Origin of the sequence: Neotabrizicola sp. VNH66, assembly GCF_049445895.1 — a bacterium.
Lineage (GTDB): Bacteria > Pseudomonadota > Alphaproteobacteria > Rhodobacterales > Rhodobacteraceae > Pseudogemmobacter.
Genome location: NZ_JBMSDW010000008.1, coordinates 54505 through 110239 on the forward strand (window position 1 = coordinate 54505; position 55735 = coordinate 110239).

General features: G+C 66.5%; 54 protein-coding genes, 1 tRNA gene and 2 pseudogenes (2 of these 57 running past the window's edge). 28 read left to right on the forward strand and 29 right to left on the reverse strand.

All coding sequences use genetic code 11. The features are described 5' to 3' along the window. The 5 genes from ACO2Q5_RS12980 to ACO2Q5_RS13000 form a co-directional block, all read left to right on the forward strand. Nucleotides 1–803, forward strand: partial view of an ABC transporter ATP-binding protein gene (locus ACO2Q5_RS12980; RefSeq protein ID WP_423291670.1) — the 3' portion only. The gene continues 262 nt to the left of window position 1, outside the view; the window shows 803 of its 1065 coding nt (coding positions 263–1065); its start codon lies beyond the left edge, outside the window; its stop codon occupies nucleotides 801–803. Continuing rightward, the gene (locus ACO2Q5_RS12985; protein ID WP_423291672.1) at nucleotides 796–1854 is read left to right on the forward strand and encodes an ABC transporter ATP-binding protein; all 1059 of its coding nucleotides are present in this window, start codon (nucleotides 796–798) and stop codon (nucleotides 1852–1854) included. The genes ACO2Q5_RS12980 and ACO2Q5_RS12985 overlap by 8 nt, the downstream gene beginning before the upstream one ends. Nucleotides 1855–1874: 20 nt before the next feature. Next, complete coding sequence (locus ACO2Q5_RS12990; protein WP_423291674.1) at nucleotides 1875–2270, forward strand: VOC family protein; 396 nt, start codon at nucleotides 1875–1877, stop codon at nucleotides 2268–2270. Nucleotides 2271–2358: 88 nt separating this feature from the next. After that, entirely contained in the window at nucleotides 2359–2883 is a 525-nt protein-coding gene (locus ACO2Q5_RS12995; RefSeq protein WP_423291676.1) for a Twin-arginine translocation pathway signal, read from the forward strand. 14 nt (nucleotides 2884–2897) lie between these two features. Next, on the forward strand, nucleotides 2898–4469 hold the full coding sequence (locus ACO2Q5_RS13000; RefSeq protein WP_423291678.1) for a GMC family oxidoreductase: 1572 nt from the start codon (nucleotides 2898–2900) through the stop codon (nucleotides 4467–4469). Nucleotides 4470–4516: 47 nt separating this feature from the next. On the opposite strand, the gene ACO2Q5_RS13005 is transcribed toward ACO2Q5_RS13000, so the two are convergent. After that, nucleotides 4517–4840, reverse strand: a complete 324-nt coding sequence (locus tag ACO2Q5_RS13005; RefSeq protein ID WP_423291680.1) for a 2Fe-2S iron-sulfur cluster-binding protein — start codon at nucleotides 4838–4840, stop codon at nucleotides 4517–4519. A 154-nt stretch (nucleotides 4841–4994) separates the two neighbouring features. Between ACO2Q5_RS13005 and ACO2Q5_RS13010 the strand changes: the two genes are divergently transcribed. Continuing rightward, a complete protein-coding gene (locus tag ACO2Q5_RS13010) occupies nucleotides 4995–5546 on the forward strand; it encodes a peptidoglycan-binding domain-containing protein (protein WP_423291682.1) in 552 nt (183 codons plus the stop codon). Further along, nucleotides 5543–6184, forward strand: a complete 642-nt coding sequence (locus ACO2Q5_RS13015) for an HD domain-containing protein (protein ID WP_423291684.1) — start codon at nucleotides 5543–5545, stop codon at nucleotides 6182–6184. Before ACO2Q5_RS13010 ends, ACO2Q5_RS13015 begins: the two co-directional genes overlap by 4 nt. Before the next feature lie 3 nt (nucleotides 6185–6187). Here the strand turns inward: ACO2Q5_RS13015 and ACO2Q5_RS13020 are convergent, their stop codons facing one another. From ACO2Q5_RS13020 to ACO2Q5_RS13050, 7 genes are all read right to left on the reverse strand, one after another. Next, nucleotides 6188–6598 (reverse strand): acyl-CoA thioesterase, encoded by a 411-nt coding sequence (locus ACO2Q5_RS13020; RefSeq protein ID WP_423291686.1) that lies wholly within the window; start codon nucleotides 6596–6598, stop codon nucleotides 6188–6190. Nucleotides 6599–6716: 118 nt separating this feature from the next. Continuing rightward, nucleotides 6717–8120 (reverse strand): DegQ family serine endoprotease, encoded by a 1404-nt coding sequence (locus tag ACO2Q5_RS13025; protein WP_423292003.1) that lies wholly within the window; start codon nucleotides 8118–8120, stop codon nucleotides 6717–6719. Nucleotides 8121–8360: 240 nt separating this feature from the next. Then, entirely contained in the window at nucleotides 8361–8555 is a 195-nt protein-coding gene (locus ACO2Q5_RS13030) for a hypothetical protein (RefSeq protein ID WP_423291688.1), read from the reverse strand. After that, nucleotides 8552–9541, reverse strand: a complete 990-nt coding sequence (gene hflC, locus ACO2Q5_RS13035) for a protease modulator HflC (RefSeq protein ID WP_423291690.1) — start codon at nucleotides 9539–9541, stop codon at nucleotides 8552–8554. The genes ACO2Q5_RS13030 and hflC overlap by 4 nt, the downstream gene beginning before the upstream one ends. 1 nt (nucleotide 9542) lies before the next feature. Then, on the reverse strand, nucleotides 9543–10727 hold the full coding sequence (gene hflK / locus ACO2Q5_RS13040) for an FtsH protease activity modulator HflK (protein ID WP_423291692.1): 1185 nt from the start codon (nucleotides 10725–10727) through the stop codon (nucleotides 9543–9545). A gap of 105 nt (nucleotides 10728–10832) precedes the next feature. After that, nucleotides 10833–12251 (reverse strand): FAD-dependent oxidoreductase, encoded by a 1419-nt coding sequence (locus tag ACO2Q5_RS13045; protein WP_423291694.1) that lies wholly within the window; start codon nucleotides 12249–12251, stop codon nucleotides 10833–10835. 99 nt (nucleotides 12252–12350) lie between these two features. Further along, nucleotides 12351–12427: transfer RNA gene (locus tag ACO2Q5_RS13050), tRNA-His, on the reverse strand. A 118-nt stretch (nucleotides 12428–12545) separates the two neighbouring features. Here ACO2Q5_RS13050 and ACO2Q5_RS13055 point away from each other — a divergent pair. Continuing rightward, the gene (locus tag ACO2Q5_RS13055; RefSeq protein WP_423291696.1) at nucleotides 12546–12767 is read left to right on the forward strand and encodes a DUF6324 family protein; all 222 of its coding nucleotides are present in this window, start codon (nucleotides 12546–12548) and stop codon (nucleotides 12765–12767) included. Here the strand turns inward: ACO2Q5_RS13055 and ACO2Q5_RS13060 are convergent. The 7 genes from ACO2Q5_RS13060 to ACO2Q5_RS13090 all read right to left on the reverse strand — a co-directional run bounded on the left by ACO2Q5_RS13060 (nucleotide 12764) and on the right by ACO2Q5_RS13090 (nucleotide 19230). Beyond that, the gene (locus tag ACO2Q5_RS13060) at nucleotides 12764–13222 is read right to left on the reverse strand and encodes an MmcB family DNA repair protein (protein WP_423291698.1); all 459 of its coding nucleotides are present in this window, start codon (nucleotides 13220–13222) and stop codon (nucleotides 12764–12766) included. The genes ACO2Q5_RS13055 and ACO2Q5_RS13060 overlap by 4 nt on opposite strands. A gap of 400 nt (nucleotides 13223–13622) precedes the next feature. Continuing rightward, the gene (locus tag ACO2Q5_RS13065; protein WP_423291700.1) at nucleotides 13623–14453 is read right to left on the reverse strand and encodes a DUF481 domain-containing protein; all 831 of its coding nucleotides are present in this window, start codon (nucleotides 14451–14453) and stop codon (nucleotides 13623–13625) included. Between the two features lie 436 nt (nucleotides 14454–14889). Next, entirely contained in the window at nucleotides 14890–15201 is a 312-nt protein-coding gene (locus tag ACO2Q5_RS13070; RefSeq protein ID WP_423291702.1) for a hypothetical protein, read from the reverse strand. Nucleotides 15202–15284: 83 nt separating this feature from the next. Then, the gene (locus ACO2Q5_RS13075; protein ID WP_423291704.1) at nucleotides 15285–16010 is read right to left on the reverse strand and encodes a peptidase; all 726 of its coding nucleotides are present in this window, start codon (nucleotides 16008–16010) and stop codon (nucleotides 15285–15287) included. Between the two features lie 28 nt (nucleotides 16011–16038). Further along, nucleotides 16039–16857: a transglutaminase family protein gene (locus ACO2Q5_RS13080; RefSeq protein WP_423291706.1), complete on the reverse strand. Its 819-nt coding sequence runs from the start codon at nucleotides 16855–16857 to the stop codon at nucleotides 16039–16041. Beyond that, nucleotides 16857–17807: an alpha-E domain-containing protein gene (locus ACO2Q5_RS13085; RefSeq protein WP_423291708.1), complete on the reverse strand. Its 951-nt coding sequence runs from the start codon at nucleotides 17805–17807 to the stop codon at nucleotides 16857–16859. The genes ACO2Q5_RS13080 and ACO2Q5_RS13085 overlap by 1 nt, the downstream gene beginning before the upstream one ends. A 7-nt stretch (nucleotides 17808–17814) precedes the next feature. Next, the gene (locus tag ACO2Q5_RS13090; RefSeq protein ID WP_423291710.1) at nucleotides 17815–19230 is read right to left on the reverse strand and encodes a circularly permuted type 2 ATP-grasp protein; all 1416 of its coding nucleotides are present in this window, start codon (nucleotides 19228–19230) and stop codon (nucleotides 17815–17817) included. A gap of 311 nt (nucleotides 19231–19541) precedes the next feature. Between ACO2Q5_RS13090 and ACO2Q5_RS13095 the strand changes: the two genes are divergently transcribed. After that, complete coding sequence (locus tag ACO2Q5_RS13095) at nucleotides 19542–21368, forward strand: M3 family oligoendopeptidase (protein WP_423291712.1); 1827 nt, start codon at nucleotides 19542–19544, stop codon at nucleotides 21366–21368. A 115-nt stretch (nucleotides 21369–21483) separates the two neighbouring features. Then, entirely contained in the window at nucleotides 21484–22326 is an 843-nt protein-coding gene (locus ACO2Q5_RS13100; protein WP_423291714.1) for a hypothetical protein, read from the forward strand. Between the two features lie 4 nt (nucleotides 22327–22330). Here the strand turns inward: ACO2Q5_RS13100 and ACO2Q5_RS13105 are convergent, their stop codons facing one another. From ACO2Q5_RS13105 to pdxH, 8 genes and pseudogenes are all read right to left on the reverse strand, one after another. Continuing rightward, a complete protein-coding gene (locus ACO2Q5_RS13105; RefSeq protein ID WP_423291716.1) occupies nucleotides 22331–23314 on the reverse strand; it encodes a Gfo/Idh/MocA family protein in 984 nt (327 codons plus the stop codon). 60 nt (nucleotides 23315–23374) lie between these two features. Continuing rightward, a complete protein-coding gene (gene pssA, locus ACO2Q5_RS13110; RefSeq protein WP_423291718.1) occupies nucleotides 23375–24148 on the reverse strand; it encodes a CDP-diacylglycerol--serine O-phosphatidyltransferase in 774 nt (257 codons plus the stop codon). 17 nt (nucleotides 24149–24165) lie between these two features. After that, nucleotides 24166–24861, reverse strand: a pseudogene (locus ACO2Q5_RS13115) (phosphatidylserine decarboxylase); the annotation flags it as partial. A 157-nt stretch (nucleotides 24862–25018) separates the two neighbouring features. After that, on the reverse strand, nucleotides 25019–25915 hold the full coding sequence (gene rpoH, locus ACO2Q5_RS13120; protein WP_423291720.1) for an RNA polymerase sigma factor RpoH: 897 nt from the start codon (nucleotides 25913–25915) through the stop codon (nucleotides 25019–25021). A 180-nt stretch (nucleotides 25916–26095) separates the two neighbouring features. Further along, a complete protein-coding gene (locus ACO2Q5_RS13125; RefSeq protein ID WP_423291722.1) occupies nucleotides 26096–28069 on the reverse strand; it encodes a potassium transporter Kup in 1974 nt (657 codons plus the stop codon). A 201-nt stretch (nucleotides 28070–28270) separates the two neighbouring features. Continuing rightward, nucleotides 28271–28771: a DUF192 domain-containing protein gene (locus ACO2Q5_RS13130; protein ID WP_423291724.1), complete on the reverse strand. Its 501-nt coding sequence runs from the start codon at nucleotides 28769–28771 to the stop codon at nucleotides 28271–28273. Beyond that, entirely contained in the window at nucleotides 28768–29307 is a 540-nt protein-coding gene (locus tag ACO2Q5_RS13135) for a cold-shock protein (RefSeq protein ID WP_423291726.1), read from the reverse strand. The genes ACO2Q5_RS13130 and ACO2Q5_RS13135 overlap by 4 nt, the downstream gene beginning before the upstream one ends. A 113-nt stretch (nucleotides 29308–29420) precedes the next feature. Next, nucleotides 29421–30041 (reverse strand): annotated as a pseudogene (gene pdxH, locus ACO2Q5_RS13140) (pyridoxamine 5'-phosphate oxidase); the annotation flags it as partial. Between the two features lie 97 nt (nucleotides 30042–30138). On the opposite strand from pdxH, the gene fabI reads away from it, so the two are divergent. From fabI to trpE, 6 genes are all read left to right on the forward strand, one after another. Then, nucleotides 30139–30969, forward strand: coding sequence for an enoyl-ACP reductase FabI (fabI, locus tag ACO2Q5_RS13145; protein WP_423291728.1), 831 nt, complete (start codon nucleotides 30139–30141; stop codon nucleotides 30967–30969). A gap of 1 nt (nucleotide 30970) precedes the next feature. Next, entirely contained in the window at nucleotides 30971–31585 is a 615-nt protein-coding gene (locus ACO2Q5_RS13150) for a LysE family translocator (protein ID WP_423291730.1), read from the forward strand. A gap of 10 nt (nucleotides 31586–31595) precedes the next feature. Continuing rightward, nucleotides 31596–32120, forward strand: a complete 525-nt coding sequence (gene gpt, locus ACO2Q5_RS13155) for a xanthine phosphoribosyltransferase (RefSeq protein WP_423291732.1) — start codon at nucleotides 31596–31598, stop codon at nucleotides 32118–32120. Between the two features lie 68 nt (nucleotides 32121–32188). Next, nucleotides 32189–33382, forward strand: coding sequence for an aminotransferase (locus ACO2Q5_RS13160; RefSeq protein WP_423291734.1), 1194 nt, complete (start codon nucleotides 32189–32191; stop codon nucleotides 33380–33382). Nucleotides 33383–33475: 93 nt separating this feature from the next. Continuing rightward, nucleotides 33476–35338: a peptidylprolyl isomerase gene (locus ACO2Q5_RS13165; protein WP_423291736.1), complete on the forward strand. Its 1863-nt coding sequence runs from the start codon at nucleotides 33476–33478 to the stop codon at nucleotides 35336–35338. Beyond that, the gene (gene trpE, locus ACO2Q5_RS13170; protein ID WP_423291738.1) at nucleotides 35338–36843 is read left to right on the forward strand and encodes an anthranilate synthase component I; all 1506 of its coding nucleotides are present in this window, start codon (nucleotides 35338–35340) and stop codon (nucleotides 36841–36843) included. Before ACO2Q5_RS13165 ends, trpE begins: the two co-directional genes overlap by 1 nt. 244 nt (nucleotides 36844–37087) lie before the next feature. Here trpE and ACO2Q5_RS13175 read toward each other — a convergent pair whose 3' ends face one another. Then, nucleotides 37088–38851 carry a divergent polysaccharide deacetylase family protein gene (locus tag ACO2Q5_RS13175; protein WP_423291740.1) on the reverse strand — a complete coding sequence of 588 codons (1764 nt, stop codon included), beginning with the start codon at nucleotides 38849–38851 and terminating at the stop codon, nucleotides 37088–37090. Between the two features lie 225 nt (nucleotides 38852–39076). Here ACO2Q5_RS13175 and ACO2Q5_RS13180 point away from each other — a divergent pair, with 225 nt between their 5' ends. The 7 genes from ACO2Q5_RS13180 to lexA all read left to right on the forward strand — a co-directional run bounded on the left by ACO2Q5_RS13180 (nucleotide 39077) and on the right by lexA (nucleotide 44690). Continuing rightward, complete coding sequence (locus ACO2Q5_RS13180; RefSeq protein WP_423291742.1) at nucleotides 39077–39664, forward strand: anthranilate synthase component II; 588 nt, start codon at nucleotides 39077–39079, stop codon at nucleotides 39662–39664. After that, nucleotides 39661–40674: an anthranilate phosphoribosyltransferase gene (gene trpD / locus ACO2Q5_RS13185; protein ID WP_423291744.1), complete on the forward strand. Its 1014-nt coding sequence runs from the start codon at nucleotides 39661–39663 to the stop codon at nucleotides 40672–40674. Before ACO2Q5_RS13180 ends, trpD begins: the two co-directional genes overlap by 4 nt. Beyond that, on the forward strand, nucleotides 40671–41321 hold the full coding sequence (locus tag ACO2Q5_RS13190) for a uracil-DNA glycosylase (RefSeq protein WP_423291746.1): 651 nt from the start codon (nucleotides 40671–40673) through the stop codon (nucleotides 41319–41321). Before trpD ends, ACO2Q5_RS13190 begins: the two co-directional genes overlap by 4 nt. 134 nt (nucleotides 41322–41455) lie before the next feature. Continuing rightward, on the forward strand, nucleotides 41456–42274 hold the full coding sequence (gene trpC / locus ACO2Q5_RS13195) for an indole-3-glycerol phosphate synthase TrpC (protein ID WP_423291748.1): 819 nt from the start codon (nucleotides 41456–41458) through the stop codon (nucleotides 42272–42274). Then, on the forward strand, nucleotides 42271–42738 hold the full coding sequence (moaC, locus tag ACO2Q5_RS13200; protein WP_423291750.1) for a cyclic pyranopterin monophosphate synthase MoaC: 468 nt from the start codon (nucleotides 42271–42273) through the stop codon (nucleotides 42736–42738). Before trpC ends, moaC begins: the two co-directional genes overlap by 4 nt. 5 nt (nucleotides 42739–42743) lie before the next feature. After that, nucleotides 42744–43913 (forward strand): gephyrin-like molybdotransferase Glp, encoded by a 1170-nt coding sequence (gene glp / locus ACO2Q5_RS13205; RefSeq protein ID WP_423292005.1) that lies wholly within the window; start codon nucleotides 42744–42746, stop codon nucleotides 43911–43913. A gap of 84 nt (nucleotides 43914–43997) precedes the next feature. Next, entirely contained in the window at nucleotides 43998–44690 is a 693-nt protein-coding gene (gene lexA / locus ACO2Q5_RS13210; protein WP_423291752.1) for a transcriptional repressor LexA, read from the forward strand. A 254-nt stretch (nucleotides 44691–44944) separates the two neighbouring features. Here lexA and ACO2Q5_RS13215 read toward each other — a convergent pair whose 3' ends face one another. After that, nucleotides 44945–47035 carry a ComEC/Rec2 family competence protein gene (locus tag ACO2Q5_RS13215; protein ID WP_423291754.1) on the reverse strand — a complete coding sequence of 697 codons (2091 nt, stop codon included), beginning with the start codon at nucleotides 47033–47035 and terminating at the stop codon, nucleotides 44945–44947. Between the two features lie 145 nt (nucleotides 47036–47180). Between ACO2Q5_RS13215 and gltX the strand changes: the two genes are divergently transcribed. The 3 genes from gltX to ACO2Q5_RS13230 all read left to right on the forward strand — a co-directional run bounded on the left by gltX (nucleotide 47181) and on the right by ACO2Q5_RS13230 (nucleotide 50939). Then, a complete protein-coding gene (gene gltX / locus ACO2Q5_RS13220; RefSeq protein WP_423291756.1) occupies nucleotides 47181–48602 on the forward strand; it encodes a glutamate--tRNA ligase in 1422 nt (473 codons plus the stop codon). A gap of 113 nt (nucleotides 48603–48715) precedes the next feature. Continuing rightward, the gene (locus ACO2Q5_RS13225) at nucleotides 48716–50005 is read left to right on the forward strand and encodes a citrate synthase (RefSeq protein WP_423291758.1); all 1290 of its coding nucleotides are present in this window, start codon (nucleotides 48716–48718) and stop codon (nucleotides 50003–50005) included. A 208-nt stretch (nucleotides 50006–50213) separates the two neighbouring features. Continuing rightward, nucleotides 50214–50939 (forward strand): DUF1624 domain-containing protein, encoded by a 726-nt coding sequence (locus ACO2Q5_RS13230; RefSeq protein ID WP_423291760.1) that lies wholly within the window; start codon nucleotides 50214–50216, stop codon nucleotides 50937–50939. Here ACO2Q5_RS13230 and aguB read toward each other — a convergent pair. From aguB to ACO2Q5_RS13245, 3 genes are all read right to left on the reverse strand, one after another. Beyond that, complete coding sequence (gene aguB, locus ACO2Q5_RS13235) at nucleotides 50924–51805, reverse strand: N-carbamoylputrescine amidase (protein WP_423292007.1); 882 nt, start codon at nucleotides 51803–51805, stop codon at nucleotides 50924–50926. The genes ACO2Q5_RS13230 and aguB overlap by 16 nt on opposite strands. Before the next feature lie 57 nt (nucleotides 51806–51862). Continuing rightward, nucleotides 51863–52921 carry a DUF2235 domain-containing protein gene (locus ACO2Q5_RS13240; RefSeq protein WP_423292009.1) on the reverse strand — a complete coding sequence of 353 codons (1059 nt, stop codon included), beginning with the start codon at nucleotides 52919–52921 and terminating at the stop codon, nucleotides 51863–51865. 110 nt (nucleotides 52922–53031) lie between these two features. Beyond that, nucleotides 53032–54177 carry a type III PLP-dependent enzyme gene (locus ACO2Q5_RS13245; protein ID WP_423291762.1) on the reverse strand — a complete coding sequence of 382 codons (1146 nt, stop codon included), beginning with the start codon at nucleotides 54175–54177 and terminating at the stop codon, nucleotides 53032–53034. Between the two features lie 215 nt (nucleotides 54178–54392). Between ACO2Q5_RS13245 and ACO2Q5_RS13250 the strand changes: the two genes are divergently transcribed. Further along, nucleotides 54393–54824, forward strand: a complete 432-nt coding sequence (locus ACO2Q5_RS13250) for an Lrp/AsnC family transcriptional regulator (protein WP_423291764.1) — start codon at nucleotides 54393–54395, stop codon at nucleotides 54822–54824. 81 nt (nucleotides 54825–54905) lie between these two features. Here the strand turns inward: ACO2Q5_RS13250 and ACO2Q5_RS13255 are convergent, their stop codons facing one another. Next, entirely contained in the window at nucleotides 54906–55565 is a 660-nt protein-coding gene (locus tag ACO2Q5_RS13255) for a winged helix-turn-helix transcriptional regulator (RefSeq protein WP_423291766.1), read from the reverse strand. Between the two features lie 84 nt (nucleotides 55566–55649). Between ACO2Q5_RS13255 and ACO2Q5_RS13260 the strand changes: the two genes are divergently transcribed. Further along, a protein-coding gene (locus ACO2Q5_RS13260; RefSeq protein WP_423291768.1) for a DUF1428 domain-containing protein crosses the window boundary here: on the forward strand, nucleotides 55650–55735 show its beginning. Its footprint extends 277 nt past the window's final position; the window shows 86 of its 363 coding nt (coding positions 1–86); the start codon lies at nucleotides 55650–55652; the stop codon falls past the right edge of the window.

Here is a 55735-nt window from a genome sequence, read left to right on the forward strand (position 1 = left end):
TCAACGTCTTGGACAATGTGGCCTTTCCGCTGGTCCGCGCCGGCACGCCCAAGGACGAGGCCCGCGCCGCCGCCGCCGCGATGCTGGAGAAGGTGGGGCTTGGCGCGATGACCGCACGGCGCCCCTCGGCCCTGTCGGGCGGGCAACAGCAGCGCGTGGCCATCGCGCGGGCGCTGGTCAAACGCGCGCCGGTCCTGCTTTTGGACGAGCCTTTCGTGAACCTTGACTACAAGTTGCGCGAGGGGCTGCGCGAGGAACTGGCCGATCTTCTGCGCAAGGAGGCGGGGACGGTGGCGATCTATGCCTCCACCGACCCGCGCGAGGCGCTGCAGATGGGCGACCAGACCGTGCTGATGGCCGAGGGGCGCGTGCTGCAGGCCGGTCCGCCGCGGCAGGTCTATGACGCGCCCGCGACCGTGGCCGCCGCCCTGGTGGTGAACGACCCGCCGCTGAACCTGTTGCAGGCCGAGGTCTCGCCCGGCCTCTTGCGGCTGGCCTATCTGGGCGACCAGCCGCCGCAGGCGCTGCGGCAGCCGCTGCCGCCCGGGCGCTACACCCTTGGCCTCAGGGCCGGGGATGTCAGGACCGGCGGCCCCCTGCCCGCCCGCGTGGCCCTGACCGAGGTATCAGGCTCGGAAACCGTCACCCATCTGGACGCGGGCGGCCAGCCGCTGGTGATGCTGGAGCGCGCGGTGACCGGCCATGCCCTTGGCAGCCGTCTGGGCCTGCACCTCGACCTTTCCCGCGCGCTGATCTTCGACGCGCAGGACCGGCTTGTCACGATGGAGGTGGCCCATGGCTGAGATCCGGCTGCAATCCCTTGCCCATGCCTACAGCCCCGGCGGCGCCTATGCGTTGAAACCTCTGGAGATGACATGGCGTTCCGGCGGGACCTATGCGCTGCTCGGCCCCTCGGGCTGCGGCAAATCCACCATGCTGAACATCATCTCGGGCCTGTTGCGCCCGTCCGAGGGGCGGGTGCTGTTCGACGGGCGCGACGTGACAGGCCTGTCCACCGGGCAAAGGAACATCGCGCAGGTGTTTCAGGTGCCGGTCATCTACCGCTCGATGACCGTGGGGCAGAACCTTGGCTTTCCGCTGGTCTGCCGCGGCCTGCCCGGTGGCCGCATCCGCGCACGAGTCGAGGCGGTGGCCGAACGCTTGGGCCTTGCGCCCCTGCTGAAACGCCCGGCGAATGCGCTGACCGCCGATCAGAAGCAGCTGGTCTCCCTTGGCCGCGGGCTGGTGCGCGAGGATGTGGCGGCTATCCTGCTGGATGAGCCGCTGACCGTCATCGACCCGCAGATGAAGTTTCAGCTGCGGCGGATCCTCAAGGAAATAAACGCGGAATTCGGCGTGACCATGGTTCTTGTGACCCATGACCAGACCGAGGCGATGACCTTTGCCGAAGAGGTGATCGTGATGAACCATGGCGAGGTGGTGCAGGCCGGGTCTCCGGCCGAGCTGTTTGAGCGCCCCGCAACCCATCATGTGGGCCGGTTCATCGGCTCCCCCGCGATGAACTTTCTGCCCGCCACGCAGGAGGGCGGACAGGTGACCGTGCCCGGCACCGGGCTGACCCTGCCCGCCCCCGCGGCCCTGCCGGAGGGCCAGCTGACACTGGGCTTCCGTCCCGAACATGCCCAGCTGGCCCGGCAGGGCGGGCAGATCGGCGGCACCATCACCCGGATCTGGTTCGAAGGCACCGACGAGATCGCGGCGCTTGCCCATCCCGCAGGCGAGATCCGCATCCGTGCCCCGGCAGGGGGCGGGATGGCGCCCGGCAATACGGCCGGGGTCTTGCTGCGCGACGGTGCGCTGCGTCTATACAGCAACGGGCGTCTGGTCGCCTGAACCCAAGGAAAGGAACTGCCATGGCAAAGGCCATCCACAGCATGATCCGCGTTCTGGACGAGGCGCGCTCGCTGAAGTTCTACGACGAATGTTTCGGCCTGAAAGTGGCCGAGCGGCTGGATTTCGACAGCTTCACCCTGATCTACCTGTCCAATGCCGAAAGCACCTTCGAGGTCGAGCTGACGGTGAACAAGGGCCGGACCGAGGCCTATGATCTGGGCGACGGCTATGGCCATCTGGCGGTTTCGGTCGCGGATGTGGATGCCGAACATGCCCGCATCACCGCGCTTGGCCATGCGCCGCGCAAGCTGGTGGATTTTGCGCCTGCGGGCACGGTGATCGCGCGGTTCTTCTTCATCGCCGATCCCGACGGCTACCAGATCGAAGTTCTGCAACGGGGCGGACGCTACCTGTGACCCCGTGACTTGACCCCAGGTCTTTTGACCAGGCCCGCCCGCCGGGAGGAGCGGCGGGCCCCCAGCCGATAACAGCGAGGAGGATACCATGACGACCCAACCGAACTGGCGCGGGATGACCCGCCGCCAGCTTATCTCGCGCAGCCTTGCGGCAGGCGCCACAATGATCGTGGGCACCGGCTTTGTCGCCGCCCCCGATGCCGCCTGGGCCTATGAGGCCACGGCGCTGAAACCCGGAACGATGGCCACGCTGATCCGTCTGGCGCGCGACATCTATCCGCATGACCGGATCGGCGACGAATTCTATGTGATCGCGGTCAAGGGCTATGACACGCCCGAAGCCGCCCCGGGGATCGAGGCCGGGATCGCCGCGCTGGATGCCGCGGCCCAGGGCTCCGGCTTTGCCAACTATCTGGACACCCCGTGGGAGGATGACCGCGTGGCCATCCTGCGCGGGATGGAGAATTCGCCCTTCTTCCAGCAGATCCGCGGCGGGCTGGTGACCGGCCTTTATAACCAGAAGGCCGTCTGGCCGTTCTTCGGCTATGAGGGCGAGTCCTTCAGCCAGGGCGGCTATCTGCACCGCGGCTTTGACGACATCAGCTGGCTGTAAGGGAGGGCCTTGAGATGGTTGCGAAATTCGACCTGAACGACGACTCGGTCGTCCTGATCATCGGCACCGGCTCGGGCGGCGGGGTGCTGGCCAACGAACTGGCGCAGAAGGGCGTCAAGGTCGTGGCGCTGGAGGCGGGCGGGCGCTACCTGCCCGAAGACTACATCAACGACGAATGGGAAAGCTTTGGCCAGCTGGCCTGGACAGATGCCCGCACCACCTCGGGCGACTGGCGGGTGGCCAAGGACTTTCCCGGCCTGCCCGCATGGATCGTCAAGGCCGTGGGCGGCACCTCCATCCACTGGGCGGGCGCCTCGCTGCGGTTTCAGGAGCATGAGTGGAAGGCCCGCACGACCTATGGGCACGTCGCAGGCGCCAATCTGATCGACTGGCCGATCGACGGCGCGGAAATGGCACCGTGGTATGATCTGGCCGAGGCGAAGCTGGGTGTGACCCGCACCGGCGACCGGCCCGGCCTGCCCGGCAACAACAACTACAAAGTGCTGGAAAAGGGCGCGCTGGCCCTTGGCTACAAAGAGGTGCACACCGGGCGGATGGCGATCAACTCGGTCGATTACGACGACCGGCTGGCCTGCCAGCAGACCGGCTTCTGCTTTCAGGGCTGCAAATGGGGCGCCAAATGGTCGGCCGCCTATACCGACATCCCGAAGGGCGAGGCGACCGGCAACCTTGAGGTGCGCGACCGCTGCCATGTGCTGAAGATCGAACATGACGACACAGGCCGCGTCACCGGCGCGCTTTACGTCGACAAGGACGGCAATCAGCATTTCCAGAAGGCGCGGGTGGTCTGCGTCGCGGGCAATTCCATCGAAAGCCCGCGGCTTCTGCTGAACTCGGCCTCGGCCATGTTCCCGGATGGGCTGGCCAATTCCTCGGGCCAGGTCGGGCGGAACTACATGCGCCACGTCACCGGATCGGTCTACGGCGTCTTCGAAAAGCCGGTGAAGATGTGGCGCGGCACCACCATGGCCGGGATCGTGCAGGACGAGGCGCGCTTTGACCCCGCCCGCGGCTTTGTCGGCGGCTATGAGCTGGAAACCCTGTCCTTGGGCGTGCCGTTCATGGCGGCCTTCCTTGACCCCGGCGGCTGGGGCCGCGGCTTCACCTCGGCCATGGATGGCTATGAGAACATGGCCGGCATGTGGATCGTGGGCGAGGATATGCCGCAGGAGACGAACCGCGTCACGCTGTCGTCAACTGTGGTGGACCAATACGGCATGCCCGCGCCGGATGTGCATTTCGACGATCACCCGAACGATGTCGCCATGCGCAGCCACGCCTACAAGCTGGGCGAGGCGATCTATCGCGCGGCTGGCGCCACGCGGACCTTCCCGACGCCGCCCTACCCGTCCACCCACAATCTGGGCACCAACCGCATGTCGGAAAATCCGCGGGACGGCGTGGTGAACAAGCACGGCCAGACGCATGACATCGCCAACCTGTTCATCTCGGACGGCAGCCAGTTCACCAGCGGCGCGGCGGAAAACCCGACGCTGACCATCGTGGCGCTGGCGATCCGGCAGGCCGATTTCATCGCGGGAGAGCTGTCGCGCCAGACGCTCTGACGCAGTGGCCTCCGGCATGGGTCCACCCCTGCCGGAGGCGCATCGCCTTAGATCTGCTTTTCCGGCATATGGACGACCAGCCCGTCCAGCGCCGGTGTCACCTTCAGCTGGCAGGTCAGGCGCGAGCGGACCGGGTCCGGTTGCCAGGCGAAATCCAGCATATCCTCTTCCATGCTGTCCTTGGCGGGCAGCTTTTCCACCCAGTTCGGGTCCACATAGACATGGCAGGTGGAACAGGCGCAGGCGCCGCCGCAATCGGCCTCGATCCCGGGAATGCCGTTGTCGCGGGCGCCCTCCATCACGGTCAGCCCGGGGGCGACCTCGACCTCGTGGCGTTTGCCGCCGAATTCGACATAGGTGATCTTGGCCATGGCTACTTCCCGTCCTTCGCGCTGCCGTTGCGCAACGGACATAGGCCAGACTTGCGCGATTTGCCAGAGGGCGCCGCCCTTTCCAGCCGCGCCGCCTGCGGCTATCTTCGCCCCGGGCCGCAACAAGAAGGCCGGGCAACGATCCAAAGGGCAGATGACGCGAACCCTTCCTCTTGCCGCGCTGTGCGCGGGACTGGTGCTTGCGGCCTGCGTGGCGCGCCCGCCGGTCCCCGATGCGCCGTCGCGCGGCGATTTCTCGGCCGAGCTGGTGGATCTGGGCAAGAAGCCCGGCCCGCCTCCGGGTCCCGAAGGCGCCTGCTGGCAGGCCGATATCCGCCCCGCCGTGATTGAGACGGTGACCGAGCAGGTGATGGTCAGCCCGGAGGTGCGCGGACCGGATGGCAGCGTGACCCGCCCCGCCACCTATGCCACCGAAACCCGTCAGCGCATCGTCGAGGACCGCGGCACCGTCTGGTTCCGTACCCCCTGCGCCGCCGAGATGACGCCGGAATTCATCGCCACTTTGCAGCGCGCGCTGAAGGCGCGGGGGCTGTATCTGCTGCCGCTGACCGGCAGCATGGACGCCCCCACCCGCGATGCCCTGCGCCGCTATCAACGCGCCCGCGGTCTGGACAGCGACCACCTGTCGCTGGCCGCCGCCCGCGATCTGGGCATCATCGCCGCCGATCTGGGCCTGAAGAAGTGACCCCCGCCGCCCTGCAATCCGCCTGTGAAGCGGCGCTGGCGCGTCTGTGGGGCGACACCACGGACGGGGCCCATGATCTGGGCCATGTCCGCCGGGTTCTGGCCAATGCACGCACCATTGCCGCCGGTGAGGGCGGCGCCGATGACATGGTGCTGATCCCCGCCGCAATCCTGCATGACGCGGTGAACCTGCCGAAAGACCACCCCGACCGCTCCCGTGCCTCCGCGCTGTCGGCCGAGGCGGCGGCAGAGGTGCTGGCCGCCCTGCCCTATCCGGCCGAGAAGATTCCCGCCGTGGCCCATGCCATCGCCGCGCACAGCTTTTCCGCCGGGATTGCTCCGGAAACGGCCGAGGCGCGGATCCTGCAGGATGCCGACCGGCTGGAGGCACTTGGCGCCATCGGGCTGGCCCGGATGTTCCATGTGGCCGGCCAGATGGGTGCCGCGCTGTTCGATGCCGATGACCCGATGGCCCTATACCGAACGCTGGATGACCGGCGCTTTTCGCTGGACCATCTGGAGGTGAAGCTGTTCCCCGTGGCCGCCGCCATGCAGACGGAAACCGGACGCGCCATCGCGGCGGAGCGGGCGGAATGGATGCAAAGCTTCCGCACCCGTCTTCTGGCCGAGATCGGCTGACCCTCACGCCCCGATCACCCGCGGACGCCCCTCGGCATCCAGCGCCACGAAGGTAAAGCTGGCGTCGGTGACCTTGATGCTGTCGGTGCCATAGCGGTCCCGCCGCCAGGCCTCGACATGGATGCGCATCGAACTGCGGCCCTGCTTTTCCAGCTCGGCATAAAGCGACACCTCGTCGCCCACCTTGACCGGCTTCAGAAAGGTCATCCCCTCGACCGCGATGGTGGCCGCCCGCCCGCGGGCAAGCCGCGCCGCCAGATTTCCGGCCGCAAGGTCCATCTGCGCCATCAGCCAGCCGCCGAAAATATCGCCCGACGGATTCGTATCGGCAGGCATGGCGATGGTGCGGATCACGGGTTCCCCCGGTGGCGGAACAGGCGGTCTGGACAGGTCCTCAGGGCGGTCGTGGGTCATGCTCTCTCCTGCGCGCGCAGAGGGGAGAGTGCCGCGACCGCCGGTGGAAGGAAAGACTGCGCAAAAGAAAAGGACGGCCGGATCACCCGGCCGCCCCACACTGGCCATGCGAAGGGCGTCAGTTCACCGTCAGCGCGACGAAGCGCGGATCCCCGTCGCGGCGGATCAGAAGAAGGATCGACCGGCGGCCGGCGTCCTTGGCCTCCTGAATCCGCGCCTCAAGATCCGACAGCCGTGCCACCTTCTGCTGGCCCGCCTCGGTGATCACGTCGCCCTCGCGGAAGCCCTTGGTATAGGCTTCGGACATCGGATCCACCTTGGTGACGACCAGACCCTGATCATCGGGGGCCAGGCCCATCCGGTCGCGCAGGTCGCGGGTCAGCGGTTCCAGCGTCAGCCCCAGAAGATCCAGCGACTTGGCCTCGGGCGCACCGCCCGGCTGGGCCGCGGGGAACGTCTTGGCCTCGGCCTCTTCGCGCAGGCCAAGGGTGACCTGCAGTGTCTCGGTCTTGCCGTCGCGCAGCACCACGACCGGCACCGCCTCGCCCACCGGCGCATCGGCCACCCGGCGGGTCAGATCGCCCGCGTCCTTGATCTCCTGCCCGTTGAACAGCTGGATCACGTCGCCGGGCTGCATGCCCGCCTCTTTCGCCGGGCCTTCCGGCACATCGGTGACCAGCGCGCCCTCGGCCGCGGCCAGCGCCATGCTTTCGGCAATGTCCGGCGTCACATCCTGAATCCGGACCCCCAGCCAGCCGCGGCGGGTGGTGCCATATTCCTTCAGCTGGTCCACGACCTTGTTGACGACATTCGATGCCATCGAGAAGCCGATCCCGATGGAGCCGCCGTTCGGCGACAGGATGGCGGTGTTCACGCCGATGACCTGCCCGTCCATGTTGAACAGAGGCCCGCCCGAGTTGCCGCGGTTGATGGCGGCGTCGGTCTGCAGATAATCGTCATAGGTCCCCGAAAGCTCGCGGTTGCGGGCCGAGATGATGCCCGCGCTGACCGAGAAGCCCTGTCCCAGCGGGTTGCCCATGGCCACGACCCAGTCGCCCACGCGCATCAGATCGGAATTGCCGAAGGCGACGAAGGGCAGCGCCTTGTCGGTTTCCACCTTCAGAAGCGCGATGTCGGTCTTGGGATCGGTGCCCACCACCTTGGCGGGCAGCTTCTGGCCCGAGAAGAATTCGATGGTGATCTCATCCGCACCTTCGATCACGTGGTTGTTGGTGACGATATAGCCGTCCTCCGAGATCACGAAGCCGGAGCCGAGCGCCTCGGACCGGCGCGGTTCGCCCTGGCCCTGGCCCTGATCGCCGAATTCATTGAAGAAATCCTCGAACGGGCTGCCCTCGGGCACCATGGGGCCGGCCTGCGCCGGGCCGGAAACCACCGAGGATGTGGTGATGTTCACCACCGAGGGGCTGATCTTGTCGGCCAGTTCGGCAAAGCTTTCGGGCGCACCAAAGGCCATCACGGGCGCGGGCGCGGTAAAGGACATGCCGGCGGCAAAGGCCATGGCCAGAAGGGTGCCGTTTCTCAGTCTGGAAGAGATGGAAGGCATGCGGCGGGTCAAGGCAGGAAACTCCTCTGCGTTTCGTCCGGACGGCGGGTTTGGCACCATCCGGTTCGCGGATGAATGAACCTTGGGACAAGCCCGCGCACAATGCAAACCCCGTCGCGCGGAATCAAAGGGATGTGAGCGGACGGGTTCCCGCGTGACTGCGGCATCCGCGCAACGCCCGGCGGCAAGGGAAGTTCAGATCCAGCCGGCCCGCGTGGCGATCTCGTGCAGCAGCACGCTGCCTGCCCCGGCCATCGCCAGACCCAAGAGCCGCCGCCGCCCAAGGGAGAGCTGCCGCAGCTTGCCCGTGCCGAAACGCGAAGGGGCCAGCGCGATGGCCAGCCCCTCCAGCATGAACAGCGCAGCCAGACCTGCGAAGACCCAGATCACGGGGCCGGCGCGGCCGGCGCGGTCTCCGGTGCGGCCTCACCTTCCGGTTCCGGAGCGGGCTGTTCGGGCACAGCCGGGGCTTCGGGCTGCGACGCCGCGGCGGCAGCCACCGCCTCGGGATCGAATGCGCCTTCTCCGCGCAGATAGGCGAAGAACTCGCTGTCGGGCTGCATCACAATCGAGGAATTCCCGCCCTTCAGCGCCACCTCATAGGCCGAGAGCGAGCGGATGAAGGCAAAGAACTCCGGATCGCGCCCATAGGCCTCGGCCAGAATACGGTTCCGTTCGGCATCGGATTCACCGCGGATCACATCCGCCTCGCGCCGCGCTTTCGACGTGGTTTCGACCACCTCGCGATCGGCCGTCGCGCGAACGCGCTGCGCCGCTTCGCCGCCCCGGGCGCGTTCATCGGCGGCCTCACGCTCACGCTCTGCCCGCATCCGGGCATAGGTCGCGTTGAGGTTCTGCTCGGGCAGGTCGGTGCGGGTCAGCCGCACGTCGATGACCTGCACGCCCATCGATTCCGCCTCGCGCCGGGCGATGGTCAGGATCTCGTTCATCAGCGCGTTGCGGTCCTGGCTCAGCACCCGGTCCTGCGTGGTCTTGCCCAGCACTTCAGGGATGGCCTGGCTCAGGATATTGCCCAGAAGCGTCTGCGCGCGGCTCTCACCTTCCGAGCCGACCGCCTGACGGAACTTCACGACATCGACGATGCGCCAGCGCGCGAAGGCATCGACGACCAGCCGCCGTTCGCCCAGCAGGGTCACCTGAATAGGCAGGGTCTGCAGGCCAAGGATACGGTCTTCGTAATAGACCACGTCCTGAATGAACGGCACCTTGAAGCCAAGGCCCGCGTCTTCCTTCACCTGCCGGACCTGCCCGAACTGCAGCACCAGCGCCTTTTTCCGCTCGTCCACGATAAAAACCGAGGACAGCGCGGTCGCCGCAACCACCACGATGGCGGGAATGACATAGATCGCCTTCATGTCAGTTCCCTCCCGCCGCGCTGCCGCCGGAGGGCCGCGTCACCATATCCAGCGGCAGATAGGGCACCACGCCCTGCCCGCCACCCTCTCCGTTGCCGGAACCGTCCACGCCGTCGAGGATCACCTTGTTCATGCCCCCGAAGACCTTTTCCATCGTTTCAAGGTAAAGCCGCCGCCGGGTCACCTGGGGCGCCTTGACGTATTCCTCATAGACCGAAAGGAAGCGCGCAGCCTCACCCTCGGCCGAGTTCACGGCCTGGGCGCGATAGGCCTCGGCCTCTTCGACCAGACGCGCCGCTTCACCGCGGGCCGCCGCCGTCACCTGATTGGCGTAGCCGTCGGCCTCTTTCTCCAGCCGGTCGCGTTCCTGCTGGGCCGCGGTCACGTCCAGAAAGGCGTCATTCACCTCGGTCGGCGGTGCGGCGCGCTGAAGGTTGACCCGGATCACGTTGATCCCGGCATTGTAGCTGTCCAGCGTGCCCTGCACTGCGGTCCGCAGATCCGCGGCAATGGCGCCACGATCACGGTTGAGGATCGGCAGCAGTTCCGACCGCGCAATGATGTCGCGCATGGCAGATTCCGAGACGGCGCGGATCGTGTCCTCGGGGTTTTCAAGGTTGAACAGGTATTTCTCGGGGTCCGAGATGTTCCAGACCACCTGAAAGCCGATGTCGGCGACGTTCTGGTCGCGGGTCAGCATCAGCCCGCCATCGGTGGCATTGCCCACGCCGATGTCGGTCGTCCGTTCTCCGGTGACGAGGATCTTCTCATAGGTCACCAGCGGCCAGGGCGCGAAATTCAGGCCCGGCTGACCGACGCCCGCGCTTTCGCCAAGGAACAGCTCGACCGAGCGTTCTTCGGTGCGGACGGTGTAGAAGGACATGAACGCCCAGGCGGCAACGATGGCCGCCGCGCCGATCAGCAGACCCTGACGGGTGAACATCGGCCCCGCCCCCTGCGGGCCGCGCGGGCCACCGCCCTGTCCGCCGTTGCGGCCGCGGCCGCCCATCAGCACGCGTAGCTGTTCCTGCCCCTTGCGCATGATCTCGTCGATCTCGGGGATCTGCGGCCCCTCGCCCGGGCGACGACCGCCATTGCGGCGACCGTCATCGTCCTGCCCGCCACGCCCGCCGCCGCGGTCGTCATTGCCGCCTCCGCCCCCCCAGGGACCTCCGCTACCTGCCATCGACTTACCCTTGTGTTCCAATCCGGTTCTGAATTGTGCATCCCGGCGGCAAAATCAACCCGCCCGGCGCCCTTGTCATGCCTTCCGCGCCCTTAGGCCGCGGGTTCAGCCCTTCCGCACCGGGTTGCGCATGGTCACCAGCTCTTCGGCCATGGTCGGATGGACCGCGCAGACCTGATCGAACTGTTCCTTCGTCGCCCCCATCTTCACCGCGATTCCGGCCAGCTGGATCATCTCGCCCGCCTCGGGCGCGACGATGTGGCAGCCCAGCACGCGGCGGGTGGCCTGGCTGACGATCAGCTTCATCAGCACCCGGTCCTGTGTCCCGGCAAAGGCCGTGCGCATCGGGCGGAAACTGGTGGCATAGACCTCGATCGGTTCCGCCTCGCGCGCGGCCTCTTCGGTCAGGCCGACGGTGCCAAGCTCGGGCTGGGTGAAGACGGCCGAAGGGATCAGGTCATGGTCCACCGGCGTGGGCACACCCTCAAACACGGTGCGGCTGAAGGCCATGCCCTCGCGGATCGCCACCGGCGTCAGATTGACCCGGTTCGTCACATCGCCGATGGCATAGACCGAAGGCACGGCGGTCTGGCTGTAGGCATCCACCACAACCTCGCCGCGGCGGCCCAGTTTCACGCCCAGCTCCTCCAGCCCGAGGCCCGCGGTATTCGGACGGCGGCCGGTGGCGAAAAGAACGGCCTCCACATCGCAGACCGTGCCGGTGGTGGATTGGACGGAGAACGGTCCCTCCCCCACGGCAGGCGCCACGGCCTGTTCCGACACCGGCGCCGCCATGCCCGCGCCGAACCCGCCGCGCGGCCCGATCGCGGCAACATTGGAGCCAAGGCGCAGGTCGATCCCCTGCGCCTTCATCGCCTCGGCCACCATGCCGCGCGCCTCGTCATCGAAGCCACGCAGGATCTGCGCGCCACGGTAGAACTGGGTGACCTTCACACCCAGCCCTTGCAGGATGCCGGCCATCTCGCAGGCGATGAAGCCGCCGCCGACGATCAGAATGCTGGCGGGCAGCCGGTCCATGTTGAAAATGTCGTCCGACACCATGCCCGCCGCGGCGCCCGGCACGTCGGGCCGTTCCGGACGGCCCCCGGTGGCTATCAGGATGTGTTTCGCACTGATCCGGCGGCCATCGGCCAGCTCCACCTCATGCGGGTCGACCAGCCGGGCACGGCTGTCGTGGATGGTGATCCCCGAGCCGGTCAGCAGCTTGCGGTAGACGCCTTCCAGCCGGTCCAGTTCGGTGTGCAGCGTCGTGCGGAAGGCGGGCCAGTCAAAGTTGCCGTCCGGAATATCCCAGCCATAGGCCCGCGCCTGCCCCGGTAATTCCCGGAAGGACGAGGCATAGACCATCAGCTTTTTCGGCACGCAACCGCGGATGACGCAGGTGCCGCCCATCCGCGATTCTTCGGCCAGCTGGACCCGGGCGCCGGTGGCCGCAGCCATCCGCGCGGCCCTGACCCCGCCCGAGCCGCCGCCGATGACGAAAAGATCGCAGTCGAAGGCCATGCCGCACCCCTGTTCCGTTCCGGAGCAAAGGTATTCCACAGCCGCGCGCGGATGGCCAGAGCGGCCCGCGTCACAGTTCTGCGCATGCAAAGGGGGAAGTGGTACCGACTCCCCGGCTCGAACGGGGGACCCCCAGATCCACAATCTGGTGCTCTAACCAACTGAGCTAAGCCGGCACTTGGCGGCGGGATACCCCTGCCGCGCGGGGAATGCAAGCGGCTTTCCGCCCCTCGCCCTCTTGCGCAGGCCCCCCTGCGGCGCTATCGCCCGGAAGACCCCCAGCGGAGAGCCCCGATGACCATCAACAAGCAAAGCGATGTTGCGGCAAACATCCAGATCGGGCCGACCGATCAGGGCATGGTGCGGATCTATGTCGAGGCCGAAGGCGGGATCGAGCTGCCGATGGATTTCGATCCCGAAGAGGCCGAGGATATTGCCGAAGAACTGCGTGCCGCGGCCGAGGCGGCCCGGATGATGGGCACCCCCGGCCCCGGCGGCAAGGGAAAGCGGCGCTAGATCCGCGGATCGCGCAACGCATTCAGCCGCAGGGCTGCTGACCGGGCAAAGGCCTGCGTCACAGCCTTGCGCCGCGCGGGTGCCAGAGGCGTCCGGGGCGCCATGGCAATGATCTCTCCGCCCCAGGCGTCGGCCAGAATCAGCCCCATGCCTTCGGGCAGCAGACCGACGGGAAAATCGCGGTCCACCGCCCAGAAAAACCGGTCGCACCAATCCAGATAACCCTGCCATTTGCGGTCTGCGGTGAAATCCGCCCGGCAGGATTTGCATTCGACGATCCAGATCTCTCCGCCCGGACCAAGCGCCATGATATCGGCGCGCAACCCGCTGGACAAAGGCATCTCTTCGACCGGGACGAAATCATGGTCGATCAGCGCGCGCGACACGCCCCGCTGAAGCCGCTGGCCGGGCAGCAAAGGCAGGGTTTCTGTCAGGGGATCGGGCGGGCTGTCCATGGCGGCACCATGAACCAAAGGTGAACGCCTGTCCAGCCCGCCGGGCTCTGCAACGGCTGCGGCTTGCGAAGGGCGGGCCGGCACCCTACATCTGGGCGTGGCGGGTGCTGCTCTTCGCGTGAGGGGTCCTTTTCCCACTGGCCTATAAGCACCTGAATGGGGGCTGGCTCTGCCCGGATCCTGGTCCGGGTATCTGGCGCCCACCTGAGACCTCTGGCTCTCGGGAATCCCCGACCGCCCACGGTCGCTGCGGGCCCGCCACCCTTCGCCTGTTCCAGCCTTGGATTGCCCGCCCGTGCGGCGCAACCGCGCATGACACCATGCTGCCATGAAAAAAGGGGCGGATTGCTCCGCCCCGAAAGTCGTCCCCTTGCGGGGATGAGGGAAAAGTCGACCGGGATCAGAACCCGAAGACGATGGCCACACCCAGCTTGTTGTCGGTGCGGATATCGCGGTTGTCGTTGTACTCGGTCAGATAGCTGACGCGGGTCGACATCGTGTCGGTGATCTTGAAGTTCACGCCAAGATCGTTGTTCGCCCGCAGCGCAGTGTCCGACTTCAGAACGTCGGTGTCATTGGTGACGAAGACGTTCTCGTTGATCTTGTAGAAGAACCGCGACGAGGCGAGGTAGCCGGTTTCCGTGGTCGAATCGCGCAGACCGTCCTGCAGATAGCTGATGCCGATACCGGCCTGAACCCGCCAGGTCATGTCCGGGGTGTTCACGACGCGGTAGCCCGGACCAAAGCCGATGAAACCATCGCGGCGCACTTCACCCGCTTCATCTGCCAGACCGTCCGTCTGCAGACGGGCCAGACCGAAGGCATAGAAGCTGTCGTTAAAGTAGTAGTTCGCATCATAGACGGCGAACACATCTTCCTTCGTCGACTGGCCGTCAGCTTCCGAATAGTCCAGCGCGGCGCCGATGGTCTGCACGAACTGGCCCTGCGAGTAGCGCAGACGGATACCAACCGCCAGATCCTGCGATTCATTGTTGCCGGTCTTGCCAGAGAACCCCAGCGAGGCCGAGCCCGACAGGCCGGGCTTGTATTCCGGATTGCCGAACCGGGCCGCATCTTCCGAGCGGGTCAGTTCAGTGGTCACGTCTTCTTCGATATCGTCCAGACGGTCATCCAGCGCGCTGGTGCCGGTCAGGTCGGTCTGGGCGAAGACGGGGGCGGTCAGCGTCAGGGACAGAGCCGAGGCCGAGGCCAGAAGCAGGTACTTTTTCATGGTCACTCCTTTCACATCACACACCGCAGCGCAGGCACCGCGGCTTGGTGACGATGATCTAAGGATCTGACGCAGAAAGGGAATATCCGCAGGGAATGACGCTTTTGCCCAAAATTTCCCCCGGAACCGATGCTTGATTTCCGCGTTGCGGCGAACTTCTGGCACCGCCATTCCGAAAGAATATCCGGAAATCAGGCGGTTGCCTCCACTCCCGCAAAATCAGGTTTTGCCCGATCCGGCAGCATTCGCCGTGGCGTGGCCACAGCCCGCGTTGCGTCTCCGCCACAAGGTGCGAAACCCCGCCGATGCGTGATCGGGATATGGCCGGAACCCGCCACAGAAAATGCCCGATGGTTGAAATTCCGTTAGCGCAAACAGATACGCCCGCACCTTTTTGGTGCGGGCGGCTGACAGCCCCAGCGAAGAAGAAAACGACTCAGCGGCGGCGCATCGGGCGGGCCGTGGCCCCCACACGAACGGGAACAGGCTGGCTGTGCTGACGCAGGCCGCCCTTCGGTCCGTCCCCGGCATCCGCCATCATCATGATGCGCAGGCCGAACTGCACCCCGGCAAACAGCACCCCGAAGAACACGAACATCATCGCTGCCGCCACCAGCCCCATCGAAGAGCCAAGGATCAGATGCCCGATCCCCGCCAGATCAAGCCAGAGCACCATGATCAGGAACCCGGCCGAAAGGCCGAAGCCGATGGCGACAGACTGGATATAAAGGCGGATCAGCTTTGGCATGGCGCGACTCTCCCACTTATCAGGAAAGGCTATGCCGCGCCGCCGCATCTGTGAAGCCCCTGCGACAGAAAGCGCAAGGCGCCTCAGACCGAGATCCGGCTGAACCCTTCGCGCAGCGCATTGGACCAGGCCTCGCTCATGGCGCGGAACTGGGGATCCCCGGCCTCAATCCGGCGGCGCATGGTCACGCGCAGCGAATCCCGTTCGATCACCGCCAGATCCAGCGGCATGCCCACCGAGAGATTCGACCGCAGGGTCGAATCCATCGACAAAAGCACCGCCTTCTGCGCGTCGTGCAGGCTGGTATCGGGGCGGACCACCCGGTCAAGGATGGGCTTGCCGTATTTATGCTCGCCGATCTGGAGGAAAGGCGTGTCGTCGGTCGCCTCGATGAAATTGCCCTCGGGATAGATCAGGAACATCCGCATGCCCCCGCCGCTGCGCTGCCCGGCCACGATCATGCTGGCGCTGGCGCTTTGGTTTTGCGCCGACAGCTTTTCCTGAATCTCGGTCCGCACCGCAGCCAGCGTATTGCCGATGATCTCGGCCACCTTCAGCATGGTCGGCGCCAGAATGACCGAGGTTTCGGCCGTCGCCTCGGGGTCGTCCATCGCCTCGTGCAGGCGCGCGATGGTGGTCTGGGTCACCGAAAGGCTGCCCGCCGTCATGACGATGAAGCAGCGCTCCCCCGGATTTTCGAAGACGAACATCTTCCGGTAGGTCGAAATATTGTCCAGCCCCGCATTGGTGCGGGTGTCCGACAGGCACACCATGCCTTCATTCAACAGAAGGCCCACGCAATAAGTCATCTTCCGCCCCGATTGACGCGCCGCGACCCTACTGACCGGCCGACTGGACCGCAACCGCGACTTCCAGCGATTCCGTGCCCTGCCCCTGCGCCAGCCCGCGGGCGACACCGCGGATCGGTGCCGCATCCTGCGCATCAAAGCCGCTGCCGATGCGGATGTAACGATCATCGGGACAACATTTGTTGGCGGCGTCAAAGCCGATCCAGCCCAGCCCCGGCACATGCAACTCGGCCCAGGCATGGGCGGCCTCATGCTCGTTGCCCTCGGCATCTGCGAACAGATAGCCCGAGACGTAACGTGCCGGTATTCCCCGCAGCCGCGCGCAGGTGATCAGCGCATGGGCATGGTCCTGACAGACCCCTTCGCCCAGGGCCAGCGCCTCGGCCGCAGTCGTATGCGCCTCGGTCGCGCCGGGGCGATAGGCGATGGCCGCCGCCACCTTGGCCGAAAGCGAATGCGCCAGCGTCAGGATCTCCTCGCCCTCGGCACTGTCGGCGAGTTGGAACAGCGCAGCACTCGGCTCCGTCGCGGCGGTGTCGCGCAGATAGGCCTCAGGCATGACGGTTTCCCGATGGCCGCGCAGCACGCCCGCAGTGTCCAGCGTCCGCACCACGCCCTTGACCGAGACGATGACCTCGCTGACCGGGCCGGCCACGGTCCAGCCGCGGATGCAATCCCCCGCACCGTCGCGGAACTGTGCGCCCGGAACCCCGCCAGAAACGGTGACCTCCCAGCTGTCCACTGTCTGCGACGCATTGTTGGCAGGCATCAGCCGGTGGCTTTGCACCAGCGACCGCACCGGCCGGTCATAGACATAGCGGGTGACGTGATCCACGCTCAGCAGCATCAGCGCATCTCCCCGCTGAGATAGACTTCATGGATGGCGCCGCCCAGTTCCGCCGCCTCTCCGATGAAGCGGGACAGATATTCGTGCAGGCCTTCCTCGAAAATCCGCTCGACCGTCTCGGCCTCCAGCGCGGCCAGCAGGGCGCGGGCGCGGTCCTGAAGTTCGGTCTCGCGGCCATAGGCCTTGGCCAGCCGCGACAGGTGGTTTTCGATCCCGGCCACGCAGGTCGTCAGCGACCGCGGGCATTGCCGGTTCAGGATCAGGAAATCCGCGATCTTGGCCGAGGTCACCTCGCCGCCATAGGCCCAGTGGAATGCCCGCTGCGCCCCCATGGCGCGCAGAAGCGTGGACCACTGATAATTGTCGAGGCCCGAGCCCACGAATTCCACCCGCGGCAACAGGACGTAGTATTTCACATCCATCAGCCGGGCGGTGTTGTCGGCACGCTCCAGATAATAGCCGATGTTCAGGAAGCTGTAGCCGTCATTGCGCAGCAGCGTGGCGTCGATGGCGCCGCGCACCATGGCGGTCTGCCGGGTCACCCAATCCACCAGTTCCGACAGTTCCAGCCGCGACCGCTCCTTCCGTTCCAGCACGCGCAATTCCTGAAACGCGGTGTTCAGCGCATCCCAGACCTGCGTGGTCAGCGCGGTGCGGACGATCCGGCCGTTTTCCCGCGCCGCGGTGATGCTGCTGGCCACGGACGAAGGGTTGTCGCGGTCGAAGAACAGCCAGCTTTCCAGATTGCGCTGCACCGGATCGCCGTATTTGCGCAGGAACCCTTCGGCCATGCCGCTGGCCTGCAACAGGCTGTCCCATTCGCTGCGGTAGCCATGGGCCGAGGGGATGAGGGAAATCCGGCTCCCCACTTCCAGAAGGCGCGCGGCGGTATCCGCACGCTCCATATAACGGGCGATCCAGTAAAGATTGTCTGCGGTCCGGCTCAGCATTTCCGTGTCACTCCGCCAGAACCCAGGTGTCCTTGACCCCGCCGCCCTGCGACGAGTTCACCACAAGGCTGCCCTCTTTCAGCGCAACCCGCGTCAGCCCGCCGGGGACCAGTTCGATCCGTTCCCCCACAAGGCAATAAGGCCGCAGGTCCACATGCCGCGGGGCCACGCCTTCATCCACGAAGGTCGGCACCGTGGACAGGGCCAGCGTCGGCTGCGCAATGTAATTTCCGGGGTTTTCCAGGATCTTGGCGCGGAACCGCTCCACCTCTTCCTTTGCGGCTTTGGGTCCCACCAGCATACCATATCCGCCCGAGCCATGGACCTCTTTCACCACCAGCTCCGGCAGCTTGTCGAGGACATATTTCAGATCGTCCATCTTGCCGCATTGCCAGGTGGGCACATTCTTCAGGATCGGCTCTTCCCCCAGATAGAAGCGCACCATTTCCGGCACATAGGTATAGATCGCCTTGTCATCGGCCACCCCTGCCCCCGGCGCCGAGCAGATCGACACCCCGCCCGAGCGGTAGATGTCCATCAGCCCCGGAACACCCAGCATGGAATCGGGGCGGAAGCACAAAGGATCAAGGAAGGCATCGTCGATCCGGCGGTAGATCACATCCACCCGCTTCGGCCCTTCGGTGGTCCGGGCGTAGACGAACTCACCATCGACAAACAGGTCCTGCCCCTCGACCAGCTCCACGCCCATCAGATCGGCCAGAAAGCTGTGTTCGTAATAGGCGCTGTTGAAATGGCCGGGCGTCAGAATGGCGATGGTCGGATCGCCCTTGCATTTGGCGGGCGCCACGCTGGCCAAGGTGCGGCGCAGGATTTCGGGGTAGCTGTCCACCGGCTCGATCCGGTTTTCGCGGAACAGCTCCGGGAACATCCGCATCATGATCTCGCGGTTTTCCAGCATGTAGCTGACACCCGAGGGCGTGCGGCAATTGTCCTCCAGCACGAAGAATTCATCCGGCCCGGTGCGGACAAGGTCGATCCCGACGATATGGGAGTAAACCCCTTTCGGCGGCACGAAGCCGACCACGGCCTTCTCATAGGCCTCGTTCTGATAGACCAGACGGCCCGGAATGCGGCCCGCGCGGACGATCTCGCCCCGGCCATAGACATCGACCAGAAAGGCGTTCAGCGCCCGCGCCCGCTGCTTGATGCCGCGTTCCAGCCGGGTCCATTCCGCATTGGAAAATACCCGCGGGAACATGTCGAACGGGATCAGCCGGTCGGGATCGCCGCCTTCGCCATAGACGGCGAAGGTGATGCCGATGCGGCGGAACAAGGCCTCGGCCTCGGCCTGCTTCAGGGTGCGCAATTCGACCGGCATCGACTGCACCCAGTCCTGCAGCCGGGCATAGGGCACGCGCACCCCGCCACCGGTTCCGTTCATTTCGTCGAAAAAGGCGCCCATGCCCCCGGCTCCCACTGGCACTCTGCTGGACCCATCCAATCGTGCATCCCGCAAAGGGTAAAGGGGAGGGTTACCGAAATCCCGGTTGGGCAGTGTCAAACTGCCTGATTTTTGCGCATTCACCCGAACCACCCTGCATTACCCCCGGTTGAACGCCCGATTCCGCCCAAAGTTTCATCCGACAGACGGGTTTTCCGGGGTCGCGCCCGGTCGCTCCGGGGGCCGCTGTCACCCGAGGAAAGGGACAGCCCGCCTTGCGATCCGCCCTCGCCCGTGACTAGGGTGTCGAAAGAACCAAGACAGGTGCCGCCATGACCCTTCCCCTTCCCCGCCCCCTGTTCGACGCCAATGCCGGCGGAAAGGGTCTGGGCGATCTGCCCGACTGGGACCTGACCGACCTCTATCCCACACCCGACGGCCCCGAGTTCACCGCAGACATGGATTGGCTGGAAAAGGCCTGCGCCGATTTCGCCACTGCCTATGAAGGCAAGCTGGCCACGCTGGATGCGGCAGCCCTGCTGGACTGCGTCCACGCCTATGAAAAGATCGACATCACCGCCGGGCGGCTGATGTCCTACGCGGGCCTGCGCTATTACCAGAACACCATGGACAGCGAACGCGCGAAGTTCATGGCCGATGCGCAGGATGCGGTGACCACCGCCACCACGCCGCTGGTGTTCTTCAGCCTTGAATTCAACCGGATCGAGGACGACCGCTATCAGGCGCTGATGGCCGCGAATGCCGATCTGGCCCGTTACAAGCCGGTCTTCGACCGGATGCGCGCGATGAAGCCGCACCAGCTTTCGGATGAGCTGGAGAAATTCCTGCATGACCAGTCGGTCGTCGGCGCCAGCGCCTGGAACAAGCTGTTTGATGAGACCACCGCCGGGCTGATGTTCACCGTCGCGGGCGAGGACGAGGAACTGAACCTCGAATCCACGCTGAACCTCCTGACCGACACAGACCGGACGAAGCGCGAGGCCGCCGCCCGTGCGCTGGCCGAGGTGTTTGACAAGAACATCAAGCTCTTCGCCCGCATCACCAATACGCTGGCCAAAGAGAAGGAGATCGAGGACCGCTGGCGCAAGATGCCCACGCCGCAGACCGCGCGCCACCTGTCCAACCATGTGGAGCCCGAAGTGGTGGAGGCGCTGCGCAATGCCGTGGTCGCCGCCTATCCCAAACTCTCGCACCGTTACTACCGGCTGAAGGCGAAATGGATGGGGCTGGACCGGCTGCAGGTCTGGGATCGCAACGCCCCCCTGCCGATCGAAAAGCCGAAGACCGTGGACTGGCCCACGGCGGAAAAAACCGTGATGGAGGCCTATGCCGCCTTCGCACCCGAAATGGCCGCGCTGGCCGAGCCGTTCTTCCGCAAGGGCTGGATCGACGCAGGCGTGAAGCCGGGCAAGGCACCGGGGGCCTTTGCGCATCCCACGGTGACGACGGTCCATCCCTATGTGATGCTGAACTATCTGGGCAAGCCGCGTGATGTGATGACCCTTGCGCATGAGCTGGGCCATGGCGTCCATCAGGTGCTGGCCGCGGGACAGGGTGAACTCCTGTCCTCCACCCCGCTCACTCTGGCCGAAACGGCATCGGTCTTCGGCGAGATGCTGACCTTCCGCAAACTTCTGGATGCGGCAAAGACGCCCTCCGAGAAGAAGACCCTCCTCGCCGGTAAGGTCGAGGACATGATCAACACCGTCGTGCGGCAAATCGCCTTCTACGATTTCGAATGCAAGCTGCACGCCGCCCGCGCCGAGGGCGAACTGACCCCGGACGACATCAACGCGATCTGGATGAGCGTTCAGGCCGAAAGCCTGGGCGATGCGTTCGACTTCATGGATGGGTATGAAACCTTCTGGGCCTATATCCCGCATTTCATCCACTCGCCCTTCTACGTCTATGCCTATGCCTTCGGCGACGGGCTGGTGAACGCGCTTTATGCCGCCTATGCCGATGGCCTGCCGGGCTTTCAGGACAAGTATTTCGACCTTCTGAAGGCAGGTGGATCAAAGCATCACAAGGAACTGCTGGCGCCCTTCGGCCTAGACCTCTCGGACCCCGCGTTCTGGGACAAGGGCCTCAGCATGATCGCGGGCTTCATCGACGAGCTGGAGGCGCTGGAGGTGTGACGCCCCGGTCGGGGCACCGGGGCATCGGGTTCACAACTAAAGCCCGCCGGAATCCCGAAAAAACACATTCCCGGATCAGGGTGCGGCCGTGCCCCCCCTGATCTGGTAAAACCTTATGCCGCGTTTCGTTGTCGCCCTGCCGCTGTCGTTTCTGACATTCTGGCGCTATCTGCTCATGACACCCCTGCTCGCGATCGCCGCCGTGCTTTGCACGGTATTGGCCTTTGTGCCCGTCCTTGGCCTGCTCCTTCCCGGTGCATGTGCCGCAGGCATGACGCTGATCGGACTGCGGTGTGCTTTGGTGGCGCGCGGGCATGCCGGAACGATCCTGTTCCCGGGCCTGCCGACCCTTGCGCTGATTTACAGTGTCATCGTGATCCTTGGGGGCATGGTCGCGGGGCTGGCCGAATATGCCATCATCGAGGGTCTGAGGATCGCGGGATTCGCGGTGAATGAGCCGGCCCTCAAGGCCGAATTCCTGCAGCTGTCGCCGACAGCGGGCGCCGTCCTGTTCCTGCTGATCCTGCCCAAGCTGATGCTGTCCAGCGTGCTGACCGTGCCCATGACCGCCGCTGCGGCACAGGGGGGCGGGGCACGGGGCATGCTCTTCGGGCTTGGCCAGGGGATGCTTGGCCTTTGCGTCCCGTTGCTGGTCTGGTTCCTGCTCTTGGGCGTCCTTGTGGGTTTCGGGGACCTTGGACGCGTCCTCAGGGTCGGGATCGAGAGTATCCGCAGCGGCCGCCTTGACGGGGCTCTGCTTGGCTACGGCCACACGCTGACCATCTTCGTTGCCCTGCTCTGGGCCTCAAGCTGGTTCTTCACCACCGCCGTCCTGTATTGGGAAAAGGCCGAAGAGCGGCAGGCCCGCAGGAAACCGGCCGCGACGCCGCGCACTTCGGCCGAGGATCTGCGCGCGTGGCGCGAGGCCATGGCACAGCGCAGTGCGCGTCAGGAATGACCGCTCAGATGTCTTCTGCCGCCCCGTAGGCCATATCCATCATCGCCTGCGTGCCGCGGCTGAATTCCAGCGGGACGGCATAGGGCACGCCGTCACGGATGGACCGCCCGAACGCCTCGACCTGCAGGCGATACTGGTTCACCGCCGAAAAGCGGTCTCGGATCACGCGGTTGCCCTGCACATGCAGTTCCGCCGCGGCCAGATCGTTCACGCCCGCATTGAAGCAGCCGCCCTCCAGCCGGACCATGCCCTTCGTGCCCTGCACCGTCACCACCTGCCGGTTATAGGCCCGCATCGAGGTGGTGGAGGCATAGGTGAAGGTCTCGCCCGCCCCTCGCATCGTGCCGAAGACATGGGCAAAGCTGTCGATCCCGTTGTCGCGCAGCAGCCGCGCCTCCAGCGCGACCGGCTCTGCCCCGGTGATGTAGCGGACGGAACCGAAGGTATAGACGCCAATGTCGCGCAGGCTGCCGCCGCCGGTTTCAGGCCGGTTGCGGATATTGCCGCCATCGGTCAGGCGAAAGCTGAAGGCGGCATCGGCATGGACGACCTCGCCGATCTCCCCGCCCATGACCCACTCCCGCGCGCGCTGCCATTGCGGGTGGTGCAGGATCATGAAGGCCTCAGCCGCGAGGCAGCCGCTGGCATCGCGCGCAGCAATGATCCGGTCGATTTCCGCGGCCTGGAGGGCAATGGGCTTTTCGGTCAACACCGGCTTACCCGCCGCCAGCGCCTTCAGCGTCCAGTCCACATGCAGGTGATTGGGCAGCGGGACATAGACCGCATCAATGGCCGGATCGGCCAGCAGCGCCTCATAGCTGTCATGGACCCGCAGCGACGGACAGAAGGCGCGGAAAGGCGCGGCCTTGTCGGGGGAAGATGTCGCCAGCGCCGCGAATTCCGCCCATTCGGCAGCATGAATCGCCGGCGCCATATGCTTCAGCGCGAAATTTGCGGCCCCCAGAATGCCCCAACGGATGGTTTTCATCCCCGTCTCCCCCTGTTCCCGGGGCGAGGCTAAGCCGCGCCTCGGCGGCGGGCAAGCCTGTCAGAGCGGCTTCGGCGTTTCCGGCCGGACCGGGCTGACCAAAGCCCAGACCAGCGCGGCCAGATAGCCGAGCGAGAAGAGGAGCAGCGTGACCCAAGGATAGGTGATGACCGCCGCCACCCCCGCCACCCCCGCGACCAGCACGAAGGGCACATAAGAGGCCGGCACCCGCACCCGTTTCAGGCTGGGCGTGCGCAGCCGGCTGATCATCAGCGCACCCACGCCCACCATCCACAACGCCACCAGTTCTTCGGGCATACGCAGCCCGGTAACATTGGCCAGATAGACCGGCAGCAGCGCCAGCATTGCCCCCGCGGGCGAGGGAACGCCCACGAAAGTGGTCTTCTCGGTCGGGTCCGCCTTGCGTGAGCCCACGTTGAACCGCGCCAGCCGCAGCATGCAGCAGACCGCATAGATCAGCACGGCGATCCAGCCGAAGGCCACCTCGCCCCGCAGGCCCCAGAGATAGAGGACAAAGGCCGGAACAACGCCGAAATTCACGAAATCGCACAGCGAATCCAGCTCTGCCCCGATGGCGCTTTCGCTTTGCAGCATCCGCGCCAACCGCCCGTCCAGCCCGTCCAGAAAAGCGGCAGCGGCGATCAGCAGCACCGCGGTGCCGATATTGCCATCCACGGCAAAGCGCACCGCCGTCAGACCGGCGCAGAGCGCGAGAATGGAAATCAGATTGGGCAAAAGCCGCAGCAGAAGAAGCTGGCGCTCCGGCTCGGCCGGGGGCGAGGGGGGAAGATCGTCCTGAAACTCCGGGTCCATCCGCGCCTCCGCCTCTCTCACTCCATCCGCGCGGCGCGGGCGGGTGCCTCCTGCCCGACCAGCGCGATCACCGTCTCACCCGCCACCGCAGTCTGCCCCACGGCGACCTGCGGCTCCACCCCGTCGGGCAGATAGATGTCCAGCCGCGACCCGAAGCGGATCAGGCCGAACCTTTCGCCGGTGCGCAGGCTTTGACCGGGCTTGGTCCAGCAGACGATACGCCGCGCCACAAGGCCCGCGATCTGCACAACGGCGATCTGGCGGCCATCGTCCATCTGGATCGCCAGGGCGTTGCGTTCGTTATCCTCGGAGGCCTTGTCCAGCGAGGCGTTCAGGAATTTGCCCGGGCGATAGGCCACGGCGGTGACCTTGCCCGCAATCGGCGCGCGGTTCACATGGCAGTTGAACACTGACATGAAGACAGACACCCGCATCATCGGCGCCGGACCAAGGCCCAGCTCCACCGGCGGCACCGCGGGCACGATCATGCTGACGATGCCGTCCGCCGGGCTGACCATCAGCCCGCGGTTTTCCGGCACCGCCCGTTTCGGGTCGCGGAAGAAATAATAGCACCAGACCGTCAGCCCGGTGCCGATCCAGCCCAACGGCTCCCAGATCAGGAACAGGACAACCGTCACCGCCGCAAAGATCGCCACGAAGGGGATCCCCTCGCGGTGCATCGGTTTCAGGAAAGTGTCGGTCATCTTCATCGGGCGCCCCTGCCTTGCCGCCGTATTCTTGCCGCCGTTTCCCTATCGTCCCCGCCCCCGCGGGGCAATGGCAAAGCCGCCCGGCAAGGCGGGCGAAAGCACCGGGCAACGGCTCTGCCCGCTCCGGCACCGTGTTGGTTCCGGAACGGGCAGGATCAGATCAGGCCGGAATGGCCATGCCCTTGCCGCGGGCAAGTTCGCGCATCCGCGACTGCAGCTTTTCAAACGCCCGCACCTCGATCTGGCGGATGCGTTCACGGCTGACGCCATAGCTCTCGGACAGTTCCTCCAGCGTCACCGGCTCATCGGCCAGACGGCGCTGCATCAGGATATCCTTCTCGCGGTCGTTCAGCACCGACATGGCCTGCGCCAGCAGCTGGCGGCGGGTGTCCAGCTCGTCCCGGGCCTCATAATCCGCGGCCTGATCGCTGTCCTCATCCTCCAGCCAGTCCTGCCACTGGGTCGCGCCATCGCCGTCCGAACCGATCTGGGCATTCAGCGAGGCATCGCCCCCCGAAAGCCGGCGGTTCATCTCGACCACCTCGCCTTCGGTCACCGAAAGATCCTTGGCGATCTGGGCCACATTCTCGGGCCGCAAATCCCCTTCTTCCAGCGCGCCGACCTTGGCCTTGGCCTTGCGCAGGTTGAAGAACAGCTTCTTCTGGGCCGATGTCGTGCCGAGTTTCACAAGGCTCCACGACCGCAGGATATATTCCTGAATGGCCGCGCGGATCCACCACATCGCATAGGTCGCAAGGCGAAAGCCCTTTTCGGGATCGAACCGCTTCACGGCCTGCATCAGGCCGACGTTCGCCTCGGAAATCACCTCGGCCTGCGGCAGACCATAGCCGCGGTAGCCCATGGCAATCTTGGCCGCCAGCCGCAGGTGGCTGGTCACAAGGCGATGCGCGGCCTGCGGGTCCTGATGATCGGCCCAGCGTTTGGCCAGCATGTATTCTTCTTCCGGTTCCAGAAGCGGAAACTTGCGGATTTCCTGAAGATACCGGTTCAGCCCTTGTTCCGGGCTGGGTGCGGGAAGGTTCTGGTAGGTGCTCATTCTCTGCCCCCTGTCTGCCCCCGGTGCCATCAGCCCCCGGGGGGATCGCGTTACATATGGTGCGCTCAACCTCTTTCAAGGGTGTTACCGCCACCACGCTAACGCAAAATGGGGGTCCGGGCTCCGTTCGCGAAGGAATGTGACGGTTCCCTCACGCGAAAATGAGCCCGGCGTGAGGGGTCAGATCGCCACCCTTTCGCCCAGTTCGACCACACGGTCGCGCGGCAGGTGATAAAAATCCGTCGGATCGGCCGAGAACCGGGCCAGCGCCACATAGACCTTGTCCATCAGCAGGCCAAGGCCGCCGCCCGTGGCCACCGGACGCCGCCGCCCCAGAAAGAAGGTCGAGGTCATGACATCGAACTTCAGCCCCGCGCGCCGCGCATGCGCCATCGCGCGCGATACATTCGGCGTCTCCATGAAACCGAAGCGCAGCGTCAGCCGGATGAAAGCGCCGTCCAGAACCTGAACCTCGGCCCGCTCTTCGGCGGTCGCATAGGGCACCCGCAGCGTCTCGACGGTGAGGAACACGGTATGTTCATGCAACACACGGTTATGCTTCAGATTGTGCAGCAGGGCCGAAGGCACCACCCCCGGGTCCGGCGTCAGGAAAAAGGCCGTGCCGGGCACCTTGTGGGCAGAGCTGTTGCGCATGGCCCGGACAAAGCTGTCGACCGAGACGGCGGCTTTGGCCGCGCGGCTGGCCACGGCCTGCGTGCCCCGCCACCAGGCCCACATCAGAAAGCCGATGATCGCCGCGGTCAGCAAGGGCACATAGCCGCCGTCCGCCACCTTGGTCAGGTTCGAAGAGAGGAACACCAGTTCGATCAGCGCAATCGGCATCACCAGCGCCACGGCGGCCGCATGCGGGACATGCAGGACATGGATCAGATAAAGCGTGCCCAGAATCGTGGTCAGGATCATCGTTCCGGTCACCGCGATGCCATAGGCCGAGGCCAGCGCCCCCGAAGACTGGAACGCGAAGACCAGCCAGAGCACGCCGCCCAGCAAGAGCCAGTTCACCGCACCGATGTAGATCTGCCCGCTTTGCCCCTCGGCCGTGTGGCGGATGCGCAGCCGCGGCAGAAAGCCCAGCTGGATCCCGCCCCGCGCCATGGAAAACGCGCCCGAGATCACCGCCTGCGCGGCAATCACCGTGGCCACCGTGGCCAGCGCCACCAGAACCGGCAGCAAAGGCTCGGGCGCCATGCCGAAAAAGCTGTTATGGGCCATATGCGGATCGGCCAGCACCAGTGCGCCCTGCCCCATGTAGTTCAGCACCAGCGCCGGCAGCACCAGCGCGAACCATGCTGCGGCGATGGGGCGGCGGCCAAAGTGGCCAAGGTCGGCATAAAGCGCCTCGCCCCCGGTCACCGCCAGAAAGACGGCCCCGAGGACGGCGAAGGCCACGGCGGTATGCTGGGTCAGGAAAGTGATGGCCCAGACCGGATTGACCGCGGCCAGAACACCCGGATTTTCGGCCATATGCCAAAGGCCAAGCCCAGCCAGCGACAGGAACCAGACCACTGTGACCGGGCCGAACAGCCGTGCCACCCGTGCGGTGCCCTGCCGCTGCACGGCAAACAACCCCAGCAGGATGCCCACCGTCAGCGGCAGCACCCAGTCCTCCATCGCGGGGACGACCAGTTCCGCCCCCTCGACCGCAGACAGGACCGAGATCGCGGGCGTGATCGCCGCATCGCCGAAGAACAACGCCGCGCCGCCGATGGCCAGCATCAGCACCGGCACCGACCGCCGCCCAAGGGCCAGCCGGACCAGCGTGTAAAGCGACAGGATCCCGCCCTCGCCCCGGTTATCGGCCCGCAGAAGGACGAAGACATATTTGACGGTGACGATCAGGATCAGCGTCCAGACCAGCAGGGACAGGATGCCCAGAACCTCGGCCCGGCCCGGCTCCCCTCCGGTGGCACGCAACGCCTCGCGGAAGGCATAAATGGGTGAGGTGCCGATGTCGCCATAAACGACCCCCACGGCCCCCACGGACAAGGCCAGAAAGCCCTGACGCCGTGTGGCGTCCTGGTGAATATCGTCATCTGCGGCCTCTTCCCGCAGATAGTCAGCAATATCGAGCGCGCCTTCGTCATAAGGCGGCAGGCGCAATTGGTCCGCAGCGCGGACGGGATCGTGGATCATGGCAGTGATCGCTATGGGAATAGGGTGTAGAACAACCCGGGCCGCCGCGGCAGCGCAGTTCGGGTCAGACGAAGGCACCCTCGCGGGGGCGCAGACTCTCCGGTTCCATCCCGGCTCGAGGGCCGGTCGGAACAGAGGATACGCCCGTCACATCTGCGTGACAAGATATTTCCGCGCCGCAGCATCCGCCGGGACGGAACGTTACTCTGCGCAGGGCCAGGCGGCCTCCGGGCCGATGGCGGGATGACGCAACTCTGCCCCCGGCGCGATACCCAGTTTTGCAGCCAGCCCGCCGTTGATTTCCAGAACGAAGCGCACCCCGTCCCCGCCGTCGATGGGCGTGCGGTCCAGCGGCACGGCATTCGCATGAACCCTGGTCACCCGCCCCGCCTCGTCGGCAAAGATCATGTCCAGCGGAATCAGCGTGTTTTCCATCCAGAAGGACGCACGACGCGGCGTTTCATAGACGAAAAGCATACCGGTATCGGCGGCCATCGTCTCGCGAAACATCAGCCCGCGGGCGCGTTCCTCGGTGCTTTCGGCCACCTCTACGGCGAAACTCTGCTGACCGAAGGGGCCGCGCAGATCGACCCGCGCCTCAGAACAGGCGCCGGCCGCAAAAAGGAACTGCGGCAGGGCACACAGCACAAGGGTCAGGGTCCCCACCCGCCCGATGCTCCGCTTTCCCCGCCGCAGGCTCATTCGTTCGTGCGCGCCTTAAGCGCGCTTTCCCAGCTCAGGACCTGCACAGCCATGCGGCCGCGCCGTCCGTCCACCACCTTCAGCGCCACCGCCTCGCCCGAGGCGAGATCGGCGAAGCCGGACACACGCAGAACCTCGACGTGGATGAACACGTCTTCGGGGCGTGTGAAGACATTGGCAAAGCCAAAGCCCTTGGCCTTGTCGAACCATTTGACCCGTGCAGGTTCCATCACCAGCAACCGGAGCTCATCCGGTGTCAGCGTTCCCGCTTCTTCTCCAAGCGGAACCACCACACCTTCCGGCGGGTCGATCCGCAAAACCTCGGTCGCCTGAACGCCGCGCGGCGTGGTCTGAACCCGAACCTCTATGCCTGCACCATCTGCGACGGAGCTTTGCCCGAAATTACGCAAGACGTTGGCATGCAACAGGATATCGGCATTGGAATCTTCACTGACGATGAAGCCAAAGCCCTTGGCCGGATCAAACCACTTCACCCGGCCCTGCAACACCTGCACGGCCTTATCTTCTTCAGTCATCTCAAGAGCTATCTCCCCAGATTAAGCCCCGCCAAGTTGATGGGGCTTTCCGGGGGCCGGGTTCAAGAGGAAATCGCACCCGGGCGAAAGAATAGTTTACCGCTCAACCTTAATCATGGGTTCAGACGTTGAATCTGCCAGCCTGTGCTGACATCGGGCCGGGTCCAGCGGAAACGGTCATGCAACCGAAAGGCGCCATCCGCCCAGAATTCGACCTCGGACGGAACGATCCGGAACCCGCCCCAGAACGGCGGACGGCGGGGAATCGGCCCCTGTTTCAGCGTGACCTTCGCCACTTCGGCCATCAGCGCCTCACGCGAAGACAGCGGCTGCGACTGCCGGCTGGCCCAGGCGCCTAGACGCGAGGTCAGGCTGCGGCTGTTGTAATAGGCATCGGCCTGCGGCCCCTCTTCCCGGGTGACGGTGCCCCGGACGCGGATCTGCCGGCGCAGGGATTTCCAGTGCATGACGAAGGCGGCCTTGCCCGAGGCGGCAAGCTCCTGCCCCTTCGCGCTGGTGTAATTGGTATAGAAGACAAAGGCGCCGCCGCCCGGCCCCGCCGTCTCGATCTCTTTCAGCAGAACCATCCGCACATTGGGCAGGCCATCGGCATCGGTGGTGGCCAGCGCGATGGCATTGGGGTCGTTCGGCTCGGTCCCTTCGGCCTCGGCCAGCCAGCGCTGCGCGATGGTAAAGGGGTCGTCCCCCGCGAAAAGCCCCGTTCTGTCCACTTTCCCGTCCTCCCGGCGCGTGGCGCTGCCCTTGCGGCAGTCCTGCTTTGCGCCTACACGTCAACCTCAACGTGCCGTAAGGGTGGGCGAGGGACTGGGAATGTCAACCGGACTGATGGCAGGCAAACGCGGCCTGATCATGGGGCTTGCGAACGACAAGTCGATTGCCTGGGGTATCGCCCAGGCCGTGGCGGCACAGGGGGCACAACTGGCCTTCTCTTATCAGGGGGAGGCGCTGAAAAAGCGGGTCGAGCCCCTGGCCACCAGCCTGGGCAAGCCGCTGCTCTTCGAATGCGACGTGGCGGATGATGCCAGCATGGATGCCCTGTTCGAGGGGATCAAGGCGGAATGGGGCGGGCTGGATTTCATCGTCCATGCCATCGGCTTCTCCGACAAGAACGAGCTGCGCGGCCGCTATGTCGAGACGAGCCGCCAGAACTTTCTGATGTCGATGGACATTTCCGTCTATTCCTTCACCGCCGTCGCCCGCCGGGCCGGCGCGCTGATGGGGCCGGGCGGCAGCATGCTGACCCTGACCTATTACGGCGCCGAAAAGGTGATGCCGCATTACAACGTCATGGGTCTGTGCAAGGCCGCACTGGAGGCTTCGGTCAAATATCTGGCCGAGGATTTCGGCCGCGACGGCATCCGCGTGAACGCCATCTCTGCCGGACCGATCAAGACGCTGGCCGCCAGCGGCATCGGCGACTTCCGCTATATCCTGAAGTGGAACGAGCTGAACTCTCCCCTGCGCCGCAATGTGACGCAGGAAGAGGTGGGCAAGGCTGCGCTGTTCCTGCTGTCCGATCTGGGCAGCGGCACCACGGGCGAGAATCTGCATGTCGACTGCGGCTATCATGCCGTGGGGATGAAGGCGATCGACGCGCCCGATATCTCCATCGTCACCGGCCACGGGGCCAAGGGCGAATAACATGACGCTGGCGGCCTTCCTCGCCTTTGCCGGGCTGTCGCTGTTCGCAGCGATCAGCCCTGGCCCCGCGGTCCTGATGGCCGCGCGCACCGGGCTGACCGAAGGGTTCCGCACCGGCGCCATGCTGGCCATGGGGATCGGTGCCGGCGCGGTGGTCTGGGCCTCGGCCGCGATGTTCGGTCTGAACATCGTTTTCGCCGCGGCGCCCGCGCTGCTCTGGGCGCTGAAGATTCTGGGCGGCGGCTATCTGTGCTGGATGGGCTGGAAGCTCTGGCGCCACGCGGCAGAACCGTTCGAGACCGCGGACACAAGACCCGTCCCCCGCTCGGCCCTGTCGGCCTTCCGGCTGGGTCTCTTCACCCAGCTGGCGAACCCCAAGCCCGCGGTCATGTTCTCGGCCATCTTCCTTGGCACCGTGCCGCCCGGCACGGCGGCATGGGTCTATGGCGCGCTTCTGGCCGTGGTCTTCCTGAATGAGATGCTGTGGAACATCGCCGTCGCCCGCATCTTCTCGCTTGACCGGACGCGGGCCGGATATATCAGCCTGAAAACCGTCATCGACCGCACCTTCGGAGGGATGCTGGCCCTTCTGGGGGTGAAGATCGCCGCCACCTGAGGAGTGACCCATGTCCGCCGAACGCCTGCCGCATGAAAAGGGATTCCACGTCAGCTGGGACCAGATCCACCGCGACGCGCGCGCGCTGTCGTGGCGGCTGGACGGCAAGGGCCCGGGCGAAGGCGGCAGCTGGCGCGCGGTGGTGGCCATCACCCGCGGCGGCCTCGTCCCGGCCATGATCGTCGCGCGGGAATTGGACATCCGGGTCATCGACACCGTTTCGGTCAAATCCTACCACTCGGGCGGCGGCAAGGCCGATCAGCGGCGCGAGGCCATGGTGACGAAGTCGCCGCAGGCCGAGCTGATGAGCGATGGCAGCGGCATTCTGGTGGTGGATGATCTGGTGGACAGCGGAAAGACGCTGGAACTGATCCGCAGCCTTTATCCCAAGGCGCATTTCGCCACCGTCTATGCCAAGCCGAACGGCAAGCCGCAGGTCGATACCTATGTGACCGAGGTCAGCCAGGACACTTGGATCTTCTTCCCCTGGGACATGGCGCTGCAATACGTTCAGCCCTACCGCGGCGCGGACTGACGCCCGGCCTGCCCCTCTGGGCAGGGGCCGCCACCCGACCAGACGCGACCCGCCACAAGGACGTTGCCATGACCCTGCCCCTGAACCCCGCCTTCGCCGCGACCGAGGCCCCCCCGGTGATGGAGGCGCGGCGCTGGATCGCGGGCAAGACCTTCGCGCCCGACCGGCCGCTGATCAATGTCTCTCAGGCCGCGCCGGTGGACAGCCCGCCCCTGCCCCTGCGGCAGGCCTTGGCCGAGGCAGCGCTGAACGACCCGCAGGCACATCTTTACGGCCCCGTGCTGGGGCTGCCCGACCTTCGGGCCGAGATTGCGACGCAATTCTCCGCCGCCTATGGCGGGACGATTGCCGCCGATCAGGTCGCCATCACTCAAGGCTGCAATCAGGCCTTCTGCGCGATCATGTCGACTCTGGCCGGTGCGGGGGATGAGGTGATCCTGCCGACGCCCTGGTATTTCAACCACAAAATGTGGTTCGACATGCAGGGCGTCACCACGGTCGGGCTGGACACCGGCGATACGCTGATCCCGTCCGCCACCGCGGCCGAGGCGCTGATCACCGAAAAGACCCGCGCCATCGTGCTGGTCACCCCGAACAACCCCGGCGGTGTGGAATATCCGGCCGAGGTGCTGGCCAAATTCCGCGACCTCTGCCGCGCCCGTGGGCTGGCGCTGATCGTGGATGAAACCTACCGCGATTTCGACAGCCGCCATTCGGTCGAGCTGGGCGGCCGCCCGCATGACCTGTTCGCCGATCCTGCATGGGACGACACTTTGGTGCAGCTTTACAGCTTCTCCAAGGCCTACCGGCTGACGGGGCACCGCGTGGGGTCCATCGTCGCCAGCGCGACACGGCTGGCCGAGGTGGAGAAATTCCTTGATACCGTCGCCATCTGCCCCAGCCAGCTGGGCCAAATGGGTGCACTCTGGGGCATGCAGAACCTGCGGCAATGGGTGGCCGGAGAGCGGGACGAGATCCTTGCCCGCCGCCGCGCCATGACCGAAGGTTTTGCCGCGCTGGAGGGCTGGCGTCTTCTGGGCTGCGGCGCCTATTTCGCCTATGTGGAACATCCGTTCGACATGGCCTCGGACGCACTTTGCAAGCGGCTGGTCGATGATTGTGCCGTTCTGATGCTGCCCGGCACGATGTTCCAGCCGGACGGCAGCGCGGCGGGCAAGCGGCAGATCCGCATTGCATTCGCCAATGTCGATGCCGCGGGCATTGCCGAACTCTTCCGCAGGCTGGCCGCCTTCCGCCCCTGACCCGCGGGTGCCGCGGGCGGGCATCCTGTCTTGCCCCCTGTCCGCCCACACACTAGACAAGCCCGAAACCCACGATCCAGCGGGAGCATGCCGATGGCTGACGACGAACCGAAGCGGAAACCGAAGCGCGGCCAGCAGGCGGCGGGCTGGCTTCTGACCGGCATGCTGATCCTTGGCCTTGGCGGCTTCGGCATCACCAATTTCCAAAGCTCGGTCAGCTCGGTCGGTTCGGTCGGGGATGTGACGATCTCGACCAAGGATTACGCGCGTGAGGTGCAGTCGCAGACCGCCTCGCTGTCGCAGCAGTTCGGCATGCAGCTGGGCGTGCAGCAGGCGCTGCAGTTCGGCATCGGCCAGCAGGCGCTGTCCTCGCTGGTCAGCCGCGCCGCGCTGGACGACCGCGCGGCAAAGATCGGCCTGTCGGTGGGCGACCAGACCGTCGCGGCCGAGATCATGAAGCAAAGCGCCTTTTCCGGCGTGACCGGTGCTTTCGACCGGGACACCTATCGGCGGGCCCTGCAGCAGAATGGCTGGACCGATGCGGAATACGAGGAATCCCTGCGCCGTGACGTGGCCCGCTCGCTGTTGCAGGGTGCGGTTGCCGGGGGCTTTACCGCACCCGCCTCGGTGACCGATGCGATGTATCGCTATATTGCCGAGCGTCGCGGCTTTTCGATGATCCGCGTGACCGCGGCCGATCTGACCGCCCCAGTGGCCGAACCGACCGAGGAAGAGCTGCGCGCGTGGTATGACGCGAATATCGCCGCCTTCACCCGGCCCGAGGCGAAGCGCATCGCCTATGCCGCGCTTCTGCCCGAGACCATCGCCAAGGATCAGCCGGTGGACGAGGCGCTGCTGAGCAAGATGTATGACGAACGGATCTCCGAATTCGTGGTGCCCGAACGGCGGCTGGTCGAACGGCTGGTCTTCCCCGATCAGGCCGCGCTGGATGCGGCCAAGGCCGCGCTGGATGCCGGCACGACCACCTTCGAGGCACTGGTGACCGACCGTGGCCTGACCATGGATGCAGTGGATATGGGCGATGTTGCCCTGACCGATCTGGGCGCCGCGGGCGAAGCGGTCTTTGCCGCCGCCGAGGGCAGCACCGTCGCCGCCGAAAGCAGCCTTGGCCCGGCGCTGTTCCGGGTGAACGGCACCTTGGCGGGCGAAGAGGTGAGCTTTGACGAGGCCAAGGCCGATCTGGCGCAGGAGCTGCAGTTCGACGCCGCCCGCCGGCTGATCGCCGACAAGGTCGAGGAGATCGACGATCTGCTCGCCGGGGGCGAGACGCTGGAGACGCTGGCCAAATCCGTGGGCATGACGCTTGCCTCGGTGGATTATGCCGCGGGCGCGCAGGGTCCCGATGCGATCGAAGGCTATCAGGCTTTCCGCGATGCTGCCGACAAGCTGGCCGAGGGCGATTTCCCCGAAGCCGTCCTGCTGGACGACGGCGGCGTGGTAGCGATGGAATTCGTGGAAACCGTGCCTGCCGCGCCCATCCCATTTGATGAGGCGCGCGAGGCGGTGACCGAGGCCTGGACGGCTGCGGCCACCCGCAAGGCGCGGTCGGATCAGGCGGTGGCGTTCAAATCCGCGGTCGAGGGCGGCGCCACCCTCGGCAGCCTGGGCATCGTGGACGTGACCCCCGCCATCAGCCGCGAAGGCACGGTGGATAATACCCCGGCCAGCCTGATGACCACCGTCTTCACCATGGCCGAAGGCGAGGTGCGGGTGTTCGAGGACGGGGAATTCATCGCCCTTGTCCGGCTGGACAGCATCACCCCCGCCGACGAAACAGGTGCCGAGGCCGAGGCGCTGAAGGCCGCTATCGCTGCGCAGGTCCAGCAGGCCCTGTCGCAGGATGCCTTCGCCGCTTTTGCCACCGCTGTTTCGGACAGCGCGGGCATCCAGATCGACCAGAACGCCATCAACGCCGTCAACGCACAGCTGCAATAATGATCATCGAACCTTCCTTCGACCGTTTCGAAAAAGCCTGGGCCGAGGGGAAGAACCAGCTTGTCTGGGCCCGGCTGGCGGCGGATCTGGACACGCCCGTCAGCCTGATGCTGAAACTGGGCGAGGCCCGCGATGACACGTTCATGCTGGAAAGCGTGACGGGGGGCGAGGTGCGCGGCCGCTATTCCATCGTCGGGCTGAAGCCGGATCTGATCTGGCGCTGCACCGGCATCGGGTCCGAGATCAACCGCGATGCGCGCTTCGACAAGACGGCGTTCTCTCCGGTGCCGGGCCACCCGCTGGAGGCGTTGCGCGCCCTGATCGCCGAAAGCCGCATCGACATGCCCGAAGGCCTGCCCCCGATTGCGGCCGGGCTTTTCGGTTATCTGGGATATGACATGATCCGGCTGGTCGAGCATCTGCCGGATGTGAACCCCGATCCCATCGGCCTGCCCGATGCGGTGCTGATGCGCCCTTCGGTCGTGGCGGTGCTGGACGGGGTGAAGGGAGAGGTCACCGTCTGCGCCCCGGCCTGGGCCGCAGGGGGCCAGAACGCCCGTGCAGCCTATGCGCAGGCGGCGGAACGGGTGGCTGATGCTTTGCGCGATCTGGACCGGGCGCCCGCCATGCAGCGCGATCTGGGTCAGGAACAGAGCGTGGGCGAGCCGCGGTCGAACTTCACCCATGACGGCTACAAGGCCGCGGTGGAAAAGGCCAAGGACTACATCCGCGCGGGCGACATCTTTCAGGTAGTGCCCAGCCAGAGATGGGCGCTGGACTTTCCGCTGCCGCCCTTCGCGCTCTATCGCAGCCTGCGGCGGACGAATCCCTCGCCCTTCATGTTCTTCTTCAACTTCGGCGGCTTTCAGGTCGTGGGCGCCAGCCCGGAGATTCTGGTCCGGCTGCGCGACGGCGAGGTGACGATCCGCCCCATCGCCGGCACCCGCAAACGCGGCACGACGCCGGAAGAGGACAAGGCGCTGGAGCTGGACCTGCTGGCCGACAAGAAAGAGCTGGCCGAGCATCTGATGCTGCTGGATCTGGGCCGCAACGATGTGGGCCGGGTGGCGCAGATCGGCACGGTGCGCCCGACCGAGCAGTTCATCATCGAACGCTACAGCCATGTCATGCACATCGTCTCGAACGTGGTGGGCCAGATCCGCGAGGGCGAGGACGCGCTGTCCGCGCTGCTGGCGGGTCTTCCCGCGGGCACGGTGTCCGGTGCGCCCAAGGTGCGGGCCATGGAGATCATCGACGAGCTGGAGCCGGAAAAGCGCGGCGTCTACGGCGGCGGCGTGGGCTATTTCGCCGCCAATGGCGAGATGGACTTCTGCATCGCCTTGCGCACCGCGGTGCTGAAGGACGAGACGCTGTATATTCAGGCGGGCGGCGGCGTGGTCTATGACAGCGACCCCGAGGCCGAGTTTCAGGAGACGGTCAACAAATCCTTCGCGCTGCGCCGCGCGGCCGAGGATGCGGGCCGGTTCAGCCGCGGCAACGGCTGACCCGTCGCTGTTTTGCGGCGCGCGGGCCAAAGGCCCGCGCAAGCCTGTTGTCTCGCCTCTGGCGCGTGCCGCGCCAACCGGCTCGGGTTCGGGGGCGCTGCCCCCGGGCTTCGCCTCCCCCGGGATATTTCTGCCAAGATAAAGCGGCATGGCGGGCGGTCCCCGCCTGAGCCGGTTGGCCGCAGGCCAGAGGCGAGGACCCCGGTCTGCCGCCGCCTTCGGGCGGCGGCGCAATGTGAAAGCCTCAGTCGATGGACAGGACCGCCGTGACCGGGGCCAGCGCCACCGTCGCCGCGCGGCCTTCGACCGCCCATTCCAGAAGCGCGGTCACCGTCTCGGGCCGGGTCTCGCCTGCCACCACCACCTTGCCCTCCTGCGCGGCCTTGAAGGCGGCACGATCCAGATAGCGGCGGATCACCGGGCTGTCCTCCCCCTCGGCATCGAGTTTGCGGAAGATCACCGCGGCGGGCACGTCCTCGCGCCGGGCGACCTGATCCGCGGCATTCAGCCCCTCGTTCCAGGTCACAAGGCCGCGGCCGCCCGCGCCCACCACCGGCACCACGAGGCTGGCCAGCGGCCGGTCGCCCTGAAAGCTGCGGCCGGTGGGATCCAGAACGGCCACCGTCTCGGGCAGCGACTGCTCCATCACCCCGAAGGCCACCTCGACATCGCTGGCCTTGGCACCTTTCGGCACGGCGGAGGCGAGCATCACCACCTCCTGTCCGGTGGCGCGATAGGTTGCGGCATAGGCCCCGGCCTGCGGGTCCTGCGGATCGACGGCGAAGGTCACCGGGAAGGGCAGCGCCGCCAGCGCCGCCCGGTCCAGATCCGGGGCGCCCGTGTCGATCAGCAGAATGGCGAAGAGCGGCTTTTCCGACGGATTTTCAAAGGGCCGGGCGTAGAGGTCCAGCGGGCGGGTGCTGGCGGGCGGTTCGGCCGGGGCCGCGGAGGGAACCGGATCCTCGGCACCAATCTGCGGCAGACCTCCTTCACCGGCGCCGCTGCCGGGCAGCGCGGGGGTGGAGGGCAGGGTCGAACCTTCCCCCACCACGACCAGACCCGGCCTGCCCGCGGCTTCGGGCACGGGGTCCGACCCCTGCCCGGCCGGCGCTTCGGCCACGGGATCAGGGACCGGCACCAGATCATCGGGCAGCGCCTGCGGTCCGTTCTCGGCGATTTCGGCCAGAAGCGCCTCTTCCTCGGGTGAAAGCGGGGGCAGCCCGGCCTCCGCCGCGGCGGCGGGGGCCGCCTCGGGCGCAGGCATGGCGGGCGATGGCGGCGCGGCAGGGGCCGCGGGCGCGGCAGCCAGACCCGGGGCCGCGGGCTCCGCGCTCAGGCCCGGCTCCGGCGGGGCGGCGGGCGGATCCGCCACCGGCACGGCGGAGGGGGCGGGCGCAGGAACGGCGGGCGCCAGAGGCCGGGCCTCGGCCACAGGGGCCTGCGGCGCGGCAGGTGGCGGGGGCAGCGGTGCAGGCGCGGCGTCATCGGCCCCGACCTCCGGAACGGCGGCGGATCCGGCCGGGACCAGAGGTGCAGCGGGCGCGGCCGCACCCGCCCCGGGGACCACAGGTTCCGCGACGGCAGCTTCGGTCGGCTCCGAGGAGGCGGAGACCGCCGGCGCGGGCTGGCCAGGCGCAGTGTCCGGGACGGCCTCGACGGAGGCAGTGTCAGCTGGGGCAGGCTCTGCAACAGCCGCAGGTTCGGGCATTGCAGCAGACCCGGGGGGCACGGGTCCGGTGGCGGGCACCTCGGTCGCCTTTTGCCCTGCCGGTTCGGGCGCTTCGGCAACAGCCTCAGACGCAGCTTCAGGCTCTGGCTCGGGCTCCGGCGTGCCGGGCGGCAGCGTGGCCCCGGACGCCTTGGGCGGGTCCGGATCGGGCGTGACAGCCCCGGGCGCAGCTGCGGGAGGGGCGGGCAGATTGGCCGGCACGGTCAGCGAGACCAGCGCCAGAACACCGGAGCCGACAATTGCCCCCAGACCTGCCCCCAGAATGAACCTGCCGATCACACGCGCCTCCGCCTTTGTCCTGCCGCCCGGGCACGATGCGCCCGGACCCCGCGGGTTGCCCCCGCTTTGATCTCTTCCGGTCGGGCCCGGCATCGTCCGCCCTTGACCCCGCCGCCCGCACCGGCCCATCTATACTGGCCCATCCGTCCGGGCCTCTGTATAACGCGCCCCTGTATAACGCGCCATGTGCGCCGCTTCATCCCCTTTCCGGCAAGGCCAAGCAAGATGCTGCTTCTGATCGACAACTACGACAGCTTCACCTGGAACCTCGTGCATTATCTGGGCGAATTGGGGGCCGAGGTCAAAGTGGTGCGCAACGATGCCCTCCAGGTGCAGGAGGCGCTGGCGCTGCGGCCGGAGGCGATTGTCCTGTCGCCAGGCCCCTGCGATCCGGCGCAGGCCGGCATCTGCCTGCCGCTGACCCGCGCGGCCTCTGAGGCGGATGTGCCGCTTCTGGGGGTCTGCCTTGGCCACCAGACGATTGGCGAGGCCTTCGGCGGCAAGGTCGTGCGCTGCCATGAGATCGTGCATGGCAAGATGGGGCTGATGCATCATGAGGGCAAAGGCATCTTCGCAGGCCTGCCCTCGCCCTTCGAGGCCACCCGCTACCATTCGCTGATCGTGGACCGCGCCACCCTGCCCGCCAGCCTTGAGGTGACGGCCTGGCTGGAGGATGGCACGATCATGGGTCTGCGCCACCGCGAGAAACTGATCGAGGGCGTGCAGTTCCACCCCGAAAGCATCGCCTCGCAGCACGGCCACCGGCTGCTGCGCAATTTCCTTGAGGCGGCGCGCGTAAAGGTTCCGGCATGAGCGAGATCCTGAAGCCGCTGATCGGCGTGGCGGCGACCCGTCCGCTGACCCGCGCCGAGGCCGAGGCTGCTTTCGGCGCGCTGTTCGAAGGGGCGGCCACCCCGGCCCAGATGGGCGGCTTTCTCATGGCGCTCCGCACGCGCGGAGAGACGGTGGATGAATATGCCGCCGCCGCCCATGTGATGCGGTCGAAATGCCATCCCGTCCGCGCGCCCGAAGGGGCGATGGACATCGTCGGCACCGGCGGGGATGGCAAGGGCACGCTGAACATCTCCACCGCCACGGCCTTTGTGGTGGCAGGCGCGGGCGTGGTGGTGGCCAAGCACGGCAACCGCAACCTGTCGTCCAAATCCGGCGCAGCGGATGCGCTGACGGAACTGGGCCTGAACGTCATGGTCGGCCCCGAAGTGGTGGAGAAATCGCTGGCCGAGGCCGGGATCGGCTTCATGATGGCGCCGATGCACCATCCCGCCATGCGTCATGTGGGCCCCGTGCGCACCGAACTGGGCACGCGCACGATCTTCAACATCCTCGGCCCCCTGACCAACCCCGCCGGCGTCAAGCGGCAGCTGACCGGCACCTTCTCGGACGCGCTGATCCGGCCCATGGCGGAAACCCTGCGCGCGCTTGGCAGCGTGAAGGCCTGGCTCGTCCATGGCGGCGACGGCACCGATGAGATTTCCATCGCAGCGCCGACAAAGGTGGCGGCGCTGGAGGGCGGGCATATCCGCGAATTCACCCTGCATCCCGAAGATGCGGGCCTGCCCTATCACCCGTTCGAAAAGATCATGGGCGGCACCCCTGCGGAAAATGCCGCGGCGCTGCGGGCGCTGTTCGACGGGGCACAGGGCGCCTACCGCGATGCGGTGCTGCTGAACGCGGCCGCGGCGCTGGTGGTGGCCGACCGGGCCGCCAGCCTGACCGAGGGGGTCGAACTGGCGCGCAAAAGCCTCGATTCCGGCGCGGCGCGGGCAAAGCTCGCAGCCGCGGCCAAGGCCACCGCCGCGTGACCCTGCGGCCCGAACCGCCCGCCTCCTGGGCCGGGCTGCCGTTCTTTGCGGACCACTGGCCCGCGCTCTGGGACAGGCTGACCGCCAGCCCCGGCTGGCAGCCCGCGCCCGACCGCATGTTCCGCGCGCTGGCGCTGACCCCGCGCGAAAGCGTGCGGGTGGTGATCCTCGGGCAGGACCCCTATCCCACGCCGGGCCGTGCGCAGGGTCTGGCCTTCGCCTTTCCGCCCGGCGACCCGCCGCGCGACAGCCTTAGGAACATCCTGACCGAAGTCGCCGCCGACACCGGCATCGCCCGCCCCGACGGCGACCTGACCCGTTGGGCCGAACAGGGTGTCCTTCTCCTGAACACCGTGCTGACGGTGCCCGTGGGCCGGTCGAACGGCCACAAGGGCTGGGGCTGGGAGGCACTGGCGGCACAAATTCTGGCCGCCACCGCCGCCGATGGGCCGCGTGCCTTCCTCCTCTGGGGCGCGCCCGCGCAAAAGCTCTGCGCCCGGCTGCCGCGGGACGGGCATCTCTTCGTGGAAAGCCCGCATCCCTCGCCGCTTTCGGCCTACCGCGGCTTCTTCGGCTCCCGCCCGTTCTCGCAGGTCAATGCCTGGCTCACCGCCCGCGGCGAAGCGCCCGTCGACTGGTCCGCCTGAAGCCTTCCCATCCCCGGCCCAAGCGGCTAAACCGGACCGGCCTTTCCACTTTGGCCAAATATCCTGCGGGGGTCCGGGGGCGCAAAGCCCCCGGCGCGTGGATACCGGGACCGACGACAGACAGAAAGACGGCGATGAGCACCATTCTCGACACGATCAAGGCCTACAAGCTGGAAGAAGTTGCGGCCCGCAAAGCCGAACGCCCGCTGGCCGAGGTGGAGGACGCCGCCAAGGCCGCGCCCGCGCCGCGCGGCTTTGCCCGCGCCCTGACCACCGCCGCCGCCAGCGGCTATGGCCTCATTGCCGAGATCAAGAAAGCCAGCCCGTCCAAGGGTATGATCCGCCCCGATTTCGACCCGCCCGCTTTGGCCCGCGCCTATGAGGAGGGCGGCGCCACCTGCCTGTCCGTCCTGACCGACACGCCCTCGTTTCAGGGCGCGGACGACTATCTCGTTCAGGCCCATGACGCGGTGAAACTGCCCTGCCTGCGCAAGGATTTCCTCTATGATCCCTATCAGGTTGCCGAATCCCGTGCGCTGAAGGCGGATTGCATCCTTCTCATCATGGCCTCGCTTTCGGATGCGCAGGCAGCCGAGCTGGAAGATGCCGCCATCGGCTATGGCATGGATGTCCTGATCGAGGTCCATGACAAGGCCGAGCTGGAGCGGGCGCAGCTTCTGAAATCGCCGCTGATGGGGATCAACAACCGCAACCTGCACACGTTCGAGGTGACGCTGGACACCACCCGCCAGCTGGCCCGCCGCGTGCCCGAGGACCGGCTGATCGTGGCGGAAAGCGGACTTTACACGCCCGAGGATCTGGCCGATCTGGCGATTTATGGCGCGCGCTGTTTCCTGATCGGGGAAAGCCTGATGCGGCAAGACGATGTGGCCGCCGCCACCCGTGCGATCCTGGCCCGCCCGCTGACCGGCCACGGGGGCGCGGTGCTGTGAGCCCGCTGACCCATTTCGACGCCACGGGCGCCGCGCATATGGTGGACGTCACGGAAAAGCCCGTGACCGACCGGGTCGCCGTGGCCGAAGGCTTCGTCGCCATGGCCCCCGCCACACTGGCCCTTGTGGCCGAAGGGCGGGCCGCGAAGGGCGATGTGATCGGCGTCGCGCGGCTGGCCGGGATCATGGGGGCCAAACGCACCGCCGATCTGATCCCGCTCTGCCATCCGCTGCCGTTGTCCAAAGTCTCGCTGGATCTCGCGCCCCTCGACGGGCGGCTCAGGATCGAGGCGACCGTGCGCACCACCGGCCGCACCGGGGTGGAAATGGAGGCGCTGACTGCGGTGACCGTTGCCGCGCTGACCGTCTATGACATGCTGAAAGCCGCGGACAAGGCCATGCGGATCGAGGATATCCGCCTCCTGCTGAAGGACGGCGGCCGCTCCGGCCGGTATGAGGCATGAGTGGTCTGATCCCGGTCGAAGAGGCGACCCGCCGTCTTCTGGCGCTGGCTGGCCCGCTGCCCGCTGAAAATGTGCCGCTGGCGCAGGCCGCCGGGCGCTGGATGGCGGGTCCGGTGACGGCCCGGCGCGACCAGCCGCCCTTCGATGCCTCGGCGATGGACGGTTATGCCGTTTTCGGCCCGGCCCCCGCAGGCGCCAGCTTCCGCGTGGTGGGTGAGGCCGGCGCGGGCCATGCCTTCCCGGGCAGCGTCAGCCCCGGCGACTGCATCCGCATCTTCACCGGCGCCCCCCTGCCCCCCGGCACCGACCGCGTGGTCATTCAGGAAAACGTCCGGCGCGACGGTGACCGGATCACCGTTCTGGAGGAGGAGCGCGCGACCCATGTCCGCGTCCGCGGTCAGGATTTCGCCGAGGGCGCCGCGCTGGCCCCGCGTCGGCTGCGGCCTGCCGATCTGGCGCTGATCGCGGCGATGAACGTGCCGCAGGTTCCGGTGGCCCGCCGTCCGGTCGTGGCCCTGATCGGCACCGGGGATGAGCTGGTGCAACCGGGCGAGGACCCGCGCCCCGACCAGATCGTCGCCTCCAACGCCTTCGCGCTGAAGGCTCTGGCCGAAGGCGAAGGCGCCGAAGTGCGGGTTCTTCCCGTCGCCCGTGACAACGAACCCGCCTTGCGCACCGTCCTGGCCTTGGCCGAAGGCGCCGATGTGGTGGTGACGATCGGCGGCGCCTCGGTGGGCGACCATGATCTTGTGGGCCGCGTGCTGGCCGCCGAGGGCATGGATTTTGCCTTCTGGAAGATCGCGCTCAGGCCGGGCAAGCCCCTGATGGCGGGTCGACTGCGCGGTGCGGTGGTGCTGGGCCTGCCTGGAAATCCGGTCTCCGCCATCGTCTGCGGGCATCTGTTCCTGCTGCCGCTGCTGCGTCATCTGCAGGGCGATCCCGCGCCCCTGCCCCGCTTGCGCCCAGCCCGCGCCGGTGCAGATCTTGCGGAGAATGGCCCCCGCTCCCACTATATGCGGGCCCGCCTGTCCGAAGACGGCACGACCCTCACCCCGTTCGGCCCGCAGGACAGCGCGCTTCTGACCCTGCTGACCGAGGCGGATGCGCTTTTGCTGCGCCCTGCGGGCGATGTTGCGCGCAAAGCGGGCGATCCAGTGACCTATCTGCCGCTTTGATCGGTGTCAGGCCTCTGGCAGGCTTGACACAAACCGGGAACACGGGCAGAACAATAGGCAAACGACCGGCCACCGGGGGATGCCATGCTGACGCGGAAACAGCTTGAACTGTTGAACTTCATCAAGGCCCGCATGGACCGCGATGGCGTACCGCCCTCTTTCGATGAGATGAAAGAGGCGCTGGATCTGCGGTCGAAATCCGGCATTCACCGGCTGATCACCGCGCTGGAAGAGCGTGGCTTCATCCGCCGGCTGGCCCATCGCGCGCGCGCGCTGGAAATCATCAAACTGCCCGAAGCGATGGAAAAGCCCGGCTTTACCCCCAGGGTGGTGGAAGGCGACCGTCCCGCCGCCCCGCCGCGGCAGGCCATGCCGGTGGAGGTGGTGCATGCGCTGGAACTGCCGGTCATGGGCCGCATCGCAGCCGGCGTGCCGATCGAGGCGATCTCGGAAGTGTCGCATCATGTCGCCGTGCCGGGCTCCATGCTCTCGGGCCGGGGCAGCCATTATGCACTGGAAGTGCGCGGCGATTCGATGATCGAGGCCGGGATCAACGATGGCGACATCGTCGTGATCCGTGAGCAGAACACGGCCGAGAACGGCGATATCATCGTGGCGCTGGTCGAAGATCAGGAGGCCACGCTGAAGCGATTCCGCCGCCGCGGCAGCATGATCGCGCTGGAGGCTGCAAATCCGGCCTATGAGACGCGGGTGTTCCCCGACCATATGGTCAAGGTGCAAGGCCGTCTGGTCGGGCTGATCCGCACCTATTCCTGACCCCGCTCCCGACCTCGGACAGACCATCCCCCACCAGGCAACACGCATGGGAGGCTTGTGTGGTCCCCGTCCCTGCGGAACCGGATCCTTCCAGCGCGAAAGCTGGCTGGTTTTTGCCCGGCTTCTCCGCGACGAACTGGCGAAGGAACACGACCGGGCGCTTACCGTCTTTCTGACCATCTCTGCGCCGCCCGCAGCTCCCGGACCTTGGACCGCTGCCATCAGGGCCAGGGCAGAAAGACCACGCACCCGCCCTATTGTCCCGGGGCAAGGATCATTCCCGGCGGCAGGGCGGCAACCACCGCAGCCGGGTCCATCGGGCGGCCGGTCCAGAGCCGCCCGCCCGCCCGCGCCGTCATCACAAGCACCTGCCCGTCCGGCCGGGGCCACAGCGACAAAGCCCCGGTCTGGCCAAGCAGATCCGGGCCGATCACATGGCATCCTGCAAGAGACGCCTCCGGTTTGACCGAAAGCACCACAAAATCCGCCGCAGCACAGGCAGCGGGCAATTCAGCCAGCCCTGCCTTGCCCGACAGCACCACCCCCTTCAGCCCGCCGATCCTGAAAGCACGCGCATGGGCGGGGCCGTCAAAGCCCGGACGGGTGGCGGCCTTCGTCTGCGCGGCCAGATCTCCGTCATTCTCCAGCCAGTTGCGGGCGGCAAAACCGCCACCACGGCCGGAGGACAGCGCCCGACCCTCCGCCCCCATGACCCCGGCCAGCCGCCCGTCACCGCTGATCAGCCCGGCGGGCCGCGGCGCCTGCGTCCAGAGCGCAAGCGTCACAAGAACCGGCACAAGCCCCGCCAGCCGCGCCCGCCCGGGCCAAAGCACCAGCCACATCGCCCCCAGCGACAGCACGGGCAGCGCCCAGACCGGCGGCGCGGGGATTGCAGTCACCGCCCCCTCCATCGCGGCCACCCGATGCGCGACGATCAGCGTCCATTCCGCCCCCAGCCCCATCAGCCAGAGCGGCAGGGCCGACAGGCCCAGCGGGGCCAGCAGAAAGGCGATCACCCCCATCGGCATGATCAGAATGCCCATGGCAGGCACGGTCAGCAGATTGGCGATCAGCCCGTAATCGGCGAAACGGTTGAAATGCGCGGCGGCAAAAGGCGCCGTCGCAAAGCCGCCGATCAGCGAACTGGCCACCAGTGTGAAAACCGGCACCGTCCAGCGCGGCCATTCCGCCAGCGCCACCGCGCGGTCCAGCGCCCGAAAGCCCGAGATCAGGCCGATGGTCGCCGCAAAGGACATCTGGAACCCCGGTTCCAGCAGACTTTCGGGCCGCAGCGCCAAGAGGATCAGCGCGGAAATCGCCACGCTGTGCAGGGACATGGCGCGGCGGTCCAGCAGGATGGCGCCCAGCATGACGGTGATCATCAGAAACGCGCGCTCTGTCGCGACATTCGCGCCCGAGAGCATCAGGTAGAACAGCGCCACGAAGAAGGACAGCACGGCGGAGACCTTCTTGGCATTCACCCGCAGGGCCACGGGCGGCACCAAGGCAATCCCGCCGCGGATCAGCGCAAAGACGAAGGCCGCCAGAAAGGCCATGTTCATGCCGGAAATCGCAAGGATATGGGCGAGTGAACTGTCGCGCAGCGCCTCGACTGTGTCCTGCGTGATGGCAGAGCGGTCGCCGGTCATGGCGCCCGCCGCAAAGGCGCCGGCCTGCCCGGGGATCTGCGCCCGGATCGCAGCGGAAAGCGTGACGCGCAACCGCCCGATCCAGGCCTCGGCCGGGCCGGGTGGTTCCAGCAGGAGGACGGGTTTCAGCGTATAGCCGACGCCGCCCAGACGGTCGAACCAGGCCATGCGGCGGAAATCGAAACCGCCCGGCTCGGCCGCGGTGTCGGGGGGCGAGAGATGGCCGGTCAGGATCACGAGCTGTCCGGGGGCCGGGTCCAGAAAGCTTTGGCCGCCCTGAAGCGAGATGCGGACACGCAGCGGTGTGCGGTCGGGGTCCATCTCGCGCAGAACCACCCGGTCCAATGTCAGGCGGACGGCATCGCTGCCGGACCGGTCAATCTCGACGATGCGGCCTTCGATCGGCCCGTAATACCGAAAGGACAGCATGGGCGCGGCCTGCATCTCGGCCCGGATCCCGGCCGCCAGAACACCGGCCAGCAGCGCAAAGGCTCCGGCCGCCAGCGGTCGGCCCAGATCGGGACCAAGGCGCCACAGGAAGCCGCAGGCCAGCGCCAGCCCAAGGATCACCAGATAGAACGCACGCCCCGGCTCCCACGGAAGGGCGAACCAAATCCCGGCGCCGCTGGCAAACAGCACAGCAGCCAGTGGCAGAAGCTGCCCCCGCGCCGCATCCAGCGCCAGAAGGGGGATCAACGGCAGGTCCCGCAGCCGCCCCGCAGCCCCCGTGATGGGATGAGACAGGACCGCCACCTTGCCCAAAGCCCCCCTTGCCGTCTAAATGCCGCCAAACCCGGGCCATCCTCGCCCGCGCATGGTTTCCGAAAGGTTAATGCCGCTCATGTCCGAACAACCCGCACAATCCGAACAGGTCGTCACCCGCTTCGCCCCCTCGCCCACCGGATATCTGCACATCGGTGGCGCCCGCACGGCACTGTTCAACTGGCTCTATGCCCGGGGCCGCGGCGGAAAGTTCCTGCTGCGGATCGAGGATACCGACCGCGAACGCTCCACCCCCGAGGCGACGGCGGCGATCCTGAAGGGGCTGACCTGGCTGGGGCTGGACTGGGATGGCGAGGTGGTCAGCCAGTTCGACCGCAAGGACCGCCATGCCGAGGTGGCGCATGAGATGCTGGCCCGTGGCACCGCCTACAAATGCTTTTCGACGCAGGCCGAGATCGAGGCCTTTCGGGAGGCGGAAAAGGCCCGCGGCGTCAGCTATCCGGTGTTCCTGTCGCCGTGGCGCGACGCCGACCCGGCCACCTACCCCGACGCGCCCTATGTGATCCGCATGAAGGCGCCGCGCAGCGGGGAAACCGTGATCCTCGATCAGGTGCAGGGCGATGTGACCATCCGGAACGAGACGCTGGACGACATGATCGTCCTGCGGTCGGACGGGACGCCCACCTATATGCTGGCTGTGGTGGTGGATGATCACGACATGGGCGTGACCCATGTGATCCGGGGCGACGATCACCTGAACAATGCCGCACGCCAGCAGATGGTCTATGATGCGATGGGATGGACGGTTCCGGTCTGGGCGCATATCCCGCTGATCCACGGGCCGGATGGCAAGAAGCTGTCGAAACGCCATGGTGCGACCGGGCTGGAAGAGTATCAGGCCATGGGCTACCCGGCCTCGGGCATGCGCAATTATCTGGCTCGTCTGGGCTGGGCGCATGGCGACATGGAGATCTTCACCAGCGCCGAGGCGATGGCGGTCTTCGACCTGAAAGGCATCGGACGGGCGCCGGCGCGACTGGATTTCAAGAAGCTGGAAAACACCTGCGGCCATCACATCGCGATGACCGACGATGCCGCGCTGCTGCAGGAACTGGAGGGCTTTCTGGAAGCCAGCGGCCGCCCTGCGTTGACAGATGCACAGCGGCCCCTGCTTCAGCGCGCAATGCCGGTGCTGAAGGACCGTGCGAAGACCTTCCCGGAACTGCTTGAAAAAGCGGAGTTCGCGCTAACATCCCGCCCGATCGTCCCCGAGGAGAAGGCGGCGGCGGCACTGGATTCGGTATCCCGTAGTATACTGAAAAGTTTGACGCCGCGGCTGCAAAATGCTAGCTGGACGAAGCCCGAACTGGAGACCATTCTGAACCAGATCGCGGCCGAGAACGGCATCGGATTCGGCAAGCTGGCGGCACCCCTCCGGGCGGCGCTTGCGGGCCGCAGCGTGACGCCCTCGGTCTTCGACATGATGCTGGTCATCGGTCGGGATGAAACGATCGCAAGGCTCTCGGAGGCCGCCGGCTGACGCCGCGTCCCCCCCCGGCCTTGCAACCCCTGCATGATGCGGGGGGTCATGGAAGCTATCGGCTGGCCGCCTCTGCCCGGCGGCCGCCTTCGCGACACGGGGGAAGTGTTAGAATGACTGACAGAAAAGCGACGCTGACGCTGGACGGCAAGGATTACGACCTGCCGGTCATGCAGCCCACCATCGGCCCGGACGTGCTGGATATCCGCAAGCTCTACGGGCAGGCCGATGTCTTCACCTTCGACCCCGGCTTCACCTCGACCGCCGCTTGCGAAAGCGCGATCACCTATATCGACGGCGATATCGGCGAGCTGCTGTATCGCGGCTATCCGATCGAACAGCTGGCCGAAAAGTCCAGCCATCTGGAAGTCTGCTATCTGCTGATGTACGGCGAACTGCCGACCGCGGCGCAGCTGGCCGATTTCACCGCGCGCGTGACCCGCCATACGATGGTGCACGAGCAGATGACCAACTTCTTCCGCGGCTTCCGCCGGGACGCCCATCCGATGGCGACCATGGTGGGCGTCGTGGGGGCGATGTCGGCCTTCTACCACGACTCGCTGGATATCAACGATCCGTGGCACCGCGAGGTTTCGGCGATCCGCATGATCGCCAAGCTTCCGACCATCGCCGCCATGGCCTATAAATATTCCGTGGGCCAGCCCTTCGTCTATCCGAAGAACGCGCTGAGCTATGCAGGCAACTTCCTGCATATGTGCTTCTCGGTCCCGGCCGAGGAATATGTGGTGTCGCCCGTGCTGGAAAAGGCGATGGACCGCATCATGATGCTGCATGCGGATCATGAGCAGAACGCCTCGACCTCGACCGTGCGTCTGGCCGGGTCCTCGGGCGCCAATCCCTTCGCCTGTATCGCGGCCGGCATCGCCTGTCTCTGGGGCCCGGCCCATGGCGGCGCCAATCAGGCCTGCCTTGAGATGCTGAAGGAAATCGGCACCGTTGACCGCATTCCGGAATATATCGCCAAGGCCAAGGACAAGAACTCGGGCTTCCGCCTGATGGGCTTCGGCCACCGGGTCTACAAGAACTTCGACCCGCGGGCGAAGGTCATGAAGGAATCGGCCGACGAGGTGCTGGAGCTTCTGGGCGTCCACAACAACCCGCTGTTGCAGGTGGCCAAGGAGCTGGAGCGGATCGCGCTGGAGGACGAATATTTCGTCTCGAAGAAGCTCTATCCGAACGTGGACTTCTATTCGGGCATCATTCTTGAGGCGATGGGCTTCCCCACCTCGATGTTCACCCCGATCTTCGCCATCTCGCGCACCATCGGCTGGATCAGCCAGTGGAAAGAGATGATCTCGGACCCGTCGGGCAAGATCGGTCGTCCGCGGCAGCTGTATATCGGGCCGCAGAAGCGCGACTACATCGACCTGCGCAGCCGCTGAGCCGGTCAGACAGGACGCAGAAGGGCGGTCTTCGGGCCGCCCTTTTTCTTTGCCCTTCTGCGGCCTGACCACCCGCCGCGCGGGGGCCAGCCCCCGCACCCCCGGGATATTTGCGCCAAGATGAAGGGCGAAGACCGTTGCAGAAGAAGGGCTTTGCGGGCACCAAGGGCCGGCCGCGGCAGTGGAACGGCGGACGGGGGAGATGTGGATGACGAGACCGGACCGCCTGATCCTGATCGACCTTGCCCGCACGCTGGCGCTGGCGGGGATGGTGGTGTTCCATTTCGTCTTTGATCTGGAGATTTTCGGCTGGGTGCCGCAGGACACCGCGATCACTGGCTGGTTCTGGTGGCATGCGCGGATCGTGGCCGGATCCTTCCTGTTCCTGGCCGGGCTGGGGCTGTGGTTGTCGCATGGCGCAGGCATCCGCTGGCCTGGCTTCTGGCGGCGGCAGGCGAAGATCGGGGCGGCGGCGGCGCTGGTGACCGTGGCCACCTATTTCGCCCTGCCGGGGCTGACGATCTTTTACGGCATCCTGCATTCGATCTTCGTCGCGTCGCTTCTGGGCCTTCTGTTCCTGCGGCTGCCCGCGGCGGCGGTGCTGGCGGTGGCAGCCTTTGTGTTCTGGCTGCCCTGGGTCTGGTCCGATCCGGCCTTTGACGGCTGGCTGATCTGGACCGGCCTGTCGGGGCGCATTCCGGCCACGGCCGATTTCGAGCCGCTGTTTCCCTGGTTCGCGCCGTTTCTGGCGGGGCTGGCCACCGGGAAGATCTTCAGTCATTTCGGCCTCTGGCCGAGGCTGGCCGTGACGGAGACCCCATTTCTGCGCCGTCTGAGCTGGCCCGGGCGGCATTCGCTGGCGGTCTATCTGATCCATCAGCCGGTTCTGATCGCCCTCGTCTTCGCGGCGACCTGGATCTACTGGCGGATCTGACCGTCCAGCGTGCCCAAGGCGCGATAAAGCTCCGGACGGCGGTCGCGGAACAGGCCCCAGCTCGCGCGCAGGGCGGCGATGGCATCGAGGTCAACCGTTGCCGTCAGCACCTCGGCCGTGTCGCGCCCGGCCTTGGCCAGCAGAGCGCCCATGTGATCGGCGATGAAGCTGGAGCCGTAGAAGGTGACCCCGGTTCCGCCCGGCGCGGTTTCCGTGCCGATGCGGTTCGAGGCGACCACCGGCAGAAGGTTGGCTGCCGCATGGCCGCGCATGACCGTTTCCCAATGCGGCTGGCTGTCATAGCCGGGCGCGGGCGGTTCCGAGCCGATGGCGGTGGGATAAAGCAGCACCTCGGCCCCCATCAGCGCCATGGCGCGGGCGGCTTCGGGGAACCACTGGTCCCAGCAGATCCCCGCGCCGATCCGGCCGAAGGCGGTCTCCCAGACGCGAAAGCCGGTATCGCCGGGGGAGAAATAGAACTTCTCCTCATAGCCCGGGCCTTGGGGGATATGGCTTTTACGGTAATATCCCAGCACCTTCCCATCGGCGTCGATCATGGCCAGCGTGTTGAAGAAGGCCTGCCCCGCGCGTTCGAAGAAGGAGCAAGGCAGGACAACGCCCAGTTCGCGCGCCAGATCGGCAAAGCGGGCGATCAGTGGGTGGCCTTCCGCGGGCGCGGCAAGAGCGAAATATTCCGGCCGCTCCTCGATACAGAAATAGGGCGCACCGAACAGCTCCTGTATCAGGATGACCTGCGCGCCCTGCCCCGCGGCGGCGCGGATGGCGCTTTCGGCGGCCTCAAGGTTCCGGGGAAGGTCCCAGCTGCAGGCGAATTGGGTGGCGGACAGGGTGACGGTGCGCATGATCTCGGGTCCCGCGGTTGACGGGCGCAGCCTAGCCGGGCGACGCGGCGGCGGAAAGCCTCAGCCCTGCGGCCAGCGGCGCCGGGCGGCGGGCGGCACGCTTTCGTGCAGCCGTTCGGACGGGTCGCGCCCGATCCGGCGGCGGCGGCGCAGCAGGAACAGCGCCCCCCAGCCCCGCCATGTGCCGACCGAGGGGGCCCCCGGATCGCAGGGAAACCGCCAGCGCCAGCCCGGCGGCAGGCTTAGCCCCGCAGCCTCGGCCCGGTCCAGCATCCAGACCAGCGGGATATTCGCCAGGGGCCGCGCGGCATCGAACCCGCCCAGCTGCCCACCCACATCACCATGGGCGCCGTAGAACCACACCTGTTCCACCCGCCCCTCCCCCGGGGTTCCGGTCCAGAGCACCGGTTCGAACACCTCGCGGGTCTCATTCAGGGCCAGCGCATGGAACCCGTGCCGGACCGAGGCGCCCAGTTGGGTGTTATGGAAGGCATGGCTCTTCTCGGTCAGCATCCACAACAGCGGCAGCCGCAGGCCAAGCGCCTTGACCGTGTCCCAGACGCCGATCATCTGCACCGGCACCGGGCCATGGCAATGCAGGCTGACGAAGGTGCGGGCCGCCGGGCTGTCGGGGTCCATCCGGTAGTGCCGCCACGCCAGCCGGACGTTGCGCTCCGTCGCATGGTCCTGCCGCAGCAGGCCGACCCGGTCGATCACCCCGGCCAGCGACCGCACCGCATAGGCGCCGCGGGAATAGCCGAACAGGAAGATCCGGTCGCCCTCGCGGTAATGGCTGGCCAGATGGCCATAGGCGCGGGCGATCTGCCCCTCGATCCCGCGGCCCTGCAGGATGTCGGGGACGCGGCGCCAGCCCTGCCACTGGATTCCCTCTTCGTAATAGAGCGTCCGACCGGGGCGCAGCCCGCCCTCGGCCAGCAGGCGGAAGGTCAGCCCGGCATGCGATTCCTCGCCCTGCCGCAGCGAGGACAGCGTGCCATCCAGAATGATGACATGATCCACCTGCCCGCGCGGTCGCCCCGGTGCAGGTGCGGCCGCGGGCGCCACCTCGACCTCGGGGCGGCGGCGGAACCAGTTCTGCAGGCGCGAGACGAAGGAGATGGCGGCAGTCCTTTCCGGCGCGGGCCGCTTCGGGGCAACCGCCTGAAAAGACTACGCCCCCGGCCGGGTTTGTCCAGCCGGGGGCGCGCTGTGCATCCGCAAAAAGCGGATCAGATTTTCAGGCTCAGGACGGTCGCCAGATGCAGTTCGCCAAAGCCGTTGAAGCGGCTGTTGGTGACGACCGAGTAGCTGCCCATGCCATGCCAGATCACGAAATCGCCCTCGGCAATGTCTTCGGGCAGCGGAATCTCACCCGGCAGACGGTCCACCGAATCGCAGGTGGGGCCAAAGACGATGCGCGGCTTCGCCTCGCCCTCGCGCTTGGTGCCATCGGCGGCCAGCACCTGAATACGGTCGATCACGCCGATCATCGGCAGTTCGACCATGGTGCCGTAAACGCCGTCGTTCAGGAACACATGAGTATCGTCGCGCACCGACTTGACCCGCGCGGCCAGCGTGAAGGCGTCGCCGCACAGCGCCCGGCCCGGCTCACAGACCAGCAGCGGGCGGTCCTCGCCAAAGGCTTCGGTCGCGGCGCGGCCGATCACGGCGAAGGTCTCCTCCAGCTGCGGGACGATCGCGCTCATCCGGTGGCTGGGGAAGCCGCCGCCGACATTCAGCCGGGCGATGGTGACGCCGGCGCGGCGGGCGATGACCGCCGCCTCGCGGATATAGGATTCCCAGGCATGCGGATCGGTGCATTGGGTGCCGGGGTGGAAGGTCAGCGAGGGGACGAAGCCCGCCGCCGCAACCTCGCGCAGCAGTTCCGTCGCGAGTTCGACCGTGGCGCCGAATTTGGCGCCGAAGTTATAGGCCGCGCCTGCGACCGGCAGCTTGAACCGGACCGAGATTTCGGTGCCCTCAGCAGGCACCAGTTCGATCAGCTTTGCCAGTTCCGACCGGGAATCAACGCTGTAGGAGGTCACACCCCGGTTGACCGCATGTTTGATCTCGGACCGCGACCGCACGGGGTTATTGTAGTGAATGGCCGCATCCGGGGCCAGACGGCGGATCAGGTCGATCTCGAAGGGCGAGGCGCAGTCATAGCCGCGCACCCCTGCCGCCGACAGGTTTTCCACCATTTCCTCGCCGGGATTCGACTTCACGGCATAGGTCACCATGCCGGGGAATCCGTCGATGAAGCGCCGCGCCGCGGCCTGCACGGCCGAGGGGCTGAAGAACAGCACCGGGGTTTCCGGCTGCTCGACACGGAGGAATTCGGTCGGGTTGGACCAGATCGTTTTGGAGAGTCCCATCGGCGTCATCCTTTATGCCAACGTAGACGCTTCACCCCTCTCCCCGGCGGCTTGGGGGAAGGTTCAGGCGCGGTTTCGGGAAACCAGGCCAGGTGCGTATGAGCCGCCCTTTTCCTGCAATTGAGGATGCTGCATATGTGTTACATCTTCACCGGACAAAACTATATATCTGTAGCGAAACATCGTTATAATGACGAAAAGATCGGACATATTGCATGGATGAACTGGATCGCAACATCGTGGGCCTGCTCAGTGCCGATGCGCGGATGTCCGTGGCCACCCTGTCGCGGCGGCTGAAGGTCGCGCGATCGACCATACAGGCCCGGCTGGAGCGGCTGGAAACCTCCGGCGTGATCATAGGCTATACGCTGAAACTGGGCGAAACCGCACGCGAGGGGCGGCTCCGCACCTCGGTCCTGCTCACGATTGAGCCCCGCGCGCAGGCGGCGATCCTGACCCGGCTGAAGTCCATTCATGAGGTGGAGCGCGTTTTCACCACCTCCGGCCGGTTCGACCTCTTGCTGCAGATCGCCTGCCCGAACACCCAGGTGCTGGATCAGGTGCTGGACCAGATCGGCGCGATGACCGGCGTGCGCAGCTCCGAAAGCCTGATCCACCTGTCCACAAAGATCGACCGCGCCGTCTGACGGGACGGTCAGATGCCTTCGGCGAGGATATTTGGACAAAGTGGAAAGCCCATTCCAGTTTGCCCAAATATCCCGGGGGGGTCAGCCGGAACGGCTGACGGGGGCAGCGCCCCCCTCCGCGATGTGCAGGGAGAACAGGTCCAGAAACGCCTGCCCCTCTTCGATCCCGCCGTCGAAGCGGATCAGCCCCGCCGCCGTCTGGTGCAGCGGCAGCGGGCCATAGACGGCCACGGCCACCGCATTCGTCCCGCCCTCGAACCGCAGGGGCGCCCCGGCGAGGCCCCGCTCCAGCCGATAGCTGCCCGGGCCGGTGACGACTGTGAACGCCTGCCCCTCCAGCACGAAATCTACCTCGTGCCGTCCGGCGCGGTGACGGGCGCACATGGCCCGCATCGACAGCATCAGCGCGGTCGGGCTCATGAACAGCGTCGGATCATGGCCCGGCTGGCCACCGCCCCAGCGGCAGAGCGCCTTCAGCACCGGCCACAGCCCCTCGCCCGCCGGGGTCAGCCCGTAGCCCGGCGCTTCCGCACGCACCAGCCCCGCCGAAGCCATCTCTTCCAGCCTCCGGGTCAGGATATTGGCGCTGATCCCGGGCAAGCCGGCGCGCAGCTCTGAAAACCGCCGCGGCCCCAGCAGCAGCTCGCGCACGACCAGAAGCGCCCAGCGGTCGCCGATCAGATCCAGCGCATGGGCGGCGATGCAGCCTTCGTCATAGCTGCGTCGGCGGGTTCCGGTCATGTCAGAAAAACGTGGCAAAGTTTTGGTTGCTTTTTCTAACTAACCTGACCAGCCTGACCGCACAAGTCACGGGTGGAGGGCGAAATGGCCTATATCGACGGCTTCCTGATTCCGGTCCGCAGCGAAGATCGCGAGAAATACCGTGAGCATGAGCTGAAATGGTGGCCCGC

Excerpts from the sequence above, each read along its gene's own strand:
- ACO2Q5_RS12985 (WP_423291672.1), top strand. The coding sequence starts at position 796 with ATGGCTGAGATCCGGCTGCAATCCCTTGCCCATGCCTACAGCCCCGGC.
- ACO2Q5_RS12990 (WP_423291674.1), top strand. The coding sequence starts at position 1,875 with ATGGCAAAGGCCATCCACAGCATGATCCGCGTTCTGGACGAGGCGCGC.
- ACO2Q5_RS12995 (WP_423291676.1), top strand. The coding sequence starts at position 2,359 with ATGACGACCCAACCGAACTGGCGCGGGATGACCCGCCGCCAGCTTATC.
- ACO2Q5_RS13000 (WP_423291678.1), top strand. The coding sequence starts at position 2,898 with ATGGTTGCGAAATTCGACCTGAACGACGACTCGGTCGTCCTGATCATC.
- ACO2Q5_RS13005 (WP_423291680.1), bottom strand. The coding sequence starts at position 4,840 with ATGGCCAAGATCACCTATGTCGAATTCGGCGGCAAACGCCACGAGGTC.
- ACO2Q5_RS13010 (WP_423291682.1), top strand. The coding sequence starts at position 4,995 with ATGACGCGAACCCTTCCTCTTGCCGCGCTGTGCGCGGGACTGGTGCTT.
- ACO2Q5_RS13020 (WP_423291686.1), bottom strand. The coding sequence starts at position 6,598 with ATGACCCACGACCGCCCTGAGGACCTGTCCAGACCGCCTGTTCCGCCA.
- ACO2Q5_RS13025 (WP_423292003.1), bottom strand. The coding sequence starts at position 8,120 with ATGGCCTTTGCCGCCGGCATGTCCTTTACCGCGCCCGCGCCCGTGATG.
- hflC (WP_423291690.1), bottom strand. The coding sequence starts at position 9,541 with ATGAAGGCGATCTATGTCATTCCCGCCATCGTGGTGGTTGCGGCGACC.
- hflK (WP_423291692.1), bottom strand. The coding sequence starts at position 10,727 with ATGGCAGGTAGCGGAGGTCCCTGGGGGGGCGGAGGCGGCAATGACGAC.
- ACO2Q5_RS13045 (WP_423291694.1), bottom strand. The coding sequence starts at position 12,251 with ATGGCCTTCGACTGCGATCTTTTCGTCATCGGCGGCGGCTCGGGCGGG.
- ACO2Q5_RS13055 (WP_423291696.1), top strand. The coding sequence starts at position 12,546 with ATGACCATCAACAAGCAAAGCGATGTTGCGGCAAACATCCAGATCGGG.
- ACO2Q5_RS13060 (WP_423291698.1), bottom strand. The coding sequence starts at position 13,222 with ATGGACAGCCCGCCCGATCCCCTGACAGAAACCCTGCCTTTGCTGCCC.
- ACO2Q5_RS13065 (WP_423291700.1), bottom strand. The coding sequence starts at position 14,453 with ATGAAAAAGTACCTGCTTCTGGCCTCGGCCTCGGCTCTGTCCCTGACG.
- ACO2Q5_RS13070 (WP_423291702.1), bottom strand. The coding sequence starts at position 15,201 with ATGCCAAAGCTGATCCGCCTTTATATCCAGTCTGTCGCCATCGGCTTC.
- ACO2Q5_RS13075 (WP_423291704.1), bottom strand. The coding sequence starts at position 16,010 with ATGACTTATTGCGTGGGCCTTCTGTTGAATGAAGGCATGGTGTGCCTG.
- ACO2Q5_RS13080 (WP_423291706.1), bottom strand. The coding sequence starts at position 16,857 with ATGCTGCTGAGCGTGGATCACGTCACCCGCTATGTCTATGACCGGCCG.
- ACO2Q5_RS13085 (WP_423291708.1), bottom strand. The coding sequence starts at position 17,807 with ATGCTGAGCCGGACCGCAGACAATCTTTACTGGATCGCCCGTTATATG.
- ACO2Q5_RS13090 (WP_423291710.1), bottom strand. The coding sequence starts at position 19,230 with ATGGGCGCCTTTTTCGACGAAATGAACGGAACCGGTGGCGGGGTGCGC.
- ACO2Q5_RS13095 (WP_423291712.1), top strand. The coding sequence starts at position 19,542 with ATGACCCTTCCCCTTCCCCGCCCCCTGTTCGACGCCAATGCCGGCGGA.
- ACO2Q5_RS13100 (WP_423291714.1), top strand. The coding sequence starts at position 21,484 with ATGCCGCGTTTCGTTGTCGCCCTGCCGCTGTCGTTTCTGACATTCTGG.
- ACO2Q5_RS13105 (WP_423291716.1), bottom strand. The coding sequence starts at position 23,314 with ATGAAAACCATCCGTTGGGGCATTCTGGGGGCCGCAAATTTCGCGCTG.
- pssA (WP_423291718.1), bottom strand. The coding sequence starts at position 24,148 with ATGGACCCGGAGTTTCAGGACGATCTTCCCCCCTCGCCCCCGGCCGAG.
- rpoH (WP_423291720.1), bottom strand. The coding sequence starts at position 25,915 with ATGAGCACCTACCAGAACCTTCCCGCACCCAGCCCGGAACAAGGGCTG.
- ACO2Q5_RS13125 (WP_423291722.1), bottom strand. The coding sequence starts at position 28,069 with ATGATCCACGATCCCGTCCGCGCTGCGGACCAATTGCGCCTGCCGCCT.
- ACO2Q5_RS13130 (WP_423291724.1), bottom strand. The coding sequence starts at position 28,771 with ATGAGCCTGCGGCGGGGAAAGCGGAGCATCGGGCGGGTGGGGACCCTG.
- ACO2Q5_RS13135 (WP_423291726.1), bottom strand. The coding sequence starts at position 29,307 with ATGACTGAAGAAGATAAGGCCGTGCAGGTGTTGCAGGGCCGGGTGAAG.
- fabI (WP_423291728.1), top strand. The coding sequence starts at position 30,139 with ATGTCAACCGGACTGATGGCAGGCAAACGCGGCCTGATCATGGGGCTT.
- ACO2Q5_RS13150 (WP_423291730.1), top strand. The coding sequence starts at position 30,971 with ATGACGCTGGCGGCCTTCCTCGCCTTTGCCGGGCTGTCGCTGTTCGCA.
- gpt (WP_423291732.1), top strand. The coding sequence starts at position 31,596 with ATGTCCGCCGAACGCCTGCCGCATGAAAAGGGATTCCACGTCAGCTGG.
- ACO2Q5_RS13160 (WP_423291734.1), top strand. The coding sequence starts at position 32,189 with ATGACCCTGCCCCTGAACCCCGCCTTCGCCGCGACCGAGGCCCCCCCG.
- ACO2Q5_RS13165 (WP_423291736.1), top strand. The coding sequence starts at position 33,476 with ATGGCTGACGACGAACCGAAGCGGAAACCGAAGCGCGGCCAGCAGGCG.
- trpE (WP_423291738.1), top strand. The coding sequence starts at position 35,338 with ATGATCATCGAACCTTCCTTCGACCGTTTCGAAAAAGCCTGGGCCGAG.
- ACO2Q5_RS13180 (WP_423291742.1), top strand. The coding sequence starts at position 39,077 with ATGCTGCTTCTGATCGACAACTACGACAGCTTCACCTGGAACCTCGTG.
- trpD (WP_423291744.1), top strand. The coding sequence starts at position 39,661 with ATGAGCGAGATCCTGAAGCCGCTGATCGGCGTGGCGGCGACCCGTCCG.
- trpC (WP_423291748.1), top strand. The coding sequence starts at position 41,456 with ATGAGCACCATTCTCGACACGATCAAGGCCTACAAGCTGGAAGAAGTT.
- lexA (WP_423291752.1), top strand. The coding sequence starts at position 43,998 with ATGCTGACGCGGAAACAGCTTGAACTGTTGAACTTCATCAAGGCCCGC.
- gltX (WP_423291756.1), top strand. The coding sequence starts at position 47,181 with ATGTCCGAACAACCCGCACAATCCGAACAGGTCGTCACCCGCTTCGCC.
- ACO2Q5_RS13225 (WP_423291758.1), top strand. The coding sequence starts at position 48,716 with ATGACTGACAGAAAAGCGACGCTGACGCTGGACGGCAAGGATTACGAC.
- ACO2Q5_RS13230 (WP_423291760.1), top strand. The coding sequence starts at position 50,214 with ATGACGAGACCGGACCGCCTGATCCTGATCGACCTTGCCCGCACGCTG.
- ACO2Q5_RS13245 (WP_423291762.1), bottom strand. The coding sequence starts at position 54,177 with ATGGGACTCTCCAAAACGATCTGGTCCAACCCGACCGAATTCCTCCGT.
- ACO2Q5_RS13250 (WP_423291764.1), top strand. The coding sequence starts at position 54,393 with ATGGATGAACTGGATCGCAACATCGTGGGCCTGCTCAGTGCCGATGCG.
- ACO2Q5_RS13255 (WP_423291766.1), bottom strand. The coding sequence starts at position 55,565 with ATGACCGGAACCCGCCGACGCAGCTATGACGAAGGCTGCATCGCCGCC.